Source organism: Coleofasciculus sp. LEGE 07092 (genome assembly GCF_015207375.1).
Lineage (GTDB): Bacteria > Cyanobacteriota > Cyanobacteriia > Cyanobacteriales > Coleofasciculaceae > LEGE-07092.
This window is the reverse complement of record NZ_JADEWY010000001.1, coordinates 115344-173014: the sequence shown is the minus strand read 5'-3', so window position 1 is coordinate 173014 and position 57671 is coordinate 115344. Positions and strand designations below refer to the sequence as shown.

Annotated in this window: 51 protein-coding genes (2 of these 51 cut by a window edge); 30 read left to right on the top strand and 21 right to left on the bottom strand. The window is 45.2% G+C overall.

All coding sequences use genetic code 11. From position 1 onward, the window contains the following. Together IQ257_RS00750 and IQ257_RS00745 are read left to right on the top strand one after the other, a co-directional pair. On the top strand, positions 1-124 hold the final stretch of the coding sequence (locus IQ257_RS00750) for an ABC transporter permease (RefSeq protein WP_193882051.1). Its footprint begins 767 nt before the window's first position; only the last 124 of its 891 coding nucleotides appear in the window; the start codon falls outside the window, past its left edge; its stop codon occupies positions 122-124. 75 nt (positions 125-199) lie between these two features. Next, positions 200-727 (top strand): hypothetical protein, encoded by a 528-nt coding sequence (locus IQ257_RS00745; RefSeq protein ID WP_193882048.1) that lies wholly within the window; start codon positions 200-202, stop codon positions 725-727. A gap of 356 nt (positions 728-1083) precedes the next feature. Here IQ257_RS00745 and IQ257_RS00740 read toward each other — a convergent pair whose 3' ends face one another. The 3 genes from IQ257_RS00740 to IQ257_RS00730 all read right to left on the bottom strand — a co-directional run bounded on the left by IQ257_RS00740 (position 1084) and on the right by IQ257_RS00730 (position 3981). Continuing rightward, the gene (locus IQ257_RS00740) at positions 1084-1518 is read right to left on the bottom strand and encodes a hypothetical protein (RefSeq protein WP_193872938.1); all 435 of its coding nucleotides are present in this window, start codon (positions 1516-1518) and stop codon (positions 1084-1086) included. A gap of 65 nt (positions 1519-1583) precedes the next feature. Continuing rightward, positions 1584-2165, bottom strand: a complete 582-nt coding sequence (locus tag IQ257_RS00735; RefSeq protein ID WP_193872937.1) for a Uma2 family endonuclease — start codon at positions 2163-2165, stop codon at positions 1584-1586. 76 nt (positions 2166-2241) lie between these two features. Beyond that, entirely contained in the window at positions 2242-3981 is a 1740-nt protein-coding gene (locus tag IQ257_RS00730) for an ABC transporter ATP-binding protein (RefSeq protein ID WP_228060312.1), read from the bottom strand. Between the two features lie 487 nt (positions 3982-4468). Between IQ257_RS00730 and IQ257_RS00725 the strand changes: the two genes are divergently transcribed. Together IQ257_RS00725 and IQ257_RS00720 are read left to right on the top strand one after the other, a co-directional pair. After that, a complete protein-coding gene (locus tag IQ257_RS00725) occupies positions 4469-4675 on the top strand; it encodes a hypothetical protein (RefSeq protein ID WP_193872936.1) in 207 nt (68 codons plus the stop codon). 84 nt (positions 4676-4759) lie between these two features. Beyond that, positions 4760-4930 (top strand): hypothetical protein, encoded by a 171-nt coding sequence (locus tag IQ257_RS00720; RefSeq protein ID WP_193872935.1) that lies wholly within the window; start codon positions 4760-4762, stop codon positions 4928-4930. Positions 4931-4964: 34 nt separating this feature from the next. Here IQ257_RS00720 and IQ257_RS00715 read toward each other — a convergent pair whose 3' ends face one another. Next, positions 4965-5177: a helix-turn-helix domain-containing protein gene (locus tag IQ257_RS00715; protein WP_193872934.1), complete on the bottom strand. Its 213-nt coding sequence runs from the start codon at positions 5175-5177 to the stop codon at positions 4965-4967. Positions 5178-5376: 199 nt separating this feature from the next. On the opposite strand from IQ257_RS00715, the gene IQ257_RS00710 reads away from it, so the two are divergent. Beyond that, the gene (locus IQ257_RS00710) at positions 5377-5610 is read left to right on the top strand and encodes a hypothetical protein (RefSeq protein ID WP_193872933.1); all 234 of its coding nucleotides are present in this window, start codon (positions 5377-5379) and stop codon (positions 5608-5610) included. Between the two features lie 412 nt (positions 5611-6022). Further along, on the top strand, positions 6023-7117 hold the full coding sequence (locus IQ257_RS00705) for a hypothetical protein (protein ID WP_193872932.1): 1095 nt from the start codon (positions 6023-6025) through the stop codon (positions 7115-7117). Between the two features lie 58 nt (positions 7118-7175). Here IQ257_RS00705 and IQ257_RS00700 read toward each other — a convergent pair whose 3' ends face one another. Both IQ257_RS00700 and IQ257_RS00695 read right to left on the bottom strand, forming a co-directional pair. After that, complete coding sequence (locus IQ257_RS00700; RefSeq protein ID WP_193872931.1) at positions 7176-8174, bottom strand: SPFH domain-containing protein; 999 nt, start codon at positions 8172-8174, stop codon at positions 7176-7178. A gap of 58 nt (positions 8175-8232) precedes the next feature. After that, the gene (locus IQ257_RS00695) at positions 8233-8664 is read right to left on the bottom strand and encodes an NfeD family protein (protein ID WP_193872930.1); all 432 of its coding nucleotides are present in this window, start codon (positions 8662-8664) and stop codon (positions 8233-8235) included. A 344-nt stretch (positions 8665-9008) separates the two neighbouring features. On the opposite strand from IQ257_RS00695, the gene IQ257_RS00690 reads away from it, so the two are divergent. From IQ257_RS00690 to IQ257_RS00680, 3 genes are all read left to right on the top strand, one after another. Continuing rightward, the gene (locus IQ257_RS00690; protein ID WP_193872929.1) at positions 9009-10994 is read left to right on the top strand and encodes a PP2C family protein-serine/threonine phosphatase; all 1986 of its coding nucleotides are present in this window, start codon (positions 9009-9011) and stop codon (positions 10992-10994) included. Positions 10995-11403: 409 nt separating this feature from the next. After that, positions 11404-11604, top strand: a complete 201-nt coding sequence (locus IQ257_RS00685; RefSeq protein ID WP_193872928.1) for a hypothetical protein — start codon at positions 11404-11406, stop codon at positions 11602-11604. A gap of 114 nt (positions 11605-11718) precedes the next feature. Then, positions 11719-14112, top strand: coding sequence for an NACHT domain-containing protein (locus IQ257_RS00680; RefSeq protein ID WP_193872927.1), 2394 nt, complete (start codon positions 11719-11721; stop codon positions 14110-14112). Positions 14113-14263: 151 nt separating this feature from the next. Here the strand turns inward: IQ257_RS00680 and IQ257_RS00675 are convergent, their stop codons facing one another. Both IQ257_RS00675 and IQ257_RS00670 read right to left on the bottom strand, forming a co-directional pair. Further along, positions 14264-15751, bottom strand: a complete 1488-nt coding sequence (locus IQ257_RS00675; RefSeq protein WP_193872926.1) for a TldD/PmbA family protein — start codon at positions 15749-15751, stop codon at positions 14264-14266. Between the two features lie 111 nt (positions 15752-15862). Then, positions 15863-16480 (bottom strand): hypothetical protein, encoded by a 618-nt coding sequence (locus IQ257_RS00670; protein WP_193872925.1) that lies wholly within the window; start codon positions 16478-16480, stop codon positions 15863-15865. A 278-nt stretch (positions 16481-16758) separates the two neighbouring features. On the opposite strand from IQ257_RS00670, the gene IQ257_RS00665 reads away from it, so the two are divergent. The 6 genes from IQ257_RS00665 (at position 16759) to secA (ending at position 25478) form a co-directional block, all read left to right on the top strand. Beyond that, positions 16759-18024 (top strand): GTP cyclohydrolase II, encoded by a 1266-nt coding sequence (locus tag IQ257_RS00665; protein ID WP_193872924.1) that lies wholly within the window; start codon positions 16759-16761, stop codon positions 18022-18024. 85 nt (positions 18025-18109) lie between these two features. After that, on the top strand, positions 18110-19369 hold the full coding sequence (locus tag IQ257_RS00660) for a URC4/urg3 family protein (protein ID WP_193872923.1): 1260 nt from the start codon (positions 18110-18112) through the stop codon (positions 19367-19369). A gap of 28 nt (positions 19370-19397) precedes the next feature. After that, positions 19398-20033 carry a uracil phosphoribosyltransferase gene (upp, locus tag IQ257_RS00655; protein WP_193872943.1) on the top strand — a complete coding sequence of 212 codons (636 nt, stop codon included), beginning with the start codon at positions 19398-19400 and terminating at the stop codon, positions 20031-20033. A 36-nt stretch (positions 20034-20069) separates the two neighbouring features. Continuing rightward, positions 20070-20561 (top strand): ureidoglycolate lyase, encoded by a 492-nt coding sequence (locus tag IQ257_RS00650; RefSeq protein ID WP_193872922.1) that lies wholly within the window; start codon positions 20070-20072, stop codon positions 20559-20561. 264 nt (positions 20562-20825) lie between these two features. Continuing rightward, positions 20826-21923 (top strand): protein rep, encoded by a 1098-nt coding sequence (locus IQ257_RS00645; protein WP_228060301.1) that lies wholly within the window; start codon positions 20826-20828, stop codon positions 21921-21923. 765 nt (positions 21924-22688) lie between these two features. After that, positions 22689-25478 (top strand): preprotein translocase subunit SecA, encoded by a 2790-nt coding sequence (gene secA / locus IQ257_RS00640; protein WP_193872921.1) that lies wholly within the window; start codon positions 22689-22691, stop codon positions 25476-25478. Between the two features lie 65 nt (positions 25479-25543). Here secA and lysS read toward each other — a convergent pair whose 3' ends face one another. From lysS to IQ257_RS00615, 5 genes are all read right to left on the bottom strand, one after another. Then, on the bottom strand, positions 25544-27262 hold the full coding sequence (lysS, locus tag IQ257_RS00635) for a lysine--tRNA ligase (RefSeq protein WP_193872920.1): 1719 nt from the start codon (positions 27260-27262) through the stop codon (positions 25544-25546). A 154-nt stretch (positions 27263-27416) separates the two neighbouring features. Then, complete coding sequence (locus tag IQ257_RS00630) at positions 27417-28052, bottom strand: hypothetical protein (RefSeq protein WP_193872919.1); 636 nt, start codon at positions 28050-28052, stop codon at positions 27417-27419. A 101-nt stretch (positions 28053-28153) separates the two neighbouring features. Further along, positions 28154-29332 carry a bifunctional diaminohydroxyphosphoribosylaminopyrimidine deaminase/5-amino-6-(5-phosphoribosylamino)uracil reductase RibD gene (gene ribD / locus IQ257_RS00625; RefSeq protein ID WP_193872918.1) on the bottom strand — a complete coding sequence of 393 codons (1179 nt, stop codon included), beginning with the start codon at positions 29330-29332 and terminating at the stop codon, positions 28154-28156. Between the two features lie 162 nt (positions 29333-29494). Continuing rightward, positions 29495-31786 carry a selenide, water dikinase SelD gene (selD, locus tag IQ257_RS00620; RefSeq protein WP_193872917.1) on the bottom strand — a complete coding sequence of 764 codons (2292 nt, stop codon included), beginning with the start codon at positions 31784-31786 and terminating at the stop codon, positions 29495-29497. Positions 31787-31875: 89 nt separating this feature from the next. Beyond that, a complete protein-coding gene (locus tag IQ257_RS00615; RefSeq protein WP_193872916.1) occupies positions 31876-32676 on the bottom strand; it encodes an MlaE family lipid ABC transporter permease subunit in 801 nt (266 codons plus the stop codon). 249 nt (positions 32677-32925) lie between these two features. On the opposite strand from IQ257_RS00615, the gene IQ257_RS00610 reads away from it, so the two are divergent. Further along, positions 32926-33594, top strand: coding sequence for an HAD family hydrolase (locus IQ257_RS00610; protein WP_193872915.1), 669 nt, complete (start codon positions 32926-32928; stop codon positions 33592-33594). A 56-nt stretch (positions 33595-33650) separates the two neighbouring features. Next, on the top strand, positions 33651-34256 hold the full coding sequence (locus IQ257_RS00605) for a glutathione binding-like protein (protein WP_193872914.1): 606 nt from the start codon (positions 33651-33653) through the stop codon (positions 34254-34256). Between the two features lie 45 nt (positions 34257-34301). On the opposite strand, the gene IQ257_RS00600 is transcribed toward IQ257_RS00605, so the two are convergent. Then, complete coding sequence (locus tag IQ257_RS00600) at positions 34302-34505, bottom strand: hypothetical protein (RefSeq protein WP_193872913.1); 204 nt, start codon at positions 34503-34505, stop codon at positions 34302-34304. 493 nt (positions 34506-34998) lie between these two features. Here IQ257_RS00600 and IQ257_RS00595 point away from each other — a divergent pair, with 493 nt between their 5' ends. The 5 genes from IQ257_RS00595 to IQ257_RS00575 all read left to right on the top strand — a co-directional run bounded on the left by IQ257_RS00595 (position 34999) and on the right by IQ257_RS00575 (position 38510). Continuing rightward, complete coding sequence (locus IQ257_RS00595; protein WP_193872912.1) at positions 34999-35394, top strand: gamma-glutamylcyclotransferase; 396 nt, start codon at positions 34999-35001, stop codon at positions 35392-35394. A gap of 31 nt (positions 35395-35425) precedes the next feature. Further along, positions 35426-36109 carry a cysteine hydrolase family protein gene (locus IQ257_RS00590; RefSeq protein WP_193872911.1) on the top strand — a complete coding sequence of 228 codons (684 nt, stop codon included), beginning with the start codon at positions 35426-35428 and terminating at the stop codon, positions 36107-36109. 74 nt (positions 36110-36183) lie between these two features. After that, entirely contained in the window at positions 36184-36960 is a 777-nt protein-coding gene (locus IQ257_RS00585) for an MBL fold metallo-hydrolase (RefSeq protein ID WP_193872910.1), read from the top strand. A gap of 52 nt (positions 36961-37012) precedes the next feature. Then, the gene (locus IQ257_RS00580) at positions 37013-37813 is read left to right on the top strand and encodes a glutathione S-transferase family protein (RefSeq protein ID WP_193872909.1); all 801 of its coding nucleotides are present in this window, start codon (positions 37013-37015) and stop codon (positions 37811-37813) included. A gap of 226 nt (positions 37814-38039) precedes the next feature. After that, positions 38040-38510, top strand: coding sequence for a DNA phosphorothioation-associated protein 4 (locus IQ257_RS00575; protein WP_193872908.1), 471 nt, complete (start codon positions 38040-38042; stop codon positions 38508-38510). A gap of 81 nt (positions 38511-38591) precedes the next feature. On the opposite strand, the gene IQ257_RS00570 is transcribed toward IQ257_RS00575, so the two are convergent. Next, positions 38592-39386, bottom strand: a complete 795-nt coding sequence (locus tag IQ257_RS00570) for an inositol monophosphatase family protein (protein WP_193872907.1) — start codon at positions 39384-39386, stop codon at positions 38592-38594. Positions 39387-39480: 94 nt separating this feature from the next. On the opposite strand from IQ257_RS00570, the gene IQ257_RS00565 reads away from it, so the two are divergent. Then, a complete protein-coding gene (locus IQ257_RS00565; RefSeq protein ID WP_193872906.1) occupies positions 39481-39747 on the top strand; it encodes a SemiSWEET transporter in 267 nt (88 codons plus the stop codon). A gap of 192 nt (positions 39748-39939) precedes the next feature. On the opposite strand, the gene IQ257_RS00560 is transcribed toward IQ257_RS00565, so the two are convergent. From IQ257_RS00560 to IQ257_RS00535, 6 genes are all read right to left on the bottom strand, one after another. Continuing rightward, positions 39940-41004, bottom strand: coding sequence for a hypothetical protein (locus tag IQ257_RS00560; protein WP_193872905.1), 1065 nt, complete (start codon positions 41002-41004; stop codon positions 39940-39942). Between the two features lie 229 nt (positions 41005-41233). Continuing rightward, complete coding sequence (locus tag IQ257_RS00555; protein WP_193932885.1) at positions 41234-43897, bottom strand: hypothetical protein; 2664 nt, start codon at positions 43895-43897, stop codon at positions 41234-41236. A 697-nt stretch (positions 43898-44594) separates the two neighbouring features. Continuing rightward, positions 44595-45575 (bottom strand): chlorophyll synthase ChlG, encoded by a 981-nt coding sequence (gene chlG / locus IQ257_RS00550; protein WP_193872903.1) that lies wholly within the window; start codon positions 45573-45575, stop codon positions 44595-44597. A gap of 132 nt (positions 45576-45707) precedes the next feature. Continuing rightward, entirely contained in the window at positions 45708-46562 is an 855-nt protein-coding gene (locus IQ257_RS00545; protein WP_193872902.1) for a polysaccharide deacetylase family protein, read from the bottom strand. Positions 46563-46569: 7 nt separating this feature from the next. After that, a complete protein-coding gene (locus tag IQ257_RS00540) occupies positions 46570-47670 on the bottom strand; it encodes an ArsA family ATPase (RefSeq protein WP_193872901.1) in 1101 nt (366 codons plus the stop codon). A gap of 66 nt (positions 47671-47736) precedes the next feature. After that, the gene (locus tag IQ257_RS00535) at positions 47737-47931 is read right to left on the bottom strand and encodes a DUF2862 domain-containing protein (RefSeq protein WP_193872941.1); all 195 of its coding nucleotides are present in this window, start codon (positions 47929-47931) and stop codon (positions 47737-47739) included. A 399-nt stretch (positions 47932-48330) separates the two neighbouring features. Here IQ257_RS00535 and IQ257_RS00530 point away from each other — a divergent pair, with 399 nt between their 5' ends. The 7 genes from IQ257_RS00530 to IQ257_RS00500 form a co-directional block, all read left to right on the top strand. Next, on the top strand, positions 48331-49179 hold the full coding sequence (locus IQ257_RS00530) for an ABC transporter permease (RefSeq protein ID WP_193872940.1): 849 nt from the start codon (positions 48331-48333) through the stop codon (positions 49177-49179). Between the two features lie 50 nt (positions 49180-49229). Beyond that, entirely contained in the window at positions 49230-50600 is a 1371-nt protein-coding gene (locus IQ257_RS00525; RefSeq protein ID WP_193872939.1) for an ABC transporter ATP-binding protein, read from the top strand. A 106-nt stretch (positions 50601-50706) separates the two neighbouring features. Next, complete coding sequence (locus IQ257_RS00520) at positions 50707-53991, top strand: glycosyltransferase (protein WP_193932884.1); 3285 nt, start codon at positions 50707-50709, stop codon at positions 53989-53991. A gap of 117 nt (positions 53992-54108) precedes the next feature. Beyond that, positions 54109-55182: a class I SAM-dependent methyltransferase gene (locus IQ257_RS00515; protein WP_193872899.1), complete on the top strand. Its 1074-nt coding sequence runs from the start codon at positions 54109-54111 to the stop codon at positions 55180-55182. A 14-nt stretch (positions 55183-55196) separates the two neighbouring features. Beyond that, positions 55197-55457: a hypothetical protein gene (locus tag IQ257_RS00510; protein WP_193932882.1), complete on the top strand. Its 261-nt coding sequence runs from the start codon at positions 55197-55199 to the stop codon at positions 55455-55457. Positions 55458-55608: 151 nt separating this feature from the next. Next, on the top strand, positions 55609-56388 hold the full coding sequence (locus IQ257_RS00505; RefSeq protein ID WP_193872897.1) for a class I SAM-dependent methyltransferase: 780 nt from the start codon (positions 55609-55611) through the stop codon (positions 56386-56388). Positions 56389-56862: 474 nt separating this feature from the next. After that, positions 56863-57671: the 5' portion of a glycosyltransferase gene (locus tag IQ257_RS00500; RefSeq protein ID WP_193872896.1), read on the top strand. The gene runs 208 nt beyond the window's last position; the window shows 809 of its 1017 coding nt (coding positions 1-809); its start codon is at positions 56863-56865; the stop codon falls past the right edge of the window.

Here is a 57671-nt window from a genome sequence, read left to right as displayed (position 1 = left end):
AATTTGGTGGACAGCTTTGTTTCCGGGTTTGGCGATGACACTCATGGTGGTAGGATTATCGCTGTTCGGAGAAGGATTGAGCGAGTTAATAAATCCTCGATTGCGATCGTGGAACCGGAAATAGCCCCAATAGCGTCGAAGCATATAGATACAGCTATTCAAAGCTGGGAACGTTAATTGGGAGACTATAAGGAAATCGATGAACTACAAGCGATCGCTTTTAGCAGCAGTTGGGGGTTTAATACTCATTCCCCTTGCGGGTGCAGGGTTGTGGTGGACTACCTCTGTAGCACAACTACCAGCACCAACCGATGCCGATTTATCTCTATCTCCAGTTCATCCCGACGAACCCGTTGACTCTACCTTAAACGAACGGTTTTCTCTTGAAAACTCCCTGGAGCGCGTGAAACAAATCCGGGACGCTTTAAGCAGCTTTCAAAGCCTCACTGAAAAAAGCAAACCCGTTTTGGGAGAGCAAGCCACGATTAGCGTCGGCAATACGGATTGGGAAACGCAGAACTTAGGGTTTTCAAACTGGGTGGGTTCGGTAGAAGGGACGCTTAAGAAGCAAGAGTATCAGATTAAGAAATTGGAGTTTGAGTTAGCCCAAAAGCAGTATGAAGACGGCGATATTACCAAGGCTAATTTAGACCAAAAAGAAGCGAATTATCGGCAAGCAACGCAGGACTTTCAAGCCTTTTGGAATTCGTTTAATGTGTCAGATTAAGGGCAACAGGACTTACGCACCTGATTGACTGACAAAAGTCCTTTGCCCTCACCCTAAATCCCTCTCCCAAAACGGGAGAGGGAGTTTGAGAGGCTTCAACTCTTCCGGCTCCCCTTCGCCCCTTGTGGGAGAAGGGGTTGGGGGATGAGGGGGTTAAGTTTTGTCAGCCAACCCGCTTACGCACTCAGACCCATAAAATAGCTCTAATCCTTTGTTCCCTGTTCCCCATTGCCTAAAATGTTGATTTTTCGTTTCACTATGGCTTAACCTCCTTTGGCTTCTTCCTTTTTAAGGTGAAGAGGAAAATCTCAGTCCGCGAAGGCAGACGAAAGTTTGTGTAGCCGCGACTTTAGTCGTTAGGCATTTTTAACGGTTCCGTGTAGGTGCTGTTCCAATTGTTGGAGTAAAGTATCGACATCCTTGCCAACTTGCTCAAAACAAACAGGAGGTGAGGGTTCGGGTTCAAACTGAATCAGCTTAATTTGGTCGCTGCCAATCCCAATCATCAAAACCTCTTTATCCGGTTGGTGAGCATCCACAACTCCCAAAATTTCCTGAAGGTAATTCTCAACGCTCTGATTCAGTTTCTCGATCGCATCTCTGGGACAATAGACAAAATGCGGTGTCGGCTGCAAGTCAATCCCCAGCGTCTCGTCACTTTCTCCCTTCTCCAAAAATAGCCCCCACGATAGTGCAGCCAGTTCTTGCTGATTATCTTTGACAAATCGATCAAGCTGACGTTTCCATTTATCTTCTGCCCTCTCTGGCTGGGAGCGACCAAACATTATCATTGCTTAAAATCCATTTTATGAAGATTGGTATTAGACCCCAAAAAGCATCGGTCGCATAACGATTACTACTGCCCTTGAGAAATTGCCCGTCTGAATTCCCTAACAGCCTCAACCCTGGAAGCCATCAACAAGCATCGCGTTAGCAAGTCAATGTCTAGACCTGGCAATACCTCAGAAGCGTAAATCCGTTCGTAACCGTCTACTCTGAGATGATGCAAAGTAAATAAACCATCTTCCCAAAACCAGACTTCTGGTACTCCCAACTCCTGATAGCGTTTAAGTTTGGAGAGAGTACCACTGGTAAAGACTACTTCAATAGACAAGTCAGGAGTTTTCTTTAACCGTCCAATACAGTAGGACTCGTCAGCCTGTGCTGAGGCTACCCCTTCTTTTTCTTGAGTAAAGCTACCTGTGGGATAAAATTCAATACCTTTTTCCACAAAGTAGTCAAAGAGTAGCCCTGCAATTGTCCGACTGAAAAGTTCGTGATCTTGCGAAACTGCCAAGATTTCTACCTCACCCCTGTAGTAGAACAATCGTATTCCGGGAGAATTATTAAACCCCTCTTGAATTAATCGAAATTGTTGCCAACTCACAAAAGAGTGGGTAAGCCGCTGGTCTATCGGTTTATCTAGTACCTGTGTCATTGTCTTTTTAGAAATTTCTACTAGTAATGTCGTCCTTAACAACGTTAAAGAATGGAGCTGTACGAGTCAGTGCCATTCATTTTAAACCAGACTGCACCCGCCACAGCGCTGCATAAATCCCCTGTTGTTCTAACAGTTCCTCATGCTGCCCTCGTTCGACTACTTTGCCGTATTCCATGACATAAATGCAATCGGCATTGCGTACTGTAGAAAGCCGATGAGCGATCGCAATCGTTGTCCGGTTCTGAGTAATCTTCTCAAGCGATCGCTGAATCGCTGCCTCAGTTTCATTGTCTACTGCCGACGTTGCCTCATCCAGAATCAGAATGGGAGGATTTTTCAAAATAGCACGAGCGATCGCTAATCGCTGCTGCTGTCCTCCCGATAATTTCTGCCCCCGTTCTCCCACAATCGTGTCATACCCTTGGGGCAAGCGGCTGATAAAGTCGTGAGCTTCAGCAATATCTGCGGCTGCCATTATCTCGGGTAACGTGGAATCAAAACTACCGTAGGCAATATTCTCTCGGACTGTACCGTGAAATAAGAAAACATCTTGACTGACTAAACCAATTGCCCTACGCAAATCCCCTAACTGAATCTGTTGTAGTTCAATGCCATCCAGAGTTATCGTTCCCTCATGGATTTCATAGAGTCTCAGCAAGAGTTTCACAATCGTACTCTTACCCGAACCCGTAGCACCGACAATAGCAATGGTTTCTCCCGCAGGAATATGCAGGGAAAGATTTTCAATCACCGGATCGCGTCCATTGTAGGCAAAGGTGACAGTTCTCAACTGCAACTCACCCCGCACCTTATCCACAGGTAACGGAATGTCTCCAGGGTGCATGGCAATTGGCGTATCTAATAGATTCATCACTCGCGCCGTAGATGCCATCGCCCGTTGATATAGATCGAGGGTATCTCCCAGTCGGGTAAGGGGCCAAAGCAACCGCTGGGTGAGGAATACCAACACGCTATAGGTTCCTACTGATAGCCTCCCGGCAACAGCTTCTAAGCCACCATAAAGGAGAATGCCGGTAAAGCCTATCAGGATAATCATGCGAATTAAGGGGACAAAGGCAGATGAAAGAGCGATCGCTCGACGGTTACTTTGACGATACGCTTCACTTTGAGCGGCAATTCGCTGAATTTCATACTCTTCAGCCGTAAAGCTTTTAATCGTCGTCATCCCCGTCAGATTATTTGCCAACTGCCCGTTGAGTAAACTCACTTTTTCTCGGATATCGGCATAGCGGGGGGCAAGGTAGCGCTGAAAAACAACGGAACCCCAAAAAATAAAGGGCATGGGTACGATTGCCAGCCAAGCCACACTGGGAGCGAGAATAAAAAAGGCACCCCCAATAATCACCACTGTTGTGGATACTTGCAGAATTTCGTTGGCTCCCACATCTAGGAAGCGCTCCAGTTGATTGATATCATCACTCAAGATTGACATCAAGCCGCCCGTACTACTGTCTTCAAAATAAGCCAGTTCTAACGATTGCAAATGACTGTAGGCATCTAAGCGCAAATCGTGCTGAATCGTCTGGGATAAATTGCGCCACAGTCGGGAGTAGGCATATTCAAAAATAGATTCCAATCCCCAGATGATGAAGCTGAGGAGGGCGAGAATCAACAGTTGCCCGAAGATATCGGTGACTCCTAGCTGGGCGATGAGGGAGTCTTCTTGTTGGACAATGACATCGACGGCTGCACCAATTAAGGCTGGGGGTGCTAAGTCAAAGATTTTATTAAGAATTGAGCAAGCGATCGCCTGTCGGATTTGAGTGCGATAGTTATGTCCGTAATGAATCAGGCGCTTGAGAGGATACGCTGATTTGGGTAAGGACTTCTGAGTGCGGGAATGATGTGCTTGCTTGTGAAATCGCGAACTGGACACGCTCAATTAACCCTGACTTTACAAAGGCGACTTGCCCTTTCTCATCCTAAAGCTTTCTGGACGGGGGCTTTAGCTGACAAAAACCCCATTATGCTGGCTCCATGACAAAATTCCCCCTTCGCTGGTCAACGAGGCAGTATACTCATATACAAAGGAATTCAGCTATCTCTCTTGAGGAATAGTCTTTTGTAAAGCTTGTGTGAAGAGAACGTCTCGATTAACCGAGCTTTGTGATATTTCAATAAAGATTGTCTCGGATTCTCACAATCTTTAGAGAGAGAATGGCAGGATAGATAGTAGGTCTTAAGGGCATCACCCTTATGTTCAGTCGAAGGCGATCGCTTTCTTTATGACAATGGCGCAATCCCCTTTAACCAACCCTTCAGATTCTGAGCCTGGAAAAATGATAGCCAACGTTAATGCCCCCCTTCTCAGTTCCCGAATCGATTACTGCCTTGCTGCCACAGAAAAAGGATGGCAGCTCACAGCCTGGGAACCAGCTCTTGTCGAAGGTAATAGAGTTAAACCCTATCTATGGAAATTTAATTCTGAACTCGGAACTCTCCAAGAAGCGCATAGAACACTTCAAGTAATTCTGGGACAAGACTGACTCAAGTAAAAACTCTCAGAGGGAGCGATATAGTGATCCTCACTCGTCTTCCGTATTTGGTTGCGGCTTTGCCGTACAAAAATATTGGTTAATTTTTCGATACGTCCCGCTTCAGCCGCTAAAGCTTCATCTGACTTGAGGTTATTAGCCGTTTACCCCAATGCGAGGCGGCAGACGTTTCCCACCAGTTCTTTTATCTCCCCATTTTGTCAAGACTTAGGCACAGCCTTTATCTGTAGTGGCGTCTTAGCGTAGCGTAACCTGCCATTACCTGTAACTAGTGAATTATCTACTCTTTCACACTTTCCAGTAAATCTTCAATCATCAAATCAAAAGTGCGAGCCAGTTTTTGCAGCGCTGTTACATCAACTGTCGCCATTCCGGAGGAACGAGCATAGGTGGTGATTGTACTATAAGGAACCCCTGACCTTGCTGCAACTTCTTGGAGGGTCCAGCCCTTCTCATCAGCAAGTTCTCGAATCCGCAGCCTAACTAGCCCCATTCTCTCCTTGACGAAGAATGAATACTCATTCTTTAATAATGGTGAGTCGAAAAGCAATCGCCCTCGCGCCTAGGAAACTCAAGGACGATTGCCAATCATGCCCTACTAAATTGGAGGCAAATTACATGATATCAAGACAGCAGCCAATCTCAACGGCTGCACCCACTTTGATTTCACTTGTAGCAATAGGGAGGAACCTATGAGTTACAAAGAGCAACTGTTTCCCTGGTGCATTATCCGTCACCTCCCCGATATGCAACGAACTGGGGTTGCTCGTCTACGTCGTCGTAGCGATGCAGAAGAACACCTGCGGGTACTGCGGCGGCTGATGCCTGATGCTTCATTCAGTATTGTTTTCGATCCAATGCTAGAGAGTACTGACACTAACACAGAACTTGATAGTCGAGAAAACACAGTGGGAGAAAAAATCTAAAACGCCATTTCACTCTAAATAGTTACAGGACTTACGCAAAGAAAGCCTGTAAACCGCTAATGGTAGGGACACGATATATCGTGTCCCTACCAGATGTAGCGTCTGTGCGTAAGTCTTGTAGAAATTAATTAGGATAATTCCTTAGAAATCTTTAATTAAACTTTATTCAACTTTACTAAATTAAATTTATATTTAAGAAAGCCGGGAATGAGAGATTTTGTTAAAAATTCTCTGCTTAGTTTGTCTACCATCAAATTTTATTGATCCGCTTTAATCGTTTCTAAATACGGTTAAGGAACTGGGTAGCTTTGAGAATGCTTTCTAAATCAATAGCCAATTGGGTTGCTGCGACCACTCCAACTGCATTTTCTTACTAGTTCCATTCATCAACATCCATACAATCGAAAAACTCATGCTGTTCGCCACAGAAACGATCAACAAAACACCGGTCGAACGTCTAGTCAAGCTGTGGTCTAAGCGCTACACGCCCGACGTATCAACTCTTTTGTTTCAAAACAGTAATTTTGTCTGGAATGAGTTAGTTGAAACAGTCTCTCTAGAAGGGCGAACGAAGACTATTTTTAAGCTAGAGCGTTTGCTAGAAATCCACTGCAAATGTGCTGGGATACAAACAAATGCTCTTTTTTCTTACATTCCCAATATCATGAACTTGTGGGAAAGTCAGCGCATCGCTGAATTAGCTGGACAAGTTTATCGCAAAGCACTAGACGTTTACCAGCAGCAATCTCCTTCACCTGACTGGTTTGCAAAAATGCCCACTATGGGAACTGCTAATTTCTCCACCTATACCAAATGGTGGTGGACGATACCAGGACTAGAGTTATCCGCACTAAAACAGCTCACAAAAGCAGTTGATGGAAGCTATAAAGAACTCAGATCCCAATACTTATCAGCCAAGGATTCCCGTGCTATTGGCTTTATGTCTACGCAGTTCCACTTCAGCAGCCGGCTGTTAACCAATCGATTAACTGTCTCTGAACAACTGTTGCTCAATCCCTACTTCAAGTTTCTTGAAGAACAAGTCTGTATTCCCTGGCAGCGAGTCTGCGCCGCCGCCGCTAAGTACGATCTCAATTCACCAGCTCTCACCATTGTTGAGCAACTGCTACCTATCTCAACCGAGATTGCCAAAACAGTCCACCACCAAGCCGTGCAATTGAACCCCAATCATCGCAGCTTGCGCGGAAAACTGGACAATCCAGAAGTGAAAGCTTCTAGCATTCGAGATATAGAAATGTTCCAGGGCTATCTGTGGCTGTGCGTTTTAGAAGGAAATATGACAGCAGTAGAAAAAGAACTCCTGCCTCTATGCCGAATCGTTTTTCCAGCAGTTAACGTGACGTGGGAACTGGTTGAACAACTGCTACCGTTATTAGTCAGTGAAATTAAGGCTCGCGTGAAACCCGAACAAATGAAGTTAGTGCTGCCTTACACGCAAGCCATGCAGCAGTTGTTTTCTCAGCCATCAAGGAAGGGCAACGATTAAAGGAATTGTTCCTTTTGTTGTTGAAATTCTGTAGAGACGTTGTATACAGCGTCTCTACTCAACGATGCAGTTTATTCGGATCAATACGGAGTGTCTCAGAATCGAGCTTATCACCATCACCGACAATCGAGCGAATTCCCTCAATAGTTGCCGGAATTGCGCGAGGGTCCATGAACATCACCTTGCTGCTATCGCTAGTACCAATTTCTTTGCCCATTTCTAAATAATGTTGGGCAAGTAAAAACTGGAGTGCTTCACGAGCATTGGGATCGTTTTTAAGAGTCTTAGCAACAATTTGCAGTGCCTCAGAGGTGGCTTGCGCCTTAAGAACTTGTTCTTGGCGTACTGCCTGGGCTTTAAGAACGATCGCTTTTTGTTGCGCCTCAGCATCTAAAATCGCTGCCTTTTGACGGGCTTCGGCATCAAGGACTTGTGCTTCAGCTTTCCCTCTAGCGCTATTGACTGCCGATTCTCGTTCCCCTTCTGAAGTCAGAATGGCTGCCCGCTTGCGGCGTTCTGCCGACATCTGCAACTCCATCGAATCTTGCACGGCTTTGGAAGGAACGATATCTCGTAATTCTACCCGCGTCACTTTCACACCCCAAGGGTCAGTCGAAATATCCAATTCTCGCAGCAAAATTTCATTAATTTCAGACCGAGCCGTAAAGGTTTGATCCAGTTCCAGTTTGCCCATTTCCGCACGAATTTGAGTGAGTACCAAATTAACCATCGCCGCCTGGAGATTTTCTACCTTGTAGTAGGCTTTCTCCATATCCATGATGCGCCAATACACCACCGCGTCAGCGCTGATAGAAACATTATCGCGAGTAACGCATGGCTGAGGTGGAATGTCAAGAACTTTTTCCCGAATAGTTCCCTTGAAAACCACTTGCTCTACGATGGGAATGACAAATCGAAGACCTGGTTCAAGTTTCTTGCCAGTATATTTCCCCAATTGTTCAACCAAAGCTTCATTGCCTTGATTGATAATTTTTACCGAACCAGCAACGGTAGAACCACCCAGCACCAAAAATACGAGTAAAAAAAACTGTTCCATCTCAAGCCTCCTAAACTTAAATCTTGTCACACTGTCTAGAAAAGTGAAAACTGCACAACTAGAACTGCAACAGGTCTTGGGAGACAACAACGAGAGTGTTGCCTTGCCGTCGAACCACGTAGACCTTTTGGTTTGGTGCGATCGCGTTTTGACCATCCTCACAGCGAGCTTGCCAGGAATTTCCCTCATAAAGAACCCGTCCGGTTTGCTCTGCCGAAATTTCTGTCAAGGTTCGACCTTCCATGGCATCTAGAGTTTTAGATACTCTGGCTGGGGGTAGAACCCGACGGGATACAACGAGTAAGATGGTGGAAAACAGCAACCACAGCGCCACTTGTAGGGAAAACTGGGGTACAATCAACGCCACCAGCGCCACCACCAACGCGCTGATTCCCATTGTGAACTCGACAAAAGCCGTTGGTAGGAATAGCTCCATTAAACAAAGAATCGACCCTGCCAGAAGCCAGAGTATAGAAGGACTGAGCGACATATCTAAATCCGCTATAGAGTGTGTTTATAGAAGTGGATTCAACGAGTGTCTGTTATGTTCAGCGTCTTGAGCGGTCAGGGAGTGTCGATTGATCAAACAGCCATTGCCAAAACTGGGACTTATGCGATCGCCCGCCGCCCTCTGTACCCATTGACCCGTCTCTGAGGTTTAATGACTAGTCCTAGACAGGAAGCCGTGTTTTTATTTATCCTTTTAGTTTCTGCAAGCGCGTCAGTATTTTTTGAGGGAGCAGGTTAAAACAACTTGCAGAGTCTAACTCTAATTTATCCTATGCGCTGAAGATTTGACTTCATTATGGTTATTAGTAAGCCGTTTTTAGTAGTATGAGCAGTGATAAGCCGCTAATAAATCGCTATCTTTGGGCAGTTGGGTCAACTGCCCCATCGATACCCGTGGGTCAAGTTGTCGCAAACCGATATCAGGTGGTGGCTCCGCAAATTTGGCATGATTTGCACCCGGAAGTGCCACCGCAAGTACCGGAACACTTCAATAGCACTATTCTCCCTTATCTGCGCTTGTATCCTCACCGCCTCCACATTCCGGAGATATATGGGGTGTGTCAGTTAGAGGAATTGGGGCGGGATGGGTCGGTTATTTTGTTAGAGAATGCCCCGATTGATCACAGTGGTCAGCTTTATCCCACTATCGATCAGATGTGGTCGAAAGCGTCACCAGTACGTCAAGTTTATTGGCTGTGGCAGATGCTGGAATTGTGGACGCCTTTAGCAGAATTAGGAGTCAGTTCAACTTTATTAAATCCTGATAACCTGCGGGTTGAAGGATGGCGGGTGCGATTGCAGGAACTATACATCGATGGGATTGCCAACCCAGAATTAACTGAATTACCTGGGGAGGGTGGGGTGAGTTTGTCATCAGCAGTGGAGACATCTTCAGGAGTAAGTACCGCACTCGCCCAATCCCCAGCAAAAGCCAGCCTCCAGCAGCTAGGAAAATGGTGGGAACCCTTGTGTCGTAGGGCATCGGCGTCTGTGGCATCGGCATTACAAGACATTGCCCAGCAGTTACAAACTGAAAATCCTTCCTTAAAAGCGATCGCAGCTCAACTCAACCTGCTATTAGTAGAAGAAGCGTCTCGACAACCCCTGCGGTTGCAGGTCGCTAGTGTCACCGATGTCGGTCTGTACCAAAATCACAATGAGGATAGTTACTATCCCCTAATGACCGACTTGCCTAAAGACTCTGACCCATGCCACGATCCCCTGATTCCTCACCTATCAATTATCTGTGATGGTATTGGCGGACATGAGGGCGGCGAAGTTGCTAGTCACATGGCAGTGCAGTCAATCAAAATCCAGGTGCGGGCGTTACTAGCAGAGTTGCTGGAAGACCCGGAAATCATGACGCCGGATTTGGTAGCCCAGCAGCTAGCGGCAATTGTCCGGGTGGTCAATAATTTAATTGCCTCTTGCAACGACCAACAAGAACGAGCCTCCCGACGGCGGATGGGAACGACGCTAACCGTGGCGCTGCAATTGCCACAGGTGTTTAAGCACTCTAACGGCGAGGGGAATACTCACGAACTTTATATTGCGAGTGTGGGAGATAGCCGTGCCTATTGGATCACACCCCACTACTGTCAGCAACTAACCGTGGATGATGATGTGGCAACCCGCGAAGTCAAGATGGGGCGAAGTTTGTACCGACAGGCGCTACAACGTCCCGATGCTGGCGCACTCACCCAAGCGGTGGGAACAAAAGATGCTGAGTTACTGCATCCGAATGTACAGCGATTTATTTTGGATGAAGATGGTTTGCTGTTGTTGTGTTCAGATGGGGTAAGTGATAACAATTGGATCGAGCAAGTTTATGCCAATTTTGCGCGGGATGTCTTTAGCGGCAAGCTCTCTGTAGAAGCGGCGGCGAAGTGGTTAGTTGAGCAGGCAAATCAACGGAACGGTCACGATAATTCTTCTGTTGTTCTTACCTACTGCGGTGTTTCTCCTCAGTATCCAGTGGTATTGCATTTTGGCAGCATTCCCCTGGAGAGTGATGGTTATACTATCAATTTGGAAACAGAATTTGCTCAGGCAGCTCAGGGATTGGAGTCTGAGGAATTAGAAACACCCGAACCAACTGAAACCGTCGAGGCAACGTCTAGAGCAGATTGGTTCAAGTTTATTGTGGGGATTTTGGGAGTCTTTGTGGTACTACTGTCTGCTGGGGGTGCGGTACTAATGGCTCAGTGGCTACTGAATCCAAAAGGATTCGAGCAGATGCGCGATCGCTTTTTGCCCTCTCAACAGCAAGAGATTCCCCCATCTGCACCAGAATCAACGCCGGAGGAGTGAGGGACAAGGGGACAAGGAGACAAGGGGATAGAAAACCCGAATTTTCCAACACAACAGCTCCCCAGCTCCCTAGCTCCCCAGCTCCCTAGCTCCCCATCTCCCTAGCTCCCCAGCTCACCCGATAGGGAAACGCGATAGTACAGCAATCTCGTTACCAAAACGGTTACGAGTATCTCGTCTATAGGAGGTTGGCTCTACAATCTAACTAAAGTCTAAGACTCCTCATGCAAAGCGCCGTGGAACTCCCAGAGCTTCCACGGTTTTTATTTTAATTTTATCGGGTTGCCGCCGATTAAACTTTGATTAAGTAGTATAACAGTAAATAAATTCTGTAAAAATAAATACAAAATATTCGATAAACTAGAAAATAAGGAGGCGATCGCTGGTAGTTAAGCGGGGAGTTTTGGATATGAATACGCAAGAACAAGTCAAGATAGTCATAAAAGACTCGATTCAGCCTAATCAAATGATTTTGATTCTGCTTGTGGCGTTAGCATCTTTGGGCTTGGGATTGGTTCCCCTCGTTTACGGTTTGGGTGGATCTAAGACAGAGGTGACAGTGCCAACGGAAGCAGGCTTGTGGCACGTTTTGGGTGAGAAGAATCAATAAAATCCATCACATTTCGTTTGTGTAGGGACGTGACAAATGTATATGAGTTGATGACGTTGAAAACTCTCACCTAATTTGTGCGAGTAAAATGGGTGAAAGTTTTTTCGTTGAGTTATGATAAAGCGATCGCTTCAAGCTTCTCAAGACGGGATAAAAAAAGCCCAGAGAGCGTTAATCCGCTATTCCTTGACTCAGAGGGCATTAGCCGCAGATTTAGGAATCTCTCGCCAGCCAGTTGGAAAATTTTTTACAGGTAAACCAGTTGATCGCAATCTCTTTGCCGAAATTTGTCACAGACTAGACTTGGAGTGGGAAAAAGTCATTGTTCAACCCCTCAGTGAACCTGAACCCCATCAACAAAATCAGGACGATAATCTGGATGTTGATGTCTTCGTGCAAGAGGTACGCGAAAAGATAAAGCCTGATATTCAAGAACGCTGCGGCACAATGCGGGTGCTAGATATGTCGCAGCCCATTGGGTTGAAGGAGATCTACACCCATGTCAATATTCTGGAGAAAATCACCGGACGCAGACGTAAAGAGATTGCGGAGTTACTGCAAGAGTACACAGGCGAAAATTTTGAGCGTTTTGGACTGAGCAGGATTGCTGAGGAACGAATACCAGGACTGACGGTGGTCAAAAAATATCCCAAACTGATGATCTTAGGCAAGCCTGGGGCAGGAAAAACTACCTTCTTAAAGTATCTCGCGATTCAGTGCATTGGGGGTGAATTTCAGACTCATCTCATACCAATTTTTATCACCCTCAAAGATTTTGCTGAAGCGGAAAATAAACCCACGTTACTAGACTATATTACTGGGACTGTCGGGGGACGATATGCCATGACTCTACCCGATACATTGCTAAAACAGGGTAGAGCATTTGTATTGCTAGATGGGCTGGATGAGGTTAGAGAAGAGGACAGTCAGCGCGTTTTAAAAGAGATTCGAGATTTCTCTGACTATTTCCGAGACAATCATTTTGTAATCACTTGCCGCATTGCAGCACGGGAGTATACCTTTGAGAAATTTACAGAGGTAGAAATTGCGGATTTTAATAAGGAGCAAATTCAAAACTTTGCTACTAATTGGTTTCACGGGAAGGCGGTAAAATCAAAGACATTTCTTCAACGCATCGAAGAGAACAAACCAATCAGAGAACTCGCGACTAATCCGCTCCTGTTGACGCTTTTATGTTTGGCATTTGAAGAAACAGGAGATTTTCCTGCCAATCGTTCCGAATTGTACAAAGAAGGGCTAGATGCTCTCCTGAAAAAGTGGGATGCCAAGCGCGGAATTCATCGTGATCATGCTTATAAGAAGCTCTCTTCTCAACGCAAGGAAGATTTACTAAGTAAAATTGCTCTGACAACGTTTGAGCAGGGTGACTATTTTCTCAAGCAAAAGGTAGCCGAACAGTATGTGACTCACTATATCCGCAATTTACCGGGTGCCACCACTGATGAGGAAGCCTTGCAACTAGACAGTGAGGTAGTTTTGCGATCAATTGAAGCTCAACACGGGCTTTTAGTGGAACGGGCAAAAGGGATTTACTCATTTTCCCATCTTACATTCCATGAGTACTTTACGGCTAGAGAAATTGTTGTTGTTAAACAATCAAAAAAGGAACTTTTACAAAATCTAGTCAATCACCTCAATGAGAAGCGCTGGCGGGAAGTCTTATTGCTCACCATTGGAATGTCTCCAAGCGCCGACGGTTTATTTTTGTTAATGAAAGATAAAGTTGATGCGATTTTAGCTCAGGATGAGAATTTGCAGCAGTTTCTCATGTGGGCGAGTGAAAAATCTCGTGCAGTAGAAGCAGCTTACGAGGTAGCAGCTATTCGAGCTTTCTATCTATTTTACCTTGTGTTTGATGGCAACTATAATAATTTTGGACTCACAGAACGTACTATTGACGATACCAGAGTTTTAAATGACAAGCTTGAAATAATTTTTTTGATTGATGTTAAGCTTTGTACAGCTCTGTCTAACAATTATGCTTTTGCCTTAACGCTTGAACTTAAACTTTATCAAACCTTTGCTAAAGCTTTTCTGTATTGCTTTTATTGGTCTGATTTTGAAGTGGTTTTAGGAGAAAAGAACCGACTTTACAACATTTACCAAATCTATAATAACTTTCTCCGTGTTTTTGAACTTGCCTTTGCTCTCGATCCTGCTCTTAAGCAAGTCCTACTACAACTGAGTGAGCAACTTCCCTCTCCAGATGGCGATGAAGAACACTTGAAACAATGGTGGGATACTAACGGTCAAGTTTGGACGAACCAATTAAGAGCAATGATGATTGAGCATCGCAATATTGGTCATGATTGGCAGTTCAGCATTGAACAAAAGAAAGTCTTGAAGCAGTATTATGATGCCAATAAACTTCTGGTAGAATGCCTGAATAGCGATTGCTATGTGTCCCGTGAGGTACGGCAGGAGATAGAAGACACTTTACTATTGCCGATTGCAGAGATTGAGAACTATCAGCAACGTATTCTGTAGCGGATAATTTATTTTTGATAAGGTAAATTATGGCAGAAAAACAAACCACTCATCCGCTACATCCGTTACCCTATTCGCTGCTAATGAGTGTACTGACTCTTTCAGTATAAAAATAACAGCGATCGCTCTCATTAATTCCTCCAAGGAACCCTTAGGATGCACCTCCGATGTGAATATTTCGCACTCGCACGGGTACGCAAGCGTGACTCATTTGAGCCAGTTGCATTGGTTCGCCTTTCCCACACATATTAGTACCGCACTGTTGCCATTCTGAGGCAGGTCCTATTGCATCGACACTATTCCAAAAATCAGTTGTCATCGAGTGGTACGTCACATCCTTTAACATTCCCACCACTTTGCCTTTTTCTACCTTCCAAAAGGCATCACCACCAAACTGGAAATTACGCCGTTGTTGGTCAATCGAAAAACTGCCAATCCCATCAATTAAAATTCCCTCTTCGGTATCGGCAATCATTTCCGCTAACGTGGCAGTATGACTATCCCCCTCAACTCCCGGTTCTAACCCCAAATTGGGAATCCGTACCATCGGCACGCTAGACCAACTATCAGCGTAGGCGCTACCATTACTACTGCTGCGTCCAAGGCGATAGGCGGTTTCCCGATCCGTCAGGTAATCTGCTAAAATTCCATCCTTGACAATATACCACTCTTGTGAAGGGACACCCTCATCGTCATAACCCATGGTACTGCGCCCTCCGGGTTGCGTGCGATCAGCTTTAAAGTTAATCCAAGGGGCGGCATATTGCAGCTTGCCCAATTGATCAACGGTGGCGAAGCTAGTTCCGGCAAAATTGGCTTCGTAACCATACACCCGATCCAATTCCGTCGGATGTCCGACAGATTCGTGGATAGTTAACCACAGGTGAGTCGGTTTGAGAATTAGAGTTGTGCGAATGCCAGAGGGACTCTTGGGCGCGTAAACTTTTTCAATAGCTTCTTCGGCAACTCGATCCACCTGACTCAAAAGGTCTGGCACGTTAATATGCTCATATCCCCGGTTTAGAGGTGGACGTTCGTAATTGCGGCTCTGGGCATCGCCGTTTGCGATCGCTTGGCAACCCAATCCCGGATAGCTGCGATAGAGAGTTTGTTGGATCAGGGAACCTTCTGTAGAGGCAAAAGTTTTGTCTTCTTTCGTAAACCGCAGAAAGGAATAGGCTTTTTTAACCCCTCGTTTCTCGTAACTTAGCAGTTGTTCGTTAATGCGCAACAGCAAGTCCGCTTTCTCGGTAATGGGTACAGTGAAAGGGTCAATCTCCATCGGAGTAACATAGGTGTCGCGGTAAGCATCCACTGGCACCAATTGCACCCGTATCCGTTGGGAGAGACGACTCCCCTTAGCAATTTCTACAGCCAAAGTGACAAGGCGTTCAACCTCTGCTTGAGTTTTGTGAGGACTAGCAGCAAATCCCCAAGCACCCTCTAAGAGCACCCGCACCCCAAACCCAGAACTCACGTTATCAGAAAGTTGACTTAAGGAGCGATCGCGGGCGTATAAATTTTGATGGCGGTAGGTGCAAAATCGGACATCTCCATACTCACATCCAGCTTTGCGAATTAAATCAATAGCGAAGGTAGCGAGGTCAGTAGCCGTAATGGGTGCTGGTGCTTGTACCATAGTAAGAGAGTGGCAATACGAGGTAATGTATTTTCACTATTGCACAGCTCACTGGGAATCAGGAATTGACAAGTGCTGTACCTGCACTTCATTTCTTACGGTATAAGGCATTCAGTTAGATAACATTGATTGAGTAATACCACTGGCTAGAATTCCCAGTATTTTATTCAAATTTACCAAGAAATACTCACCCAAATCAACCTCAATAACTTGCCCTACCAGTTTAAGAAATCTCCAGTTTGTTCCTGTTGTTACTGTTCCATAAATTGCTTGAATTTCATTCCCTTCGCGTTCGTTAAAAAGTTTAGCTGCCAACATTTCAGCTACACATTGCCCTAAACCGCCATTAATATTTTCTTTTTTAGCTTCGACAATTATAACAACGGGTGTAGTCACGATTAGAAGTTCTGAAGAACGACTAATAACGAAATCACAATGTCCATTCAAACCTCGTTCATAATCGATATTAAAATCTATGCCAGAAAATAAACTAATTTGTTGCTTAAATTGCTTTCTGAGTTCAATAAATATAGGGGCAATAATCATCTCAGAGCGGGCTTTTTTTGTGTTACTTGCAAGGGCTAATGGTAAATTGTATTCAATGATTTCTTTTAAAAAATTACTGGGTTCTAACTCGGCAACATTTGAAAAGAGATTGAGTTGATCAGAAAGAGTTAAGTCAAAGGGTTTGATTACTTTTTCCAAGGTGGTAAAGTCACTGTATGCCATTGAAGTAATTCCTTGGGGAGTAGGGATTAGTACATTTCATAGTTCTGGAAGAAAGGGAAATAAATCTAGTGATTCATCCAACAATTGGGCAATCTGTCCCTTGAGTGATGTATTCTGTTCCATCACATTATAAAGTAAGTAAGTATTTGTACTTAATTATTTCTGGCACTTTGGTTGCCCAGATACATCAAAAATGAAACTCTGATTGCTATGATCGGAGCTTCCTTTCATTTACCGACAGCTTCGTTAATTCGAGGTGCATTCTACTAGGAGCTTTCATGCAAATATCCAAAACCTTACCCAAACCTCAACATATCGTTTTAACCTCTCACCCCGGTCGTTCTCGCGAACAACCCCCACGCATTCACTGGGGAGAAATCAACCCCCTCAAGCGAGGACCGATAGTTGGCTCTGTAACTAACGTGGCACACCGCAATGTTATCGGTAGTCACTCCGGTTCTTATTCAGTGTACCGTGCCTTAGCCGTTGCCAGTGGAGCGCTGCATCCTAATCACCGCGCTGACTTGACCAACACCGCGCCCATTGTTAGCATCGGTCCCTATCCCAGTTGGGCTGACCGTAATTGCATTGTCTCCCTCGACCCCTTTGGTGGCATAGTCGGTAAAGTTTATGCCAAACTCTACAAGCAAGGATACGATATTCGCCCTACAATTGCTGTCACACAAGCCCATGTCAACCTGCCAGAAATTCAGGAGGCTATAGCTAAAGGGCGCTTGCCCATTGACGGTAAAATTGTCAAACCCAACGGCAGTTTAGTCGTCACGAAAGTAGCAATTGACCCGGTTTGGTATCTGCCAGGGCTTGCTAACCGACTTAACATTCGGGAAGGAGAACTGCGTCGCGCCCTATTCCAGCAAACGGGAGGAATGTTCCCGGAATTAGTAACGCGCCCGGACTTGAAAGTCTTCTTACCCCCCATTGGTGGCACTACGGTTTATTTAATTGGGGATGTAGCTGCCATTACCGATCCGACTCGGCAGCTAGCTGTGCGAGTTCATGACGAATGTAATGGTTCCGATGTCTTTGGTTCCGATATCTGCACCTGTCGTCCTTACTTAGTACATGGTTTAGAAGTCTGCGTGCAAACGGCACAAGAAGGTGGTGCGGGTGTAGTGGTTTACTGCCGTAAGGAAGGTCGGGCATTGGGTGAGGTGACTAAGTTTCTAGTTTATAATGCCCGCAAGCGGCAAGAAGGAGGCGATCGCGCCGATGCCTACTTCAACCGCACTGAATGCGTTGCTGGCGTCCCTGATATGCGCTTCCAAGAACTGATGCCGGATGTGCTGCACTGGCTGGGCATTACCCGGATTGATCGCTTTGTTTCTATGAGTGATATGAAATATAACGCGATCGTCAACTCCGGTATCGAGATTGTCAAGCGCGTCCCGATTCCCGACGAATTGGTTCCCGCCGATGCCATGGTAGAAATTGCTGCCAAGAAAGCCGCTGGTTACTATACCGAACAAGCTGCCCCCGATGCCCTCACCTTGGCAGCGATAAAAGGGCGTAGTTTAGTTGATTAGGAACGTTAGGTTCTAGGGGAAGGGGAAAAGGAAAATTTCCTTAACCTTCCCTTTTTTTTGCTTGAATTACTTTCTTATTTGTTAAATGACGAATGACCAAACCCTCGCTTATCTGAGAACACCGACCGCGATTCGAGAGCGATGCGATCGCCTTTTTACTTTAGCCTGTGCCGACGAGTTGGCTTACTTTTGCTGCGATTTAAGCCAGTTAAATCCAGTGGCAGATTACGTCATCCAGGTAATGCGCGATGAGTATCCTGATTTGAATATCCCCTTTCACAGTCGCTGGCGGCATTTTGAAGTAGGGAACGTGCCGCGTCTAGAGGAACTCAATCGCCTATTGGCAGGACTGACACCCCTGCAAAAAGCTCAAACTCAATTTGACTTGGCAATTGTCAGTGTTTTACTTGATGCGGGTGCGGGTGCTGATTGGCACTACGGCGAACCGGAAACGGGATTAGTCTTTCAGCGTTCGGAAGGATTAGCCGTTGCTAGTTTTCGGATGTTTTGTCAAGGTGCGTTTTCCAGTAACCCAGATTACCCCTGGCAAGCGGATGCTAAAGGATTGCAAAACTTAACCACTGAGAAGCTAGCCCCAGGATTTCAGGTAACTTCCGTAAATCCCCTCCTCGGTTTGGAGGGTAGGGTAGAACTGTTGCAGCGTTTGGGACAGTCTCTGTACACTTTTCCTCGATTGTTCGGTACTGAAAACCTACGTCCTGGCAATCTAGTGAACTATTTTCTGAGCCAATCTACAGAAAAGGCAATCAATTCCACCGCTGCCCCCTCTCAAAAACTACCTGCCAGTACGGTACTTACCACCCTCTTGGAGGGATTAGGAGAGATTTGGCCCGGACGATTAGCGATCGCAGGGGTTAATTTAGGGGATGTCTGGTTCCATTCTGCCCTAGAAGGTGACAATTTGGGCGATCGCTATGTACCCTTTCACAAACTCTCCCAATGGTTGACTTACTCCCTCTTAGAACCCTTGCAAGAGTTGGGTTTAGAAATTACTGGGTTAGACGAACTGACGGGTTTAGCAGAATATCGCAATGGCGGTTTATGTCTGGATTTAGGACTCCTCACTCTTAAGGATAGGGATATTTTACAGCAGCAACACGTACCCAGTTCAGGAGTCATTGTTGAGTGGCGGGCGCTGACTGTCAGTCTGCTCGATAGAATTGCTGCAACCATCCGACAACAGTTGAACCTAACCGCAACTCAATTACCGTTGGTAAAAGTCTTGCAGGGAGGAACTTGGACAGCAGGACGGCGCATTGCTGCACACTTGAGGGCAGGGGGTATTCCCCCGATACAGATAAAGAGCGATGGCACGGTATTTTAAAGATTACTCCCGACCCCTGAACCCTAAAATGACTCCTAACGTTACCGTAATCGATCACCCTCTCGTGCAGCACAAACTAACGCTGATGCGTCAAGCCGATACCAGTACTGCCAAATTTCGCCAACTCATGAAAGAAGTGGGCAGCTTGTTGGCTTACGAGGTAACGCGGGACTTACCCCTCAAATATGAAGAAATCAAAACACCAATTGCCCCCATGAAAGCGCCTATGCTGGCATCCGATAAAAAAATGGCGCTGGTTTCAATTATGCGGGCGGGACAGGGGCTTTTAGATGGCATTCTGGAACTCATGCCCTCCGTTCGCGTAGGACATATCGGGTTATACCGCGACCCGATTACCTATATCCCTATCGAGTATTATTTTAAACTACCCCATGATATCGAATATCGAGATATTCTGATCATTGACCCAATGGTCGCTACGGGCAACTCGGCAATGGCAGCCGTTAGTCGGGTTAAGGAATTCAATCCTTTATCTATCAAATTTTTATGTTTATTGGCAGCACCAGAGGGGATTGCTAATATCCATGAACATTACCCAGATGTAGCGCTTTATACAGCGGCAATTGATAAAACATTAGACGAGCATGGTTACATTGTGCCAGGGCTGGGAGATGCTGGCGATCGCTTATACGGGACAAAATAGCCGTAGTGCTTCGTCTCTCAATCGACATCTCTAATCATGAGCCAAACAGTTTCGGTGAAACAACTTCCTGCCCAATGGATTACTTCAGAAAACTTTCAACCCTACGGGCAGTTAATTACCCCCTCAGCAGATGACAAACCTTATGATGCTAGCGATGCTCAATTAAATCTGCAAAATGGCATCCCTCGTTTTTACATCATGCGACTCCATCAACGGGGTCGCAAGTTTCACAAAATCACCCGTCACGTTCAATGCACCCAATCTCTGGGTTCCCTAGAAGGGAAGGATTGGTGCATTGCCGTTGCCCCTCCTAGTGAATCCAAACAACCTGCAATTGAGCAAATCAGGGCTTTCCGAATTCCTGGCAACTGCTTTATCAAGTTAGAAGTAGGCACTTGGCACGCGGGTCCTTATTTTGAGCATGATGTGGTAAATTTCTATAATTTGGAACTGAGTGATACTAATGAGATTGACCACTTCACCCACGATTTTCTGAAAAGTCACAATTTGGAATTTGAGATAGTTTAGCGCTCTTGTGTCACTCTCGCCAAAGTAAACTCTGAAAGCATTACACTGAAAGACTTCCAGTATAAGACCTTAAGACATAGGTTTCTATCACGCAAGCGATCGCTTTCATTGCTCATTGGGTTTGACTTTCATCAGTTGGCTATGATTTTACTTTTCCCAGAGTGACAGAAGAGCGTTAGAGCGGAACTCGCGCACTATAGTCTGCTCTCTAACCTCTGAAGAATAAGCAGTAACTGGCATTATAAGAGTTCAGTATTTTAGCGGATGATGATTCTAAAAATCGCTGGTTACTTTAGAATAGCTAAACCAATACATCAGGAAGATTCGTGTCCGAGCGAACCTCAACAAGCAGCATTCCTACTCTTAACGTCTCACCTAAAGAGAACCTCAACAAGCAGCATTCCTACTCTTAACGTCTCACCTAGAGTGAAATGCCAGTCCAGTAAGGATTTATTAAGTTTATCTGACGTTTCCCCAAAAGACAAAACTTGGGATAAGCATCGCGCTAACGCTGATCGGGTTGCTGGATACTACGCTAGCGCAGGTGAAAATTACTTCAATCGTTATGCTCAAAGGGTTAGTAGCTGTTCCGAGTGGCTGGAGTTTCGACTGGTGCCAGAGTTATCAGAAGGTCTTCTCAAGTTAAAGCTATCAGATGCGCAATTCTGCCGGGTTCGCCACTGTCCGGTTTGTCAGTGGCGGCGAAGTCTGATGTGGAAGGCAAAGGCTTACAAGATTCTGCCAAAGGTTGTTGCAGACTACCCTAAGTACCGTTGGCTGTTTATCACATTAACTGTAAGGAACTGCAAGATTGAGGAACTACGGACAACTTTAGATTGGCTCAACAAAGCGTTCAAGCGCTTAACTGAGCTGAAGGTATGGCCAGCGAAAGGGTGGGTAAAATCTGTAGAGGTGACTAAAGGGCGGGATGAGATATCGGCTCATCCGCATTTACATATTTTGGCAATGGTGCCGCCTTCCTATTTCAGTCACGGCTATCTGTCTCAGGCTAAGTGGGTAGCACTGTGGCAGCAGTGTTTGCGGAGCGACTACCAGCCAGTTACTTACATCAAGGCGATCGCAAAGCATCATGATCCCAAAGTACTCATCCCAGAAATCCTCAAGTATCAGGTGAAAGAGCCAGATTTAATTGCTGATCGGGAATGGCTGCTGGAGTTAACCCGCCAAGTACACAATACCAGAGCCGTTGCAATTGGGGGTGTACTGAGACGATATATGCGGGAGTTGGAAGAAGAACACCAAGACCTAATTGGCAATGAGCAAGAAACTGATGAGATAGATGAAGGGAGTTTGTCTTTCAGGTGGAGGCGAAAGTTAAAGAAGTACAAAATAGAGGAGTAACAGAGATTAGTCAAAAGCATTGTAATCAAAGCCATAAGGGGAATGCCGGGAACCTTAAAGGAATTGACCAGAAATTCAGGCTTCTTAGTGAAAGACATAGACAGAACTCAATGAAGAATAATAAAAAACTGCCCTATTTGTTGATAAGGCAGTTAAGGGCAAGGAACAAGTAGTACGAATCAGTCCTCTCCTCACTTAACTTGAAGCGGTAGCTGATTCAGATATGATCTACCCAGAGGGAAAAAAATATCTTCACTCGAAACTGGGAAACAGTGGCAGTCGTTTCCCTCTTAGCATCGATTTCATCTTGGGCTGGACTCAAAATCAGCAAGTATAGCTAGAGTTAAATGACGATAGCTGCTCTAGGGCTAGTTGGCACTATATGTTACTGTTAAAACTGTTGTAAAATGGGCATCTTGCCCGTCCTAACCTGGGACAATAGCTTACCTTCAGTTGCTCAAAGCTCAAAAAAACTGCCAGAATCATTAAATGGACGGGTAATCTCCACGACACCCCTGATCCAGAAAACCCACCCGAGTTTTATCCCGATTCCCGTACCGCCTCAGTTTGAGTGAAAATGGTAGGATGATCGTAAAAAGACCGTCTCAAAGCGGTGGTTCCCTAGGGGTTAGCCATTAGCAACTAAGGACTGTAGCATCGGTTTGCACTGATTTGTTAAGGTCTCTAGTCCAGAATCCCAATATTTAGTGCCTAACCCATCCCAACCAATAGACTAAGCGCGAATAGAAGTCTCCCTCTCCTGCTATGTTAAAAAACCTACTTGGCGATCCCAACACACGCAAACTTAAAAGATACCAGCCTTTTGTTGCCGACATCAACGTTCTCGAAGAGGACATTCGGGTACTCTCGGATGAGCAACTACAGGGTAAAACGGCAGAATTCAAACAACGGTTAGAACAAGTCACCACAGATCGCGAAGAAGAAGAACTGTTGGAGGAACTGCTGCCGGAAGCCTTTGCCGTAGTACGGGAAGCAGCATGGCGCGTTTTAGGGATGCGCCATTTTGATGTGCAACTCTTGGGTGGCGTCGTGCTGCACAAGGGACAAATCGCCGAGATGAAAACAGGTGAAGGGAAAACCCTAGTTTCCACCCTACCGGCTTATCTGAATGCCCTGGCTGGCAAGGGCGTCCATGTGGTGACGGTTAACGATTACCTAGCTCGTCGGGATGCTGAATGGATGGGACAGGTGCATCGCTTCTTGGGCTTGAGTGTGGGGCTGATTCAATCGGGAATGGGTCCAGCAGAACGACAGCGCAACTATGCCTGTGACATTACCTATGCTACCAACAGTGAGTTAGGCTTCGACTACCTGCGGGACAACATGGCAACGTCGATGTCAGAAGTGGTGCAGCGCCCGTTTAATTACTGTGTCATCGACGAGGTAGACTCCGTTCTGGTTGACGAAGCTCGCACACCACTGATTATTTCTGGGCAGGTGGAACGCCCAACCCAGAACTACATGAAAGCGGCAGAAGTGGCGCAATCACTCCAGCCGGAAGAGCATTACGAAGTGGACGAAAAAGCCCGCAATGTTATCTTGACGGATGAAGGATTTATCGAATCAGAAAAACTGCTGGGTGTTGAGGACTTGTATGACCCAGAGAATCCTTGGGCACATTATATCTTCAATGCCATTAAAGCCAAGGAACTTTTTACAAGTGACGTAAACTACATCGTGCGGAACGACGAAGTCGTCATCGTAGACGAGTTCACCGGGCGAGTCTTGCAGGGACGCCGGTGGAGCGATGGACTGCACCAAGCGATTGAAGCGAAGGAAGGGGTAGAAATTCAAAAAGAAACCCAAACCCTGGCAACGATTACCTATCAGAACTTTTTCTTGCTCTATCCCAAACTAGCAGGGATGACGGGAACCGCCAAGACGGAAGAAGCGGAATTTGAAAAAATTTACAACCTGCAAGTAACTATTATTCCCACCAATAAGCCTCCAGGACGCCAAGACTTATCGGATGTGGTGTACAAGACTGAGCCAGCAAAATGGAAAGCGGTTGCTCAAGAATGTGCTGAGATGCACGAGCAAGGACGCCCGGTGCTCGTGGGTACAACCAGTGTGGAAAAATCCGAAGTCCTGGCGAGTCTGTTGACGGAGTTAAACGTCCCCCATAACCTGCTCAATGCCCGACCGGAGAACGTAGAGCGGGAATCGGAAATTGTGGCGCAAGCCGGTCGTAAAGGGGCAGTTACGATTGCGACAAATATGGCAGGACGGGGTACAGACATTATTTTGGGTGGTAACGCCGACTATATGGCGCGGCTGAAAGTGCGGGAATACTTTATGCCCAAAATCGTGATGCCGGAGGAAGAAGATTCCTTTGCGTCCATGGCAGGGGCAGGCAAGCGTTCTTCCCAAGCTCAAGGTTTTGCTCCTGGTAAGAAGGTGAAAACTTGGAAGGTGAGTCCGCAGATTTACCCAACTAACCTGTCGCAGGAAACTGAGCAACAGCTCAAACAGGCAGTAGACTTTGCCGTCAAAACCTATGGCGAGCAGAGTTTACCGGAGTTAGAAGCGGAAGAAAAAGTGGCAATTGCCTCAGAAAATGCGCCAACGAATGACCCAGTAATTCAACAGCTCCGGGCAGTTTATAAAGGGGTTCGCGAAGAATACGAAGCATTTACCCAGCGTGAACACGATGAAGTGGTTGATCGAGGCGGGCTGCACGTCATCGGTACAGAACGCCACGAATCTCGCCGCATCGATAACCAGTTGCGGGGACGTGCTGGACGCCAAGGCGACCCCGGTTCGACCAAGTTTTTCCTAAGCTTAGAAGATAACTTGTTGCGGATTTTCGGTGGCGATCGCGTTGCCGGATTGATGAATGCCTTCCGGGTTGAGGAAGATATGCCCATTGAATCGGGGATGCTTACCCGTTCCTTGGAAGGGGCGCAGAAAAAAGTCGAAACATTCTACTACGACACCCGCAAACAGGTGTTTGAGTATGACGAGGTGATGAACAATCAGCGGCGGGCAATTTACGCTGAACGCCGCCGGGTTTTGGAAGGGTTAGACCTAAAAGAACAAGTCATCCAATACGCAGAAAGGACAATGAGTGATATTGTCGAAGCCTACGTTAACCCCGAATTGCCCCCGGAAGAGTGGGATTTGAATAGTTTAGTGTCAAAGGTGCAAGAATTTGTTTACTTACTGCAAGACCTCAAACCTGAGCATCTAGATGACATGACGGTAAGTGAAATTAAAACCTTTTTGCATGAAGAAGTTCGCAAAGCCTACGACTTAAAAGAAGCCCAAATCGACCAAATTCAGCCCGGATTGATGCGTCAAGCCGAACGGTTCTTTATCTTGCAGCAAATTGATACCCTCTGGCGGGAGCATTTACAGTCAATGGATGCTCTGCGCGAGTCAGTCGGCTTGCGGGGATATGGGCAAAAAGACCCGTTAATCGAGTACAAACAAGAAGGATATGAAACCTTCTTGGAAATGATGATCGACATCCGCCGCAATGTGGTTTATTCTCTGTTCCAGTTCCAACCTCAGGTGCAACCACAAGCGGTTTAATTAGAAGTGCGATCGCTCTTGCTAATTTCAGCTCGGTTGAAGAGCGATCGCACAACCCATTGAAGTTAAATTTCTCGGTCAAAGCCGTATTTATCTCGAATCTGGGCATTAAAGAACTGCCCCACCGACGGCGAACTTTTCAGACACTGATAGACTCCTTCCGGTACATCTCGATACTTATAAATCGTGCCATCGCTAAACTCAACCCGCAGAGTTTGGGTTTCGCCGTCGTAGTCGAAGGATTTAATCACCCGACTGGAACTCTTCAGCAAGGGAAACGCAATCACATCTCGAATGCTGGCAGAATTCGTTAACAGCATCACCAAGCGATCAATTCCCATGCCCATGCCGCCAGTCGGTGGCATTCCGTACTCCAACGCTGCCAGAAAGTCTTCGTCAACCCCTGACGCTTCCAAATCTCCCGCAGCCTTCCGCGCCGCCTGCATTTCCAAACGTTCCCGCTGATCGATAGGATCGGTTAACTCAGAAAAGCTGTTAGCTGTTTCTCGTCCGGCGATAAATAGCTCAAAGCGCTCGACTAATCCCAGCTTTTCTCGATGGGGCTTGGCTAGGGGAGAAATTTCAATAGGAAAATCGAGTACAAAAGTCGGCTGAATTAGGGTTTCTTCACACTTTTGCTCGAAGCATTCATTTAGCAGTTTCCCAATCGATTGACATTCATCAACGCCTTGAATGCCGATTTTCTTGGTTGCGTCTTTAGCTTCATCCAGGGTTTTGAACTGGTTAAAATCTAATCCCGTTTTTTCCAATACCAGCTCATGCATGGTTACTCGACGCCAAGGCGGTGTCATGTTAATCACTTCACCCTGATAGGTAACTTCCAGCGTTCCCAGTACCTCTTGAGTGACGCTAGTAACCACATTCTGCGTCAACTCCATCATATCGTTGTAGTCGGCGTAAGCCTGGTACACCTCAATCGAGGTAAATTCGGGATTGTGGCGAGTCGAAACTCCCTCATTACGGAAAATTCTGCCCAACTCAAATACCTTTTCAAACCCTCCCACAATCAGCCGCTTCAGGTGGAGTTCTGTAGCAATTCGCAGGTACAACTCCATCTCTAGGGTGTTGTGATAGGTGACGAAAGGACGTGCCTCAGCACCTCCAGCTTCTATGCTAAAAACTGGGGTTTCAATTTCAATAAAGCCTCGATCCTCCAAGTACCGCCGAATCCCTGCCGTAACTTTAGCGCGGCGGCGGAAGGTTTCCTGGACGGAGGGATTTACAATCAGGTCAACGTAGCGCTGACGGTAGCGCTTTTCTGTATCTGTCAAACCATGCCACTTATCGGGTAAGGGTAAAAGCGACTTGGTGAGGATTGCGTATTCACTTGCATAAACCGAGAGTTCCCCTTTATCGGTGCGTTTAATTGTTCCCTTAACCCCGATAATATCCCCAGTATCAGTCAGTTGCTTTAGGTGGTTGAAAGCATTTGGCACATCTGCCATTGTTTCGGTGATGCGCTTCTTTTCTAAATACAGTTGAATTGTGCCGGTTTCGTCTTGGAGATTGAAAAACGCCAGTTTGCCAAAGACGCGACGAATTAAAATACGACCTGCGATCGCAACTTCAAAATCAGCTTCTTCGCCATTGGACAAATCCGCAAATTTTTCTTGCAGTTCTGCGGCGTGGTGGGTAGACTCCCAACGGTAGGCATAGGGATTCATTCCCAATTCTCTGAGTTGCTGGGCTTTCTCCAAGCGGGCGGCGCGAATTTCTTCCAGGTTTGACTGACTTTGCGGTTCTTGAGGGGACTGATCGGGCATGATAACGAATAAAAATAGATAAAAGCTCGGTTAGCGTTTCGCTGTGATAGAACTTCCGTTCCATTATAGAGAGGATTGGGGAATCAGGAGACAGGAGGCAGGAGACAGGAGAAGCCGAGCTATTTAACGACCTACATATCAACCCCAGGTTCTCTTATTGTCTTGATTGTGTTGGTGGGAAATCTTGTGGCGGTATTTCCTCGTAAGGAAACTCTGATGTATGCTCTTGGGAGTGGGCAATCATGGTCGAGATTAGGGTATAGCTTAAATAAGAGGGAACTGCGATCGCTAACAATGCAGCGATTCCACCAAACAAAGTCAGTGGCGTCCATGAGGAACCGTAGTGGCAACGGTAGGGATCAATGGGAAGTTGTTGGGGATCGATGACATTGCGTAGGGCAATCAGTCGCTTGAACCGTACCCGTCGATCATCAATTTTTTCAAGTAAAATCCAGCCTGCGATCGCTTCCTCTTCGCATAGCCGTTGAAAAACATCGGGTTTGTGAAACATATCGCGGCTGGAGCGCACGATCTTAAACTCCCAGCCAATCAGTTGCGGGTCTGTTGAAGCTTGCTCGGGAGGAGTGGAGCGCTCCATTTTCCTATTATTTTGTAACGACTGGGCTAATGCCGATTCTTCCTTCGGTTCAAAGCAAGTCAAGGTTTCTTCCTCCTCCTCACGATATTGGTGACTGGTAATTATCTGCCGCCAGCGTAGCCATGTACTTGCAACCAACGCCTGCCAACCCAAATTGCCAGTCAACAGGCTCAAAATTGTCACTTCAAGCATTTTTAGTCATTAATCATTCGTCATTTGTTATTAGTCATTGGTCAGTTCATGGCTATTGACAATGAACCACGAATCAATAACAGAAGACAAATGACCAATGACTAGGAATTGACTCTTGCCCTTCCGGTATCGTCTGGCAACGGCAAATAGCCTTCCAAAGCGTAGTCGGGTCCTACCTGACGCCAACTCACCCGTTCTAGAGTCAGGGCATCTGTCATTGTTACCAGTCCCAAATCCCCAACGGGTGAGGGAGCCAATCTACCCCCGACAATTTTCGGGGCAATGAACGCTAGGACTTTTTGAACTGCGCCATCAGCGATTGCTTTTGCCGCTAAGGTGCCGCCGCATTCCCATAACACTGTTGAAAGCTGTCGGTCATACAAATAAGCCATAACCTTTCCAGGTGTCAGGGGCGTCATCTCGAGTACCTCTACTCCCTTGTTCGCAAGCTGCTGCTGCAAATCCGGATTGACTCCTTTCTCAGTCACAACCAAGGTAGGGGCATCAGCAATTTCCCAGATACGGGCATTCATTGGGAGGTTGAAAGTTCGAGTCATCACCACCCGTAGGGGATTGGGAACGTCTGGATGATGACTCGTCAGGTGAGGGTTATCAAAGCGTACTGTATTACCGCCTACAATCACGGCATCGCAAGCCGTCCGAAGTTTGTGGACGCGAGTCCGGGCTTCTTGACCCGTCACCCAAGCGCTGTGACCACTGGTGGTGGCAATTTTGCCATCCAAGGTCATGGCATACTTTAAAATTCCAAAGGGACGGTGATAGAGGATGCGATGGATAAAGGCTTCATTAAGCTGGCGGCACGCCTCAGCTTCAACACCCACTACCACCTCAATTCCGGCTCTTTTCAACCGCTCAATCCCACCACTCGATACCAGAGGATTGGGGTCAATCATACCCACAACAACCTTTGCCACTCCCGCTGCAACTACAGCTTCCGAACAGGGTGGCGTCCGTCCGTAGTGATTACAAGGTTCTAAATTTACATATAACGTGGCTCCTCTAGCCTTTTCACCCGCCTGACGTAGGGCAAATATTTCAGCATGAGGTTGACCTGCACCCGGATGAAACCCTTCCCCTACAATCTCTCCGTCTCGGACAATCACAGAACCCACAAGGGGATTGGGAGTTGTTCGTCCGAGGGCACGGCGGGCAAGTTCGATACACCCCTGCATCATGGCGTGATCGAAGGGCGTCGGGCGAGAAGACGCCGATGACGCCTGTTGAACATTGGCTTGGGCGTCAACGGGAAAGTGTTCCATTAGTCTGCTATTGTGTGTGCTTACCCCCTGAGTTTACGATAGGCTATTGGAGACAGTGCCTCCAGCTAGAAAGCCTATCGCTCCAAACTAACCAGCTATCACCCATTGAAGCCACATTGAGAAATCAGTGGTTCTCAATGCCAGTTGCCTCATTAGCGATCGCTAAGAATGAGAAACTATCACTGTAACAGGTTTGACCCTTTCAACGACGGGTATTGCACGACCGATGATCTGACTGTCACGACACCCTAACGCTACCAGCGATCGCTGACACTCGGCAGCTTGGTCAGCCGGAATTGCGACTAAAAGACCACCAGCAGTTTGCGGGTCGAAGAGTAAAGGATATAGAGGATGGATACACATTTCCGAGAAATTGTCAATCCATTGAGATGCCTGCAAATTCTGCGGTTGAAGTGAGCTAACAATCCCCAGTTCCAGCACTTCCCGAACCCCTTCCAGCACGGGAACAGCATCCAGATCCAATTCTACAGCGACCCCTGACCCTTGCACCATTTCCAGCAGGTGTCCCAGCAGCCCAAATCCAGTAACATCAGTGCAGGCAGTGGCTCCGTATTCGATTAATACTCTAGCAGTATCCTGATTTGACAGCAGCATCGACTCAACCGCCCCATCAATCCATCGACCTCTGGCTTGCAAGCGCATATCTGCGGCAAATAAGATACCTGTACCCAACGCTTTGGTAAGAATTAGTACTTGACCGGGTTTTATGCCACCTTTACGCAGTAGTTGGTGAGGGGCAACTAAACCGTTGCAAGACAAGCCGAAGGCTAATTCGGCACCTTCTGTTGTATGCCCCCCAACTAAAGACGTTTGAGCTTGGGACAGTACTTTTATTGCACCTGATAATAGTTGATAGAGCGTTTCCTCAACCTTCTCTGCGGTGCCATGGGGAACTGTCACCACGGCTAAAGCACTCTGAGGTGTGGCTCCCATAGCAAAAATATCGCTTAAGCAATGATTGGTTGCAATCTGACCAAAAATAAACGGGTCGTTAATTAAGGAGCGAAAATAATCAACGGTATGCACCATCAGTTGACCTGCGGGTACTTGCACCACCGCCGCATCATCGGGTGTTCCCAACCCAACTAAAATATCGTCCCGCTCAATTAAATGATGGTCAACTCGCAGTCGTTGTAAGACTCGTTCTAAGGTGGTGCTGCCAACTTTAGAACCACACCCTGCACAATACATGGGGAATTGGGAATTGGGAATTGGGAATTGGGAATGGGAATTGGGATAATTCTCCCTTGTCTCCCCTGCTCCCCGGCTCCCTTGCTCCATTTCCGGTAAATCCTTGAATTGACGCATAAACTTGCGGTCAATATGGTCTTTCCAGCGCCATAGGAGGCGGGATTGATAGCCGAATGAACCCCAGGAAGCGATCGCTTTCCCATCTCCTGTACCAATTAAACTTAAGTACAGTTTCTGGGGTTTGTACGGTTTGAGGGGTTTTCCTTGTGCGCTCGCTCTTAAATTTTCAAATAGCGGTTTTCCCTGACGCACAGCAAATACCCCGGCTTTGGGACGGGGATGGTTTTTCATTGTGGCGATATCTCCGGTGGCGAATATATGGGGATGAGATAGGGATTGCAGGGTATCTTTGACTAAGACAAAGCCTTTGGAGTCGGTTTGCAGTCCAGATGCGCTAATCCAGTTTGGTGCAGAGGCTTGAGTAACCCAGAATGTGTGGTTGCAATCGACTGCTAAACCTGACTCACAGCGAATTTTATCGGGTAATACTTCGCTAACCGTTTCTTCCAAATGCACCTGAATACCGCGCTGGGTTAGCAGTTTCTGGAGGTGTTGGCGCACCCAGGGATTATGACCAGGCATTAACTCAGCGCCACGATGAAACAAATGAATGTTGAATGTTGAATTATGAATTATGAATTGGTTAATACGTCGATGCATTGTTAGTGCCAGTTCTACTCCGCCAGCACCACCACCTACGATACCTAGAGAAATGGGTTGTTGGGGATGCTGGGCGAATTGTTCAAGTAGCTGGTTCCATTTTTGTAAAAATTGGGGGACTGGCTTGGCAGGAATGGCGTATTCACGGACTCCGGGTACAGATTCCTGGGCTGGGGTGCTACCAATATCGATGGATAAGATATCGAAGCTAACGGGGGGGTGGTTGGCGCAGAGGACTTGATTGTTTTCTAAGTCCAGACCGATGGCGTGGTCGATGTAAAATTGAGCTTGGGTAAACTTGGCGAGGCGTCGCAAGTCGATATGGCATTGGTCAAAATCGTAGAAACCCGCGACGTGACCGGGTAACATTCCTGAATAGGGGGTGTGGGAGGTATCGCTAATCAGGGTTAGGCGTACCCCCGGTAAGGGTTTCATGCCAAGCATCCGTAGTGCGATCGCATGGCTGTGACCGCCGCCCACTAGCACTAGGTCTTTTACAATCGGATAGGTTGCCTGCTGCATTAAACGCCAAATCCGTAAATAGCTCTGAAACTATACTAATTGTTGCTTAGGGATGATTTTTCCATAGTTGAGTCAGGAGATAGGTTTGATTAGGGAGAGCTAGTTAGGTTAATAGTGACATTCCCAAATATGGCTAGGGAGATAAAAAAGTCAACGATAAAAATACAAATCCAAGTCGTAACCACAGATGCTGTCGCGGCTCGTCCTATTCCTTTGACACCACCCCTAGTTGTTAGTCCCCAACTACAGCCAATGATGGCAATAATAGCGCCAAATATGAAAGATTTTAGCAGTGCATTTACTAAGTCCTGCACTGCTAAAGACTCTCGAACTGAATCTAAAAAAACAGGTGAAGGTAAATGATACAAAATCACGCCGACAAACGACCCTCCCGCAATTCCGACAACGAGAGCCAATACTGTTAAAATTGGTAGCATTAAGCAGCAGGCGACAACACGAGGAATGACTAGATAATCAATGGGGTTACTTCTGAGCATATACAACGCATCAATCTGCTCTGTCACCTGCATTGCACCAAGTTCTGCTGCATAAGCCGAGCCTACCTGTCCAGCGATAATACTGGCTGTCAAAACAGGAGCCAATTCACGGCAAAATGCCAAAGAAAACGCTCCTCCTAGGAAATTAACGGCTCCAAATTGACTGAGTTGTCTTGCTGTTTGAATCGTAAAAATCATGGCAGAAAAAAGAGCGATCATGAGAACCGGATTGAGAGCGCCTAGTCCTACGGTTGCCATCTGTTCAAGAAGGTTGCGTGAGGAAAGTTTGCCCTTAAGTAGGCGCAATACAACTTGACCACTTAGTAGCACCGCTGCCAGACACCGATAGCTCCATCGGTATTCAAGGATTTCATCAGTTTGAAAGTTGGGCATATAATAGGACAGCAATTAGCATTACGGTGATAGGAAGCTGGCAGGGAGGGTTATTATCCCACTATTTTTTACAGGAGCTGCTTTTCTATAGCAATCCTAAACCATTTATGAACAATCCCACTCCCCACTCCCCTTGACCCAATTTTTGTTCACAACTTACAATAGGATCGCTGACTAAAGGATGATGTTTTCACCGGGCTGCCACCCGCATAATTATAAGGTTGAGGTTAGAGAACAGGAAAAGTCTTTATGTTAAAAGCCGTAATTTTTGATGTGGATGGTACGCTAGTCGATTCAGTTGACTTACACGCCCAGGCATGGCAAGTGGCGTTCAAACACTTTGGTTACGATTTTCCCTACGACAAACTTCGCCATAAAATCGGGATGGGTAGCGACCAGTTAATCCCTGATTTTATCTCCCAAGAGGAGTTTGAGCGGTTCGGCGATTCCATTGCTGACTATCGCAAAGAGTACTATCAGGAAAACTTGCTATCGCAAGTGCGTCCGTTTGACAAAGTGCCTGAACTCTTTGAACGTCTGAAAGCTGACGGCAAGAAGATTGTACTTGCTTCCTCTTCAAGAAAGAAAACCTTGGAGCATTACAAGGAACTGTTGAATATTAACAGTCTGGCAGATGATGCAACTTCTGGGGACGACTCGGAAAAATCTAAACCCGAACCCGATATCTTTCAGGCAGCATTGGATAAGCTAGATGGCATCACTGCCGAGGATGCGATCGTTGTAGGGGATAGTCCTTATGATGCTATAGCGGCAGGCAAAATTAATTTGCGTACCATTGGCGTTCTTTGTGGCGGGTTCTCGGAAGCGGAATTAAAAGAAGCGGGTTGTATTGTAGTTTATCGCGATCCGGCTGATTTGCTAGATAATTATGAACAATCCCTACTGGGGCAGTCTTAATGTTACTATTCGCGCTTTTGCGACATCGACAACTCCTGAAATTCTAACCCAGACTTATGATTGAACTCTATACGTTCGGCACTCCCAATGGACACAAAGCTTCTATTATGTTGGAGGAAGTTGAGCTTCCTTACAATGTCCACAAGATTGATATCACCAAAGGCGAACAGTTTTCACCAGAGTATGTAGCAATCAATCCCAATAGCAAAATTCCGGCAATTGTTGATCGAGACACAGACATCACAGTATTTGAGTCGGGTGCTCTTCTAATATATTTAGCCGAAAAAACAGGTAAACTGCTCCCAAGTGAGCAAAAAAAGCGGTTTCAAGTCCTGTCGTGGCTGATGTTTCAGATGGGAAGTGTCGGACCAATGTTTGGTCAACTCAACCACTTCAAGAAGTTTGCCCCGGAAAAGATTTCCTATGCAATTGAACGATATGAGAAGGAAACCCTGCGGCTTTACGGGGTTTTAGAGCAGCAGTTGGCAGATAACGAATGTATTTGTGGGGACTATTCAATTGCTGATATTGCTATTTATCCTTGGGTTGCCATTTATGAATGGCAGGAACTAACGCTAAATGAACATCCCAATCTGAAGCGGTGGGTCGAGATGGTGCAGCAGCGTCCGGCAGTGCAGCGGGGTATGGCAGTACCGGGTTAATAAGTACTTAAAGAGTCAAAATTAAAAAGGCAACAACAAATAACGTTAAGCCTTACCCACTATTGTGTAACCTGATTCACTAAGGCTGAAGGGAACGTTCTTGAGAAGCTTACCCTCCGACTTTGCCAGCAAAAAAGTGTTTGGCAGAGAATTGCTGGTTGGCTTTGCCATCACGGCGCTAATAGGTGCGAACATAAACGAGGTAACGAGTGCCCCAGTTGTAGCGATCGCAGTCAGTTGATGATTCATGCTTTACTTCCTATTTCTGTAACAGAATAGAGTTGGGTTTTCTATGCCTAATCATCAATTAAATAGACCCTATTTTGGTTCTATCAATAGAGATACTTTTGTTGATTTTTATTCTATCAATATACATAAAAAATATGGCTTATTTATTAATAGATTGCCAAAAACTAGTACCTAAAGATAGAGAATTATAATAAGAATTGCTAAATTAAGCTCATTAAAAGATTTAACCGGATAGTGGGCTGAACTTACCAATAACAAACTAAGGATAGCGGTCAGGCGGTCGTTCCTCCCACCCTTACCTATGGATGGGCTTCCTTGACTGCCTTTTCGTTGAGCGCTGTTGCAACTGGTGCAAGATGTCAGTTTCCAGGAACTCTAATTCTGGCATCACCCTTAATGTTGGCGTCTCTGTGTACGGCACTGCCAGCACGTTTGGGATTGATAATTATTGGTAATTCAATAATTATTAGGATTATCACCTGTCCGTATAAAAATGCCAAAAACTGTAAAATTTGCTGTAAATGGAACACTAATGCGGGGTTTGGAGTTAAATGGCAACCTCCAAGCTGTGGGTGCAACCTTTGTGAGAGAAGCAACCACAGAACCGACCTATCGACTTTTCTCGATTAATGATCGCTATCCAGCAATGCTGCGAGTTCGAGAAGGGGGAAGTGCGATCGCGGTTGAAGTTTGGGAGGTGCCGGTTGAGGCTCTGAGTCAGATTTTATTACAGGAACCTCCTGGACTGTGTATTGGTAAAATCTGCCTTGCTGATGGCGAAATTATTTTAGGAGTCGTGGGAGAATCTATTTGCTGTGAAAATCAAAGTGAGATTACCCAATGGCGTGGGTGGCGTGCCTACATCACCTCAGAAAATTATAATTCCTGACTCCTGACTTCTAACTTTTTACTCAATTATTATGAAACGTTTTGTTGAAGCTGAGCCCTATCCTTATCCCTATAACGGAGATTTGCGCCCCGAAAATACGGTATTGCTTGTCATTGATATGCAAACAGACTTCTGCGGTATTGGGGGTTATGTCGATAAGATGGGCTATGACCTATCATTGACTCGTGCGCCAATCGAACCCATCAAGCAGGTGCTAGAGGTAGGACGGGCGAAAGGATTTCCTGTAATGCATACCCGTGAGGGACATCGGCCTGACTTATCGGATTTGCCAGAAAATAAACAATGGCGCTCGCGTCAAATTGGTGCGGGTATCGGCGACCCGGGACCCTGTGGCAGAATTCTGGTAAGAGGGGAACCTGGGTGGGACATCATCCCCGAACTCGCACCGTTACCAGGAGAAACGGTAATTGACAAGCCGGGGAAAGGGTCATTTTATGCTACCGATTTAGACTTGTTGCTTCCGTGTAAGGGTATTCAGAACATTATTCTCATGGGCATTACTACCGATGTCTGTGTTCACACCACAATGCGGGAGGCTAATGATCGCGGGTATGAATGCTTGGTACTGTCTGACTGCACAGGTGCAACTGACTACGGTAATTATCTCGCGGCTTTGAAAATGATCAAGATGCAGGGAGGAGTGTTCGGCGCTGTTGCTGATTCTAGACGCTTTATCAAAGCGATTAACAACTGATTTCACCAGTCACCAGGTGGAGGAATTGTATCTTTTTGTTAAGCTGTAGGAAGCTAATCAATTCCTTGACTGCCATGCGTTTGACCTATTTCGGAGCCAATAGCTGGCTGTTGGAACTCGCACAACAACGAATCCTAATTGACCCCTGGTTGGTAGATTCCCTTATCTTTGGCAATCTCCCCTGGTTTTTTAAAGGAGACAAACCTGCCGCACTCGATTCCATTCCTGACAAGATTGACCTGATTCTCCTGTCTCAGGGGTTAGACGACCACGCCCACAAACCTACCCTGAAAAAGTTGGATAAGACGATTCCAGTCGTGGGTTCTGCCAGTGCGGTTAAGGTGGTGGAAGAGTTGGGCTATACCCAGATAACGCCTTTGCAGTTTGGTCAAACCTTTACGGTAGGCAATTGTATCGAAATTCGCGCTTTACCAGGAGCTGCCATCGGACCTTTCCAACAGGAAAATGCTTATCTGTTGAAAGAGATCGATAGCGGTATGAGCTTGTACTATGAACCTCATGGGTATCCTGCTGCCGAGTTGAAAGACTATGCTCCTGTCGATGTGGTGATCAGTCCGATAGTTAGTTTGGAACTTCCCCTTTTAGGAGCCATTATCCAGGGACACAAAACTGCATTGCAACTGGCTCAATGGGTACGCCCCCAAGTATTTCTCCCTACTGCCGCAGGTGGTAACGTAAAATACGATGGATTGCTGAATTCAGTGCTGCACACTGTCGGCAGCTTGGATGAATTGCGATCGCAACTCGCACAGCATGGCTTGTCCACTCAGGTTATCGATCCCCAGCCCACAGAACCCCTCGAACTCAACCTCTTGCGTCAAGTCGCTTGATAATTCGTAATTATTAACTGTTTTGACTGAACTACTACTAAGGATGTAAAAAATGCTGGAGTTGTATCAATTTGAACTGTCGCAATATTCCGAAAAAGTACGCCTTATCCTAGATTACAAAGGGCTGGCTTATCGCAAGATTGAAGTAACCCCAGGCGTCGGACAGCTAGAGTTGTTTCGTCTGTCTGGTCAGAGGAAGGTGCCAGTCTTAAAAGATGGCGATACCGTAGTCGCTGATTCTACCGCGATCGCAATGTATTTAGATCGTAAGTATCCAGACAGACCCCTAATTCCCACAGCAGCCAAAGAACGGGGACTGTGCCTACTGATGGAGGAATGGGCGGATCAGTCTATTGGTGTCAAGAGTCGCACCGTACTGTATGGGGCACTGAGTCAAAATCCCAGCTACCGGGCATCAATTTTGCCGTCAGATACACCCGATATCTTTAAAAACCTAGTCAGTGCAGTTCCGCCGCAACTCCTAGAAGTTGTGGGGACGGGTGTTGGGCTTGGCACTGACACAATCAAACAGGCAACCGATAGTCTCAAGCAAGACTTGGAAGCCCTTAGCCTGTTGCTCTCAGAAAGTGCTTACCTGGTGGGCAACTCCCCATCCTTGGCGGATTTTGCCGTCGCGGGTTTAAGCTTGCTTCTCAAGTTTCCAGAGGGTCCTTATCTAGATTTGCCGGACTCTCTCAAAGGACGAGGCATTCCCGGTTTAGCAGATAATAGCGCTTACGAAACCTTTTTCAACTGGCGCGATCGCGTTTATAGCGAGTATCGTCAGCCATCGACTTCGGCAACCTCGACTGGAACCAGTGGTTCGGCACCAACATCCATTGACATTGAGTAGGATTTAACGGAGATCTTGCAGTACTGGCAATAAACTCCAAGATACCGTAAGGTGGGCAGAGCAATTAATGATAGTATAAGCACTTCAGCTTTATAAATCTGCCCACCCTACCTAAAGCGCGATCGCACTACGGTTTGATTTCTTTATCTTGCTCCTATGCCAAAATATGACCTCTATGCCTGCATTCTGTTAAGATGCCGGAAAATTGGGTATCAAACGAAAACGAATGGGTGCAAGCAGAATTAGAGTTGCCAAAGATAAAGCAGATTTGATAAAAGCGTTAGTAGCATCGGGGGATACGACAGGACCGTTCCAAACCTACGCAGATGCGATCGCGTTTGCAGCAGCGTTGGGTGCCAAACGGAAGAAGCGATCGCCTTTGGGAGCCATTGCTAAAAAAGAACCAGCTCCCATTAGCATCGATATTTTTGTTTCCAGAGGCTATGAAGTGGTGATGAAATTATTGGCACTGGCTGAAACAAAAGATGCCAAAATTATTTCCTCATTTGATGGGAAATGGGAAGAGGAACGAATTCTTATTTTTGAGGAGTATGCGAATGGGGGGCTAGAAATTTTGCGAGATGAGTTGCGAGGAGCCGTGGATTATTCTGAACGGTTGGTGTTGGTTTTGAATGCGGAACGGGTGCAGCCAGTCCAACTGGAAGAGGAGTTTGATTTGAGTCGGTTTTTGGGGTAAATGTTCAATCCTTTAGCCCTTCGACTACGCTCAGGGCTAAAGCTTCGACAGCCGTGATCATGGCACGTTTCAGAGTTCATCTCAACGAATACCAGTAGCAGCAATCAGGGTGTCTCGAATTCCTGGCGTACAAACGAGTACTGGATTGCCCTCAGTGAGTCCCTTTCCCACCAAAAAATCACTCGTCCAGCCTCCCGCTTCCTGCACCAACAGCAAGCCCGCTAGAGCATCCCAAGGATAGTGATGGAGGTTCCAATAGCCGTCGAAGTGACCATCGGCAACCTGAGCGATGGCGAGTGCCCCTGCGCCTAGGCTGCGGGTATTACAATGCGCCTCCAGTAACGTCCGAGTAATGGTAAGGCAGCGATCAATGGGGGTTTTGGAGTGAAAATCAAAGGTTACAGTCGCCTTAGCCAGTTCGCTACACTTACTAACCTGGATTGGCTTACCATTGCAAGTAGCCCCGCAACCCCGACGTGCTGCGAATAACTCGTCAGCTACTGGATCGTAGACGATACCTATTTCAATCTGTCTTTCTAGAACATAAGCGATCGCAATGCAAAAAAAGGGGATACCCCGCACGAAGTTTGAGGTGCCATCAATGGGGTCAATTACCCAAAATTGGCTACCAGCAACACCACCACGTTCTTCTGCCAAAAAGCCATCTTCAGGGAAGCTTTGGGCTAAGTTACTAATGATGAGTTCTTCAACGTCGTGATCGGCTTTGCTGGTAACATCCTGGATGCCCTTGACTTCAATCGTTAACTGACTGAGATCAGCAAAATAACGCAGGGCAAGTTTGCCTGCACAACGAGCGATCGCGCAGGCGGCGAGGTAGCGTTGAGCTAAGTGGCAAGAGTCTTGATTTTCTGACATTTTCATTCGGTGAAGGGAATAGGGGACGAAGCGGATCGAGAATATGCCCTTATCGCCCCTAAAATAGGATAATGTCACCCCTCATGCAACCCTAATGAAAATTGTCACGCTACTAGGATTGTTAGCAGGAACCCTAACAACAATCTCTTTTCTGCCTCAAGTAATTAAAACTTGGAAATCTAAATCCGCTAAAGATATTTCCCTAGGAATGTTCTTGACTTTCTGCACCGGGGTATTTTTCTGGATAATTTACGGAACGTTAGTTCGAGATTTACCCATCATTGTGACTAACTTAGCAACCTTGGTACTCGCCTCAACGGTTCTGGGAATGAAACTCAAGTATGAAAGAGCCAGAAGGTAGCGGAAAAAACTACGTGAGTAGGGAGTAGGGAGTAGGGGGTAGGCTTTCACGCCTCGACTGAGCGCTCGCCGAACGTCCGTGAGCGTCAGTCGAACGGGAGTGGGTAAAAAAACTAAATGGACTTCACTGGTGTAGAAAACACTATGAAGAGGCTCTCTTATCTATTTTGAACAATTATCTGTATCCAAGTACTTAAACCAATTTTTTCGGAATCCATTTCACCAGCTTAGAAAGGCTATCTGTCCAATGAACGCAAGCACGTTGATGGGCTGGGAGTCTCTCTGTCAGGCGATCGAGATATTGTCCTGATAAGACAGAGCGCTGACAAAAGTAAGGGTGCCAAGGACGGCGGCTAAAGTAAGTAAAAAAGACGGCGTAGCGATTTAATTGGGTAGGGGGTTTGCCGCGATGGAAATTGCGAGCAGTATCAACAAAAATCACAGTACCTGCTGAACCTGTACAAGTAATCGTAGAATCTGAGGAAGGAGAGAGAGATAATTTTTGCAGGTATTCATCATTCACACTGATGTATTTATTTTGGATTGAATTACACAACAATTCATTGGTTTTTGACCGTAAGTATTGGAAAGGTCCTCCATCTTCGTCAACATCATTGATATAAAGACAAACCCTAAGCATACGTCGATCTTCTTGATCTCTATGCCAAACTCTTACTCCATGTTCTCTGCCGTCAGCGAGACTCAGTGTAAACAAAATGCCATCGTAAGCTACCGGAACACCAAGATACCTTTCAGCGATTTTCAATAGACGCTCTTCAAGTCCCCAATAAAATATCTCTGGGTATTCCATCAACTGCTCAGGAGTGGCAAGAATGGTAGGACTGGCTTTTGGAGTTGAGAGTGAAGTATTTTGGGCAAGGGTTTCTTGAATTTTTTTGGCTGCCTTCAAAAATTTTTGGGTATTCGGAATACCGAGGGATTCTAGTGAAGTCATGTAAATTCCTGTTTTCTCCAACTCTTCAACAATCCTTAAATCCCTTGAATCAAGAGTAGGCAATTTGCTCTCATGGTTTTTGAGAGATTGGATATATCGAGGGTAAAGGATATTTTTCTCAATGAAAGGAACTTTGGCAAAACTTCCGGCTAATTTTGAAGGTAGAGAAGAAGCTTCTTTGTATTCCCAAGTAGCTTTCCTCTTCAATTTTGCCAGTAAGATTTTAGCTTTGTCTAGGAATTTCGCTTGTTGCTGAGATGAGGAGAGCCAATCTCGATTTACAGCTTGGAGTTGTTGAGTCATATTTTTTGGGTTTTGATAATTTAATACACTTGCTCTAACCCATGCCTTGGGGAAAGGAAAAGAAGTAAACACACTTCCTTTCCCCAAGGCAATGACAAGTTTATGGTGCAAATTCCGATCAGTAGGGGTAAACCCCCTACAGACCACACAGTTTGCTTGTTCTGTCAAAAATCCTTACTGGAGTAGCACTCTGCCTCGCACCAGTTTAGAATTTCATACAAACAGATAGTTATAAAACTGTCGTGTTGGCAAGCTCATTAGCAGCGCTGAAATTGAACAATTCCTGGTTATTAGTAGAAGAGAGAATATCCATCTCACCACTGACTGTGTCTGCCACGCCCACCGGGATTTCATAAAGCCTAATGTTGCGAAATTGGCTAGAGGCAGTGGGGTTGGAGACATCATGATCATTGGCAAAAGTGAGGTAGTTCATTTCACCACTCAAGTAGTCTCCCACCCGAATTTGGTAACTTTGCCACCCGGAACTTGTTACATAGTCATCGAAGCTGTTAATTCCCCAATTTTGGGTGCCGGAGAGTTTGAAGAGTTGGTCACGGCTTAGGGAGTCATCGGTGTCAAAGCCAATACCTTGGATTTCTCCCTCAACATTACTTTGAAATTCAAACTCTAATAGAGTGTCAGGGGTAATGCTATAGTCGATACCCAATTTCTTCCAGCCGTTGCCTTCAATCTGGAGCGTCCTGTTGTCTTCAGAAATCGTGACTTGGGCGTTTTTGTCTTGTTGGTCCCCACCGTAAGATTTTAGGGTATAGGTATCTGGGGTTTGATTGAGAGTGAGTGCTACCTCTAGGGGGTCTTCATAAAGCCTAATGTTGCGAAATTGGCTAGAGGCAGTGGGGTTGGAGACATCATGATCATTGGCAAAAGTGAGGTAGTTCATTTCACCACTCAAGTAGTCTCCCACCCGAATTTGGTAACTTTGCCACCCGGAACTTGTTACATAGTCATCGAAGCTGTTAATTCCCCAATTTTGGGTGCCGGAGAGTTTGAAGAGTTGGTCACGGCTTAGGGAGTCATCGGTGTCAAAGCCAATACCTTGGATTTCTCCCTCAACATTACTTTGAAATTCAAACTCTAATAGAGTGTCAGGGGTAATGCTATAGTCGATACCCAATTTCTTCCAGCCGTTGCCTTCAATCTGGAGCGTCCTGTTGTCTTCAGAAATCGTGACTTGGGCGTTTTTGTCTTGTTTGTCGCCACCGTAGGATTCCAGGATAGAGGAAAATGTTATCAGATTGGGATCGTTATCGATTGAGTCATCTCCATTGCCGGGGTTGCCTGTGCCGAGATTACTGTCACCAATCAAGTCCAGTAGAGCATCATATTTGGGTGAACTCTGCTGATATAAACTTTCCAAATTCCCCCAACTACCCCATTTACTGGGTTTACCAATATCGCTAAAGTTAGCAAACACGCCTCCACCGAGTTCGTTCCATTTGGTGAAGTATTCTCTATAGATATCCCCCATGCGCGGATCGCGGTTTGCGGCGATAAACAGGTTGGTGATAGCTTTATTGTCTTCTACCCCAAGGTGTCCGACAAGGTGCTGACCACCTTCATAAGCGATTAAGTCCAAGCCCTGTTGTTTAGCCAGATCGATATAATTAGCAGTCCAGTCATAGGCTTGCTTTAATGCGCCACCTTCGACTCCATTACTCAAGACTCCTCCCTGAGTAATTTCCTGAAAGAGCTTGTTGAGTCCACCATCTGAGTCTTTCGTCCAGCTTTCAACTTCAGCCGCATTTGTAGGGCTACCCAGATAATTGCCAAAGTAAGGGGCAATAGCGATCGCATCAATCCCATAGTCAGCATGAGACTTTTGATCAGATGACCAGGCATACTCTAAGGCTCTACTTGCCGTCCAGGGGTTTGCTGCCTGGGCTGCCATTACTCCAATGACTCGGTTTTTATCAGCATCGAAGACACTATCCCAAATCTGAGTAATCTCAGTTGTCCGTTTGCTGTACCAGTCGCGTCCCTTTGTATAGTCACTTGTACCTGAATCTGACCATTCTTTTTTACCCTGTTCTATTGCCCAGCTAGCTTGCTGAAATTGACCATTCCAGACTTCATTGGAGAATTCGACGTAAACGTTGAGGTTGGGGTCGAGATTCTTCTGAACAATCTGTGCAAAATTAGTGATGTATTCATTCGTAGCTTGATGTGGCATGGTGAACCAAGGATCGACACCTGTTTGATTCGCCAGTTCAACCATGATCTCTACGGGTACACCTGACCCTGCATAGGTGGGGTTTTCGACTTTTGTCCGGGCGCTCCATTCACTTTGCTGAGAGTTATTGGTAGCCATCCAGTCCATAAAACGGAGGACTGAATAATCGTCAGTTTTTTCAACAAAATCCGGATTAAAGATAACCGATTCGTAATTGTTTTCGTACTTTTCTGGAACGACCCGAATATTGCGAATGTAATTTCCAGTACCGTTCGGATCAGTTTCAGTAATTTTCAGATGAATACCACCATTAGATGGCGTAACATTAATTACATCTCTGCCAGGAGCCGAAGCCGTCTGATCGATTTTGCCGTCAAAACCATATTCAAGCGTGCCTTCACCATCGTAGAGAACAACATAGTTTCCGCCAGGATAGTTTCCACCCGTGTCTCTAAACAGGAGCGTGCCAACATAGGTGTAATCTGCGGAAGGATTTTCTGCACTCGGCAAGGATTTGATCCAATCATTCTCGTCTAGGTTTAGCTCATCGTATTCCTTAGTGTTCCAAACTCCATTACCTTGGGTAATCCAGGGTCTAGAAGATTTAAAAGCATCCAGAAAAGGGAATTGGGTAGACCAATCAGCAATTCCAGCAAGATTGGTTCCTATCTGGATAGGATTTGTGTTGTTCAGTGCAGTCATTTTTTACTCCTAATTTATGACAACAAAAACTCAGGATTACTACACAGCAATTAGTAGGCACCCCCTAAGTTTGGTCGTCAAAAAAATGACCACCTTCCGTTAAATAATCAATGTTTTTCTTAAGCTTCTGTTGAAATTATTACTGTTTGTAATGGGCTTTTTGCTAATAGAGTGACAGTTCATTAGGTGGCACATATTCATTGAATCAAAAACCGTTTTTTCTCTTTTAAAATTGTTTTCAAGTTATAGCGTTTCTCTATCTGGTGAGGTACACCATGATGAAGGCAGGGAATAGGCTTTTGCCGTGAGCGTCAGCCGAACGGGAGTGGGGAGTAGGGAATGAAACTGTATCTCATGGGTGTAGTCATGTCATGAAACCAATTTTGCCCAATACTGGAAAGTCGCATCGGCGAAGCAGGCGACCACCAAATCTGGGGGGATGATGGCGATGACATCCTAAGTAGTCAGACAAAATAAATTACACAACATATAACCTGAAAATCCCTCCTTGTAAGGCTTGTCAAAAATTACCTGTGTAAATAGTTCTGTCCAAGTACTTACGAGGCGGTTTAGGCAACGACACCCTAACCCCTGCCCTTAAAAAGGCTACGGGGCTACATACAGCAAAAGCGATTTAAAAGCAAGATGTTGTACACGTTAGCCATACGAAGGGGGGAAACCTTCAGCAAATCCCCCTTCAGATGCCAGAATGACCCAACGCCAAACCCGCAACCAGCATCCCCAGTACCAAAAACGGTTGAGCACTCGCTTGATATTTCACGTCATTTTCCAGGGGAGCTCGCAAGAAGTACATATCTTGGAAAGTGATTTGGGGAATAATTAACAGCAGCAGAATAGCGGCATAGAGATTTTGGTGAATGCTAATTAAATAACCCGCAATCCCGGCTTGAAAGATATCAATCATCAGTACGCAAATCCAAGCCGCAGTACCAACACCGAACATCACAGGAATGGACTTCAGACCCAATTGACGATCGCCTTCCACACTCTTGAAGTCGTTAACTACCGCAATTCCCAAGCCAGCCAGACTGTAGATGAGAGTAAGAATCACAATCGTCCAATTGAGGTCGCCAAACAAGGCATGACCTGTCCACCAGGGAAGGGCGATGTAGCTAGAACCGAGGGCGTAGTTCCCAAGCCAGCCATTTTTTTTCAGTTTCAGGGGTGGGGCGGAGTAGATGTATGCCAGGAAAGCACCGCCTAGGGCAAGACAGGTGATAATGGGAAACTCATGACCTGTCCAAACATCCAAAGCGTAGGCAATGCCAAGACCAGTGAAAAATAGTACTAGAATTTGGGCAATGACCTGAGGTACGGAAATAGCACCGGATGGGATAGGGCGGTAGGGTTCGTTAATTGCATCCAGTTCGCGATCGTAAAAGTCATTCAGAGTTTGGGTATAACCTGCCATCAAAGGACCCGCTAGCAGCATACAGGTAGCAGCTTTGAGAATGTCTTCTAGCGTCCAACTATACCCACCAGAGGATGCCGCCCCACAGACGACACCCCAAATCAGGGGAATCCAGGTAATCGGTTTCATTAACTGGAGGCGAATTTTCCAAATTGACTTTTCACCAGGGGCAGCACCTTTCATGCCCAGTAGCTGTCGGGTTTGGGCGCTGCGATCGCTTGCGTTGGTTTGGGAGGAGTCAGACATAGGTTTAGTGTTAATCTTTGTTTAGGAGTCAGGAGTCAGGAGTCAGGAGTCAGAATTCAGAAGTTAGGAAATAGGAACTGAAATTAAAAATCTAACTTCTAAATTTGATTGAGCAACTACATAATAATTCTTTCATGATAGTTCTGAACCATGGGCAGCTAAACGAATCAGCTTTTCTGGTGAATCTCCTCTGAAGGCATTTAAACGAGACACTCGGTAAGGGTCACTCCACCAGCCTAACCTCAGCATTTCGTTGTTGTACAGGTAGCCGGATAAATAATATTTGGTGGTATAGTCTCTAACTTTTCTATTGACTTCATTGTAGGGATAGGCAAAGTGAGCCGCTACTGTCTCCGTATTTCTACTACCTATCAAGCACCCTTTCAATATGTCTTTGCCGTCCGATAGTTCATCTATCAACTCTTTCTCATCAAGTTCAGTTAGTTTTTTATGGCTAAATCCATGGGCTTGAATATCAAAATATCCTTTTTGGAATCCCTCGTTAATATTCTGACAATTCATGTACTTTGACGATTTTCCGTTTTCAGCAGCGTTCACTGACTTTGGGTTTAAAAATAGAACCACTTTAACTTTTTGACCCGATTTTGCCTCTAATTTTTCGAGGAGGGGTAATAAATACTCGTACATACTCTTCAATCCATCATCAAAGGTGAGCATGATGGGCTTTTGCCCGAGATGAGACTCAGGGATGGGTTGAGAGTCGGTTAAGAAATAGCGGTGGAGTTCATTGGTATCTAGAAACCAGTAATTTTCTGCAACCAGATGAGTCAAAACTTGTTCTAAATCCTGTGTTCTGTAGTCGAGATAAGATTCTTTTTCAACTCGATCCTCAATTATATTATGAAATCCAAAAATCGGGATTTTGATCGCCCAGTTATCCATTAAAAACCAGGCGATCGCACCGATGAAACCCGCTAGTAAAACCCCGATCGAGATGATCTGTAGTTTCTTAAATTGGGTGAACATCTTCGCTTTAGAACGAAATTGTCAGATACCGATCTTGGAACTTCGCCCCTTTTACAGGTTGACCGCTCAGTTGAGGGGGGAGTATGATGTTACGCCGCTGATCTCCGGCTTCGATGGTGACTTCGGGACCATATTGGGTGAGTTTTACCTGCTTTTTGTCGAAACCTGGTAAGAATAAGCGGACTTGACGAGATGATGTATCTATGATAATAGGCTTGGGCGCTTGTGCCGCCTGTTTGAAATCGGGCAGGGCATCGATTAGGGGTTGCCAGTCATCGGTAGATGACAATTGAGGCAAGGCGCTAACCGTCAGGGGGTCAAATTCTGCCGCTAAGGTTTCTGTTGCCGGGATTTGGTTGAGCAGGACACCACCAACCGTAAGATTGACTTGTTGGGCACTGCCCCAGAGGTACTTGGCAGTAGCGAGGGCAGCGGTGTCACCTGTAGTTACCACGTAAGCAGCAACGCGGTTGGGGTCGGCGACGGCAGATCTGCCTTGGTCGAGTATTTGGTTCGTTTGTTTAGTGGGTTGTTGGGCAAAGTCATCAGGTGTCCACGTCACATTGAGAATAGCGCTGGTGACAGGTTGAACGAAGGGGGAGATAGCTTTGCCGAGGTCGGACTCGGTAAAAACTTGGCGGAAGCGACGAATATACCAGCTAAAGATTTCTGGCAATCCTAGCATCCGTAGGGTAGCTTGGTCGCCGCTGCCGTCGTAGATGATGGTATCGTAGTTACCGCTGCTGTCGTATTCCCGGATAGCATTCAGGGCGAGGGCGGTGTCCATGCCAGGTAAGACGCCTAGTTCTTGACCGAAGACGTTTTTTAAGGTGGGCGATCGCAAATATTGCGCCTCTAGCTTTTTAACCTCTTCCCAGCTCCGTTCCAAAAGGAGTGTACTCTGGAGCTGGACGGCTTTGAGGTTCGCCCCAACTTCTTGGGGTTCTGAACTGGGTGTTGCCCCCAGCAGCAATCCGAAGGCGGGCGATGGGTCTTGCCCGACTAGAAGTACTCGTTGACCGAGGCTAGAGAGTTGTTTGGCGGCGGCGATCGCGATCGTGGTGCGACCGGTGCCGCCTTTGCCTAAGAAAGTAAGAATGAAAGCCATGTTTTCTCAACGCTGCTTATCGATGTGCCTCTAAGGTTTGAAAATGGGGAGTAGGGAGTAGGCTATCTACTCTATGGCTTTGAGTTCGTCTTCAAAAAACCAGGTGCCAGTTTTGTCGTCAAACTCAACGAAGGCACCAACACCGCTACCATCTGTCATCTTGAAGTCTTTGATGGTGCCGACTTTCCCCAGTTTCTTGACGATTTGGGGGGACACACGGTCTCTGAGGCGGCAGACTTGAACTTTTTGACCTATCTCCATTACTGCTTCTAGTGCTTCCAATAGGATTAACCATTCCAAAGTGTAGCGGAATCTGGGACTCAGGGTGAGATATTGGGGGTAAGGAGAAGACGTGGAAATTCCTTACCCCTGATTCAGAGACTCCTCATTTTCACCTTAGGATAAAGGCAGTTGGCTCACAGCCTGAGTTTTTGTTGCTAGTAACTTAAATCTTTGTTTGAATGGTGAACTGAGGATGAGGTGCTTGCGATCGCGGGCAAGATAGAATAAAGTTCCCTAAAGGCTTGATGCCTATTGGGTCATGTCCGGATAATAGCGATAGGTCAATGAAGGGAACTTTAGAGGCTCAATTGGCTTAATGGGGAGAGAGATTGTTCGGGTGCAAGGTGTGTTGTGAGGACATGAGTAGTGTTGAGATCAATGCGAGGAGTTGTCAGTAAGGTTGGCAGGATAAGGCAGTGGCTACCAGGAGATGAGCAGTGGTGGGCGAAATTTGATTTGCTGCGGACGTTGGTTCGTCGGGATTTAGATGCGCGGTATAAGGGTTCGGTATTGGGCAATTTGTGGCCCCTGTTGAATCAACTGTCGCAGTTGCTGATTTATACTTACGTCTTTTCGATTGTTCTGAAGGTGAAGCTGAGCCTAAAGGGGTTGCCAGCCGATAGCAGCCTTACCTTCGGGTTGTGGTTGTTTGCGGGATTACTGCCCTGGATTGCGTTTACGGGTGGGTTGATGCAGGCAGCAGGTTCAGTGGTGGGGCAGCCGAATTTGGTGAAGAAGGTGGTGTTTCCGCTGACGTTGTTGCCGTTGGTGCCTGTGTTTTCAACATTTATTGAGAGTGCATGTGGTTTAGCCGCCTTGATTGTTTTGGTGACGGTATCATCAGGAACACTAAACTCGACACTAGCGCTATTGCCGTTGGTTTGGATACCACAGTTGTTGTTGACGGCAGGGTTGGGGTATTTAGCAGCGGGGTTGACGGTATTTTTGCGCGATATTCCCCAGACGTTGGGGGTGGTTTTAAATCTTTGGTTTTATATGACGCCGATTGTGTATCCGGCTTCGGTGATTCCGGATACGTGGCGGGATTGGGTGTTCTGGTTGAATCCACTAGCGGCGATCGGTGAAGTTTATCGTGATTTGGTGTTAGTGGGAGAGGTTAATCACTGGGGAGAGTGGGGTGTAGCTACTGCGATATCTTTGATGGTATTTTATTTGGGTTTATCAGTGTATCGGCGATTGCGTCCAGCATTTGCTGATGTATTGTAAGCTTGGATTGACTGCTTGATTTGTTAGTGTTTGCAGTCGGTGGTGTGGTGATGAGTGAAATAGCAATTTCGTTGAAGAATGTATCGAAGTGTTTTAAGCGATATACTCGTCCTGTAGATCGGTTGAAGGAACTGTTATTGCCAGGGAAGAGTCGGGCGGATGAGTTTTGGGCGTTGCGGGATATCAATTTGGAGGTTCTGAAAGGACACACTCTGGGAATTGTTGGGCGGAATGGTTCAGGTAAAAGTACCTTATTGCAGATTATTGTTGGAACACTGACACCAACAACGGGTCAAGTACAACTCAATGGTCGGGTTTCAGCCTTATTAGAACTTGGAAGTGGATTTAATCCGGAGTTTACTGGACGGCAGAATGTATTTTTTAACGGGCGGTTGCTGGGGTTAAGCCAAAAGGAAGTAGAAAATAAGTTTGATGAGATTGCTCGGTTTGCTGATATTGGAGATTTTATCGAGCAGCCTGTTAAAACCTATTCCAGTGGGATGTTTGTCCGTTTAGCATTTGCCGTTGCTATTAGCGTGAACCCAGATATTTTGGTGGTGGATGAGGCGCTGGCTGTTGGGGATGAGGCATTTCAACGTAAGTGTTTTTCTCGTATCCAATCCATCCAAGAGCGGGGCGGGACAATTTTATTTGTTTCTCATTCGGCTACTTCAGTTGTAGAATTATGTGATCAGGCTGTTTTGGTAGATAGCGGAGAGTTATTATTGTCAGGATCTCCCAAATTAGTGGTTTCTAAGTACCAGAAGCTTATTTATGCACCGAGTGAGAAACTAGAGGCATTGCGTCAGGAAATTCGCGAAATCAATTCCCAATTGTTTAGGGGATCGGGAAAAACGGCTGTCATCTCAGATCAAACCGTTCCGGGAAGTACTAGTAAAATAAGCCTCCAAAAACCCAGCGCTTTTTACGACCCCGGTTTAATCCCTCAAAGCACCATTTCCTATATCTCTCAGGGTGCAAAGATTGAGAATCCTTGCATTTTTAGTAAGGAGGGAAAAGTTGTCAATGTCTTGGCTAGAGGGAAGGAGTATATTTACACTTACCAGGTTAAATTTACTGAGGTTGCTTATAAGGTAAGATTTGGTATGCTAATCAAAACGCTTAGCGGCTTTGAACTAGGTGGTGCAGCCTCTCATAGTTTAGAAAATGCGGTTGACTGTATAGAGCCAGGTAGTCTAGTTCAAGTGGAATTCAAGTTTTCTTGTTACTTGCTGCCAGGAGTGTATTTCGTTAATGCTGGAGTGGTTGGAACAATAGATTACACGGAAACTTATCTAGACCGGTGTATTGATGCTGCCATGTTTAGAGTACAACCCGAAGATAACTTGCTGGCTAATACTATTATTGATTTTAATATAGAACCTAGTGTTCTTTTAATGCAGCAGCAAGTTACGGCGTAATAGAATTGGGTTTGCTGGATTTTATTGTCTTGTAAAATTGGCTTTATAGGGTGAACTACTAGGCGTTTACGATTGAGTGAAAGTACTACGATTCATTGCTGATTTAATGAATAATCAGAAATTTACACAGTCGGTTTTTGTTATTACCGGAATGCATCGTTCCGGCACGTCTCTTGTAGCATCATTGCTTCAGAGTTCAGGCGTAGATATTGGTGAAAGGCTAATGCCTCCAGCTCAGGGCAATATCAAGGGATACTTTGAAAATTTAGATTGGGTGGAGTTTCACGAAGAAGTTTTGTCTGCCCAAGGGATTAATCGATCTGGATGGACTGTAGAAAAACACATTGAGGTTCCAGAGCAATTTTTAGAAAGAGCAAAATTTCTCGTACAGGCTAACTCATCTAAGAGGTTGTGGGGATGGAAAGATCCGCGAACCACTCTCTTCTTGGATTTTTGGGAAAATTTAATTCCCACGGCATTTTTTTTACTTCTATATCGGACACCTTGGGAAGTCATTGATTCTTTATACCGACGGGGTAACACTGGCGATGAAGTATTCCATAGTAATCCTAATTTTGCTATTAAAATATGGCTAAACTACAACCAAGAAATTTTAAAATTTTATGAGCAATTTCCCGAACGTTGTCTTTTAATTGATATTCAAAGTATAACTTATGACCCTAATGTTTTAGTCCAAGCCATTAAGGATAAATTTAGAATTTCACTCAATTATCCTGCCGCAGATATATACGAAGCTTCATTACTTAAGACTCAGCCCCTTAATTCGCACCGCTCTGCCTTATTAAGGCATTACTTTCCTGAGGTATGGAAGTTTTACCATGAACTTAAAGCAAAGGCGTTGACACCTGATAAGCTTTCGGGTTCGTCTGATCCTGAACCGCTGCAACTGCCATCTTATGAAGCCTGGGTTCTTCAAGATTGGCTCGATGTTAGGAAGCTAGAACGGGAGACTTCAAAGTTACAGGCTCAAATAGAGCAAACTCAAGCAGAACTAGTCCAGTCTCACAAACAAGAGGAGCAAACTCAAGCAGAACTAACACAATTACAATCCCAACTCGAACATACTCAGGCGGAACTAACACAATCACAATCCCAACTCGAACATACTCAGGCGGAACTAACACAATCACAATCCCAACTCGAACATACTCAGGCGGAACTAACACAATCACAATCCCAACTCGAACATACTCAGGCGGAACTAACACAATCACAATCCCAACTCGAACATACTCAGGCGGAACTAACACAATCACAATCCCAACTCGAACATACTCAGGCGGAACTAACACAATCACAATCCCAACTCGAACATACTCAGGCGGAACTAACACAATCACAATCCCAACTCGAACATACTCAGGCGGAACTGACACAATCACAATCCCAACTCGAACATACTCAGGCGGAACTGACACACTTGTGGCTCACAATTGCGGCAATGGAAAGTAGTAAGTTTTGGCAACTGCGAGCAATATGGTTTCGGTTTAGGCGTGCCTTTGGGATAGCCGAGGATGTTAGCTTACTGCCTAGGCAATTATTTTCACGAGCGAAGTACTTTTATGCTGTTTTAAGAGTTAAAGGTTTCCGGTACGGACTAGCTAAGTTATCCGAGAAAAGTTTTCAAAGGCTTAAATGGGAGGCGCAGCAAGTTGAAGTGTTGCCGGAAGTTCCTCAAAGTGAGAATATTAACTATCAAAAGTGGCTAAATAAAAACTATCCCAAGCAGACGGATTTGGGAAAAATGGCTAGGAGAGTAGGAATAGTAAGATACAAACCTACTATCAGCATTATTATGCCTGTATTCAATCCGCCTGAGCATTTTTTGAGAGAGGCAATTGAGTCGGTTTTAAATCAGGTCTATCCCTATTGGGAGCTATGCATCGCTGATGATGCATCAACAAAGCCTTATGTTCAATCAGTTCTTAAAGACTATGAGGCAAAAGATACTAGAATAAAACTTTTTTTCAGAGAAGAAAATGGTCATATTTCTCGGGCTTCTAACTCAGCTTTGGAAATAGCGACAGGTGAGTTTGTCGTCCTACTGGATCACGATGATTTGTTGACACCCGATGCTTTATATGAAGCAGTTTTACTGCTCAATAAGCATCCTAATGCAGACATGATATATTCAGATGAAGATAAGCTTCTAGAAGATGGAAAACTCGGCGAACCCTTTTTTAAACCAGACTGGTGCCATGACTCATTTTTGTCTCGGATGTATACTTGCCACCTAGGAATCTATCGACGCTCTCTGATTAATGAAATAGGGGGATTTAGAGATGGTTATGAAGGAAGTCAAGATTACGACTTAGTCTTGAGGTTAACGGAGAAAACAAACCATATATTTCACATTCCTAAAATTTTATATCATTGGCGCGTTCACTCGGATTCCACGGCGAGTCGATTAATTAGCAAGAGTTATGCAACTGACGCAGCACGTAAGGCTATTTTAGATGCTCTTCAAAGAAGAGGGGAATCTGGTAGAGTAGTTACCGTAGCTGGAGGGTATCACATAGTTAGATACGCAATTAAGGATTTCAAGCTTGTCAGTATAATTATTCCAACTAAAAACTTAGGGAATCTCCTTGAAAAATGCCTGAATTCTATTTTTGTAAAAACCAAGTATCCTAATTATGAGGTATTACTAATTGATAATGGCAGCACCGAAGCCAAAGCTCGCGAGGTCATTGAGCAATGGAAAATTAGAGAGCCAGATAGGTTTAGATGCGAGGTGCTAGACATTCCCTTCAATTTTCCCAAACTAAATAATTATGCAGTTAAGCGCTCAAAAGGTGACTACCTGCTGTTCTTAAATAACGATACAGAAGTGCTAACTCCTGATTGGATAGACGCAATGGTTGAACAGGCTCAACGACCTTGTATTGGAGCAGTTGGCGCTCTCTTGTTATACCCCGATAACACCATTCAACACGCTGGAGTTGTAGTAGGTGTGGGGGGAGTTGCTGGTCACAGCCACAAGCATTATCCCTCTAATTCTTCCGGATATTTTAACCGGATTCAAACGGTCAATAACTACTCGGCTGTAACAGCCGCCTGCTTAATGTGTCGGCGAGAAATATTTGAAACGGTTGGAGGATTTGAAGAAGAACTATCAGTAGCATTTAATGATGTTGATTTCTGCCTTAAGATAATTAAAAAAGGTTACAGAAATATCTATTTGCCTCATGTAGTACTTTATCACTACGAGTCAAAGAGCCGTGGTTATGAGGACACTCCTGAAAAGCAAGCTCGATTTATTAAGGAAATAGACTATATGCAGAAAAAGTGGAAAAAATTTATTGAACATGATTCTTGTTATAGCCCAAATCTTACAAGAGATCGTGAAGACTACGGCATTAATATATAAATATGGAATTCACAGAAGACTATATAAACATCTTAGACTAATGCATGAGGTATTCTGCTTTTATGCCAACTGTAAAATCATACTTCTTTAAACTATAGCAATCAATAAAGCTTTTTTATGCCGTCATCTGAGAACCTACTACAGCGAAAAAAAAACAAACTACAAAGAATCAGAGAGATTCTATGCTGTCCCATTTGTGGAAGCGATCATATTGCTAATCTGGACACCATTCTTCAATGTCGTAATTGTCAAGAAAAATTCAGTATTAGCCAGAGTACTTATAAGTTTTTATCACAAAGATTAATTGACTATGGGAAGATTAAGCCAACGGCAAATATTTCTGCTCACAACTATGACTCTATAGCATTAAATTTCATAGATAAATATAAAGAAGGATTGATACTTGATAATGGCTGCGGATTGAGAAATGTGTATTACGACAATGTTGTCAATTTCGAGATTGTTGATTATCCAACAACAGACGTTTTAGGTATTGGTGAAAAATTACCGTTTAAATCAGATGCTTTTGATGCAGTATTTTCTTTAAACGTGCTGGAGCATGTCAAAAATCCATTTGAATGTGCTGAAGAAATTTTAAGAGTGGTTAAACCGGGTGGCATACTTTATGTTGTAGTTCCTTTCTTACAACCCTTTCATGGTTATCCAGACCACTACTATAATATGACTAGCACTGGACTAAAAAATCTTTTTTCAGAAAAAGTACAAGTTATTAAATGTAGTGTTCCTTTTAGTGGTTTACCAGTTTGGTGTCTAAGTTGGTTTCTTAACTCTTACATTCATGGGTTACCAGACTCAGTCGCTGATAAGTTCAAGCTAAAAAGAGTTTCTGAACTCTTAAATGTTCCTATGGAATCTCTTGAGCAGGATTTTGTAACCCAACTCAGTGCGGAAGTAAATGAAGAACTGGCTTGTACAAATTCTCTAATTGCGAAGAAAGTAGAAAATCACTTTCAATTTAGAGGTGTAAACTCAGAACCCCAGCAATATAAAGTTCAGGAATACCAAACCGAACTAGAGAGATTACAGCTTCAACTGCTACTCGCTCAAGGTAAAATTGCAGCTATGGAGTCTAGCAAATTTTGGAAACTCAGGAAAGTCTGGTTCCGATTTAAGCAAAGCGTTGGGTTTTCAACAGATGCGGATATTATCAATGATAAAGACACTCTTTAACCCTGGTTTGAAAAATGCATTCAAAACAGAACCGAGAAGTAATGCTTTACGGAAATTGTCGAAGATTTAAGTGTGAAAATTGTCAAAAGCCTTTCAGTGAAAACTTGGAGTTTGTTGGTAACAAAAAGCCATTCACTCATAGATATGCTCATGCTATAATCAAACAAGTCATTCACAGTGATATTATTAATGTGGCTAAAAACAATAAATTAACAGAAGAAGAATATGAGAACCTCTTTATTGCCTTGTTTGAAGATACCAGATATGTTGTTTAAATCTCAAATAAAAATGCTATATAGCGGTTATCTCTTATATGAGGTACAATTTCACCCCCTAAATCCCTCTTATAAAGGGGGGATTGAAGCTCAAAGACGTACCTCACAAGACTAGGAAACGCTATATATTCCAAACGGAGAGTTTAGAGAAATGAATATCTTAGACGAATATATTACTTCAGCACCCAATCCGCAACACGCTCTCGATATTTTTCAAGGCGAGTGGTCATCAAAGCTACCTGGAAATTTGGCAGAGTTAAACGCTGGTTCGGCTCTAGTGTTTGAAGATCCGCGCATTGAATGGGGTATGACTCAATTGGGAGGGGTTAAAGGCAAAACTGTCCTCGAACTTGGTCCGTTGGAAGCGGGGCATACTTATATGCTCGAACGTTTCGGTGCAGCCTCCATCGTATCAATAGAAGCTAACACGCGGGCTTTTTTGAAATGCTTAATTATCAAAGAACTGTTAGAACTCAAAGGCGCACGCTTTTTGTGTGGGGATTTTGTGGAGTATCTGCGGACTAATCCGAAAAAGTTCGATGTTTGCATAGCCAGTGGTGTACTCTATCATATGCAAAATCCAGCAGAATTAATTGCACTTGCGGCTAAGACATCCGATCAAGTTTTCCTTTGGACTCACTACTACAATCACCAAATTATTTCGAGCAACTCCGGTTTATCTCACAAGTTTTCCAGTGGTATACCAGCCGAGTATGCTGGATTCAAACACACGCTTTATCGTCACAGTTACGAGCAAGCCCTCGAATGGGGAGGTTTTTGCGGTGGCAGCAGTACTTTTAGTTATTGGATGAGCCGCGATGACATCCTAGCTTGCCTCAAATACTTTGGCTTGAATAGCATCCAAATTGGTTGTGAGCAACCCGATCATCAAAATGGGCCTAGTTTTGCCTTAACAGCAATTCGCCAGTGAAATTCCCTAGGTGTTCGCAAGAACTGTTTGCCTTACAATGCTGCTTTTATAAAGCGATATCCGAAGAATAGAAAGGATAAAATCTCGTACCTCATGAATATGAGAACCTCTATAAATATTGTTCATACTAAGGAGGAATATGGCATTTTTGTTTGAGATGTAAACAAAAAATGATAAAATAAAAGATAATTTATTGGGAAATCAAAACCACATGAACAAGCAAGAGATAGAAAAACAGATTCAAGAGTTGCAGGAGTGGATGAAAACAAAGATAGACTCAAGAGAATTGAAAAGAGCCTTGGCAGTAAAACTAGCTTTAAACGGGTGAGTTTATAGAGCTATAGCCCAAGAGTTAAATGTATCAATTTCCCCTATCTAGAAAAGTACCACAATTTTTATTGCCCTGTTTAAAAATACCAGATATGCTTTTTACATCTCCAATAAAAATGCTATAGATCGATAAAACTCAAACAGATGATAGAGCAAGCTGCCTACAACGCTTTTTCATGTGAAGAAAAATTTATGGAAAGCCCTACCTTAATTCTAATTCCAGTTTTCAACGACTGGAAAGCTCTAGGTATATTACTAAGGCATCTAGATCGATACTTGCAAGATAAAAACATCAAGGCTGAAGTTCTTGCTGTAGATGATGCTTCAAGTATATCTCACCAGGAATGTTTAACCAAATTAGAATTGAAAGCAATTAAGAGAGTTAAGATCTTAGAGCTAAGAAGAAATATTGGGCATCAAAGAGCCATTACGATTGGTTTGGCATATATTGAAGAGAATCTAGCTTGTCAAGCAGTTGTAGTGATGGATGGAGATGGAGAAGATGCTCCAGGAGATGTTCTTAGGCTGATTGATAAATGCCAGGAATATGGTTACAAAAAAGTGATATTTGCTCAAAGGACTAAACGCTCTGAAACTTGGCAATTCAAATTATTTTACTTGCTCTACAAATGTCTCTATAAACTCCTCACAGGACAGAATATACGTATAGGTAACTTTAGCATTATTCCACAAAAAATTCTCAGTAGATTGGTAGTCGTATCAGAAATATGGAATCATTATGCTGTAGGAGTACTGAAAGCAAAAGTTCCTTGTGTAGAGATAGCCTGTAGACGTAGTGTTCGGCTAGCTGGACATCCAAAAATGAATTTTGTGTCGCTAGTGACCCATGGGTTGAGTGCAATTTCAGTATATGGAGATGTAGTTGGGGTTAGGCTACTCGTGGCTAGTTGTTTACTAATTCTATTAACCATCATAGCCCTATTAGTTATTGT

What these genes read in the sequence shown, in the direction of transcription:
- IQ257_RS00690 (WP_193872929.1), top strand. Translation starts at nt 9,009, where the DNA reads ATGAGCAGTGATAAGCCGCTAATAAATCGCTATCTTTGGGCAGTTGGG.
- IQ257_RS00540 (WP_193872901.1), bottom strand. Translation starts at nt 47,670, where the DNA reads ATGGCTTTCATTCTTACTTTCTTAGGCAAAGGCGGCACCGGTCGCACC.
- IQ257_RS00590 (WP_193872911.1), top strand. Translation starts at nt 35,426, where the DNA reads ATGAAACGTTTTGTTGAAGCTGAGCCCTATCCTTATCCCTATAACGGA.
- IQ257_RS00735 (WP_193872937.1), bottom strand. Translation starts at nt 2,165, where the DNA reads ATGACACAGGTACTAGATAAACCGATAGACCAGCGGCTTACCCACTCT.
- IQ257_RS00505 (WP_193872897.1), top strand. Translation starts at nt 55,609, where the DNA reads ATGAATATCTTAGACGAATATATTACTTCAGCACCCAATCCGCAACAC.
- IQ257_RS00520 (WP_193932884.1), top strand. Translation starts at nt 50,707, where the DNA reads ATGAATAATCAGAAATTTACACAGTCGGTTTTTGTTATTACCGGAATG.
- IQ257_RS00745 (WP_193882048.1), top strand. Translation starts at nt 200, where the DNA reads ATGAACTACAAGCGATCGCTTTTAGCAGCAGTTGGGGGTTTAATACTC.
- IQ257_RS00705 (WP_193872932.1), top strand. Translation starts at nt 6,023, where the DNA reads ATGCTGTTCGCCACAGAAACGATCAACAAAACACCGGTCGAACGTCTA.
- IQ257_RS00725 (WP_193872936.1), top strand. Translation starts at nt 4,469, where the DNA reads ATGATAGCCAACGTTAATGCCCCCCTTCTCAGTTCCCGAATCGATTAC.
- IQ257_RS00630 (WP_193872919.1), bottom strand. Translation starts at nt 28,052, where the DNA reads ATGCTTGAAGTGACAATTTTGAGCCTGTTGACTGGCAATTTGGGTTGG.
- IQ257_RS00645 (WP_228060301.1), top strand. Translation starts at nt 20,826, where the DNA reads ATGATGATTCTAAAAATCGCTGGTTACTTTAGAATAGCTAAACCAATA.
- IQ257_RS00710 (WP_193872933.1), top strand. Translation starts at nt 5,377, where the DNA reads ATGAGTTACAAAGAGCAACTGTTTCCCTGGTGCATTATCCGTCACCTC.
- IQ257_RS00715 (WP_193872934.1), bottom strand. Translation starts at nt 5,177, where the DNA reads ATGGGGCTAGTTAGGCTGCGGATTCGAGAACTTGCTGATGAGAAGGGC.
- IQ257_RS00565 (WP_193872906.1), top strand. Translation starts at nt 39,481, where the DNA reads ATGAAAATTGTCACGCTACTAGGATTGTTAGCAGGAACCCTAACAACA.
- selD (WP_193872917.1), bottom strand. Translation starts at nt 31,786, where the DNA reads ATGCAGCAGGCAACCTATCCGATTGTAAAAGACCTAGTGCTAGTGGGC.
- IQ257_RS00675 (WP_193872926.1), bottom strand. Translation starts at nt 15,751, where the DNA reads ATGGTACAAGCACCAGCACCCATTACGGCTACTGACCTCGCTACCTTC.
- IQ257_RS00610 (WP_193872915.1), top strand. Translation starts at nt 32,926, where the DNA reads ATGTTAAAAGCCGTAATTTTTGATGTGGATGGTACGCTAGTCGATTCA.
- IQ257_RS00615 (WP_193872916.1), bottom strand. Translation starts at nt 32,676, where the DNA reads ATGCCCAACTTTCAAACTGATGAAATCCTTGAATACCGATGGAGCTAT.
- IQ257_RS00600 (WP_193872913.1), bottom strand. Translation starts at nt 34,505, where the DNA reads ATGAATCATCAACTGACTGCGATCGCTACAACTGGGGCACTCGTTACC.
- upp (WP_193872943.1), top strand. Translation starts at nt 19,398, where the DNA reads ATGACTCCTAACGTTACCGTAATCGATCACCCTCTCGTGCAGCACAAA.
- IQ257_RS00575 (WP_193872908.1), top strand. Translation starts at nt 38,040, where the DNA reads ATGGGTGCAAGCAGAATTAGAGTTGCCAAAGATAAAGCAGATTTGATA.
- ribD (WP_193872918.1), bottom strand. Translation starts at nt 29,332, where the DNA reads ATGGAACACTTTCCCGTTGACGCCCAAGCCAATGTTCAACAGGCGTCA.
- IQ257_RS00665 (WP_193872924.1), top strand. Translation starts at nt 16,759, where the DNA reads ATGCAAATATCCAAAACCTTACCCAAACCTCAACATATCGTTTTAACC.
- IQ257_RS00530 (WP_193872940.1), top strand. Translation starts at nt 48,331, where the DNA reads ATGCGAGGAGTTGTCAGTAAGGTTGGCAGGATAAGGCAGTGGCTACCA.
- IQ257_RS00650 (WP_193872922.1), top strand. Translation starts at nt 20,070, where the DNA reads ATGAGCCAAACAGTTTCGGTGAAACAACTTCCTGCCCAATGGATTACT.
- IQ257_RS00585 (WP_193872910.1), top strand. Translation starts at nt 36,184, where the DNA reads ATGCGTTTGACCTATTTCGGAGCCAATAGCTGGCTGTTGGAACTCGCA.
- IQ257_RS00545 (WP_193872902.1), bottom strand. Translation starts at nt 46,562, where the DNA reads ATGTTCACCCAATTTAAGAAACTACAGATCATCTCGATCGGGGTTTTA.
- IQ257_RS00515 (WP_193872899.1), top strand. Translation starts at nt 54,109, where the DNA reads ATGCCGTCATCTGAGAACCTACTACAGCGAAAAAAAAACAAACTACAA.
- IQ257_RS00535 (WP_193872941.1), bottom strand. Translation starts at nt 47,931, where the DNA reads ATGGAGATAGGTCAAAAAGTTCAAGTCTGCCGCCTCAGAGACCGTGTG.
- IQ257_RS00670 (WP_193872925.1), bottom strand. Translation starts at nt 16,480, where the DNA reads ATGGCATACAGTGACTTTACCACCTTGGAAAAAGTAATCAAACCCTTT.
- IQ257_RS00525 (WP_193872939.1), top strand. Translation starts at nt 49,230, where the DNA reads ATGAGTGAAATAGCAATTTCGTTGAAGAATGTATCGAAGTGTTTTAAG.
- lysS (WP_193872920.1), bottom strand. Translation starts at nt 27,262, where the DNA reads ATGCCCGATCAGTCCCCTCAAGAACCGCAAAGTCAGTCAAACCTGGAA.
- IQ257_RS00695 (WP_193872930.1), bottom strand. Translation starts at nt 8,664, where the DNA reads ATGTCGCTCAGTCCTTCTATACTCTGGCTTCTGGCAGGGTCGATTCTT.
- IQ257_RS00595 (WP_193872912.1), top strand. Translation starts at nt 34,999, where the DNA reads ATGCCAAAAACTGTAAAATTTGCTGTAAATGGAACACTAATGCGGGGT.
- IQ257_RS00700 (WP_193872931.1), bottom strand. Translation starts at nt 8,174, where the DNA reads ATGGAACAGTTTTTTTTACTCGTATTTTTGGTGCTGGGTGGTTCTACC.
- IQ257_RS00555 (WP_193932885.1), bottom strand. Translation starts at nt 43,897, where the DNA reads ATGACTGCACTGAACAACACAAATCCTATCCAGATAGGAACCAATCTT.
- IQ257_RS00685 (WP_193872928.1), top strand. Translation starts at nt 11,404, where the DNA reads ATGAATACGCAAGAACAAGTCAAGATAGTCATAAAAGACTCGATTCAG.
- secA (WP_193872921.1), top strand. Translation starts at nt 22,689, where the DNA reads ATGTTAAAAAACCTACTTGGCGATCCCAACACACGCAAACTTAAAAGA.
- IQ257_RS00560 (WP_193872905.1), bottom strand. Translation starts at nt 41,004, where the DNA reads ATGACTCAACAACTCCAAGCTGTAAATCGAGATTGGCTCTCCTCATCT.
- IQ257_RS00510 (WP_193932882.1), top strand. Translation starts at nt 55,197, where the DNA reads ATGCATTCAAAACAGAACCGAGAAGTAATGCTTTACGGAAATTGTCGA.
- IQ257_RS00660 (WP_193872923.1), top strand. Translation starts at nt 18,110, where the DNA reads ATGACGAATGACCAAACCCTCGCTTATCTGAGAACACCGACCGCGATT.
- IQ257_RS00580 (WP_193872909.1), top strand. Translation starts at nt 37,013, where the DNA reads ATGCTGGAGTTGTATCAATTTGAACTGTCGCAATATTCCGAAAAAGTA.
- IQ257_RS00740 (WP_193872938.1), bottom strand. Translation starts at nt 1,518, where the DNA reads ATGATAATGTTTGGTCGCTCCCAGCCAGAGAGGGCAGAAGATAAATGG.
- IQ257_RS00680 (WP_193872927.1), top strand. Translation starts at nt 11,719, where the DNA reads ATGATAAAGCGATCGCTTCAAGCTTCTCAAGACGGGATAAAAAAAGCC.
- IQ257_RS00570 (WP_193872907.1), bottom strand. Translation starts at nt 39,386, where the DNA reads ATGTCAGAAAATCAAGACTCTTGCCACTTAGCTCAACGCTACCTCGCC.
- IQ257_RS00605 (WP_193872914.1), top strand. Translation starts at nt 33,651, where the DNA reads ATGATTGAACTCTATACGTTCGGCACTCCCAATGGACACAAAGCTTCT.
- chlG (WP_193872903.1), bottom strand. Translation starts at nt 45,575, where the DNA reads ATGTCTGACTCCTCCCAAACCAACGCAAGCGATCGCAGCGCCCAAACC.